Genomic DNA, 57,671 nt, shown 5'->3' with positions numbered 1-57,671 from the left:
ATATAAAAAATGGGTTGTTACGAGGAACAACCCAAAGTGAAAATTATTAATTTGATAAGCCTTAGCTGAAGCGTTTTGCTCTGTATTGAGGCTTCATTAGGTTTTCAACCGAGAAGATTTCATCTAACTCCGCATCGGTAAGAAGGCCGCGTTCAAGTACCACTTCTCTGACGTTTTTACCTGTTTCGGCACATATCTTGCCAACAATATCGCCTTCATGGTGACCGATAATTGGATTGAGGTAGGTGACAATGCCGATGGAGTTAAATACGTGGCTTTCGCAAACTTCTTTGTTGACGGTAATGCCATCTACACACTTATCGCGGAGGTTTACACAAGCGTTGGTTAGAATGTCGAGGGATTCGAACATACTTTGTGCAATGACGGGTTCCATTACGTTTAGCTGAAGCTGTCCACCTTCGGCAGCAAATGAGATCGTGTTGTCGTTACCTAGAACCTTAAAGCACACTTGGTTCACAACCTCTGGGACTACAGGGTTTACCTTAGCAGGCATAATAGATGAGCCAGCTTGCAGTTCAGGAAGGTTCAGCTCATTTAGGCCAGATCTTGGTCCTGAAGATAGAATGCGTAAATCATTACAGATCTTAGATAGTTTAATTGCTAGGCGTTTTAGAGCGCCGTGCGTCATTACATAGGCACCGCAATCAGAGGTCGCTTCAATTAGGTCTTCTGCCGCAACGCATGGTAGGCCTGTTACATCTGACAGTGCTTTAACAGCAAGCTCTTGATAACCATCTGCTGCGTTTAAGCCAGTGCCGATAGCGGTTGCACCAATATTAACTTCAAGCAGTAGTTTTGCTGTGTATTCAAGGTTGCGGATTTCTTCCGCTAAGGTAATAGACCAGCCTCTAAACTCTTGCCCTACTGTCATAGGTACGGCATCTTGTAGCTGGGTGCGGCCCATTTTTAGAATGCTTTCAAATTGTTTGCTCTTGGCTTCAAAAGCGCCTTTGAGGTACTCAATAGATGAGATTAGCTTGCTTACGCTGTTATATACGGCGATACGAAAGCCTGTTGGGTATGCGCAGTTGGTTGATTGGCTCTTATTTACATGGTCATTAGGATTGATAATGTGATAATCACCTTTCTCTTTACCCATCATTTCTAGGGCAAGATTGGCAATAACCTCATTTGCATTCATGTTTACCGAAGTGCCCGCGCCCCCTTGAAAAACATCAGATGGGAACTGGTCCATGCATTTGCCAGTTTCAAGGATGACATCGCATGCATCAATAATGTACTGAGCGACATCAGGTTCAATCACTCCGAGTTTATTGTTGGCAATCGCGGCTGCTTTTTTGGTCATTACCATGCCACGTACAAATTCAGGTACGTCGGAGATAGTTGCATTGGAAATATTGAAGTTTTCGACTGCGCGTAAGGTATGGATGCCATAGTAAGCATCAACAGGAACGTGGCGCACGCCTAATAGATCTTCTTCGATTCGAGTGGCTGACTGTAGTGTTGTCGTCATAGCATGGACCTTCAATTCAGGGTATTAAAATTAGCGAAGGGGCGACTATAAGTGAGATTTAGTGCCCTGCCATTTACTACCAATTCTGTTTAGTAGAGTCCATTCAGCAGATTATACTTGGCTTTAAAATCAAGCTAGATTTTGTTGTTAGTGATAATACGGTATCTGACTTTAAAGAATAGTAGCTTGATCACCCTTTTAAGTACTAGCCTAGGTGACTTGCTCGTTTTTTTGTTTGGGTCTCATTTTATGCATTATTTCGGATGAATTAACTGTTATTTGTTTACAATTAAAATTGAGTCCTGATGCTATCTGGGCGTAGACTAGAGCCCTAAGTATAAGGAGGGAAAGTGTTTCCTATATTATTATTACTATTTGTTTTGGTTCCGATTGTTGAGATAAGCCTGTTTATTCAAGTCGGTGGTTTTTTAGGAATGTGGCCGACAATTATGTTGGTACTTCTGACTGCAGTAGTGGGTGCTTCATTAGTTCGTAGCCAAGGCATTGCGACTTTATTGTCTGTTCAATCACGGATGCAGCAAGGTGAAATCCCTGCACAGCAGATCTTAGAAGGCGTGATGTTGGCTGTAGCAGGGGTATTGTTACTCACCCCTGGATTTATGACTGATACCCTAGGTATGTTAGTACTGCTGCCTAAGCCGAGATCAATTATTGCTCGCCAATTAATGGCTCGGGTTAAGGTGAATACTATGCATGGAAATATGCACAGTGGGTTTCATAGTAACTTTGAGCAGCATAAACCACAAGATGGTGATGTGTTTGAAGGGGAGTATGAAAGTAAAGATGATAAAGACAAAAATCGTCTAAACTAGATAGTAAAAAAGCGCCGTAGAGGCGCTTTTTTTTATTGAGGGTCATTTTTAAATTGAGCCTTATAAGGCTCCCTCAAATCCCATTTGACGCCATGCCTCGTAAGCAATAATCGCCACTGCATTTGAGAGGTTTAGAGAGCGGCTGTTTTCCACCATTGGAATACGAATTCGTTGCTCCATTGGTAGGGCTTCAATTAGAGGTGCAGGTAACCCACGGGTCTCAGGACCAAACAGTAAAACATCACCTTGGGAAAATTCGGCATCTACGTGATGACCTTGAGTTTTTGTTGTACAGGCAAAGATACGATAAGGGCCGTCACGCTGTTCTAGGTATTCAATAAACGCTTGGTAGTCTTGGTGACGTTTAACACGAGCTAGGTCATGATAATCAAGACCGGCGCGGCGCACCTTCTTCTCTTCAAGATCAAAGCCAAGTGGCTCGATTAAATGTAAATTGGCACCGCAATTGGCGCACAATCGAATAATGTTACCGGTATTTGGGGCAATCTCCGGCTCATACAACGCAATATCAAACATTCTGTAGCTTCGTTATTCCTGAATTTTTCTCAGTATATACCTATTTTAAAATCCTAGTTAGCCTTTGAGTGGTAAGGTTAGATGCATGTGCAGTCCGCCCAAATCTTGGCTTGGGGATGCCTTAATGGTGCCATTATGTTGCAACACTGCATTTTCGGTGATTGCTAGCCCTAGACCAGTACCTCCGCTATCTCTATCTCTTGCGTTCGAAACGCGATAAAAGGGACGGAATATGCTTTCAAGCTCTTCATCTGCAACACCGGGACCATCATCCTCAACATCGAGTTGCAGTAGTTGTCCAATGACAGAAAACCTTACTCTGATGTGCTTGTCACCATATCGAATCGCATTGCGAACAATGTTTTCGACGGCACTGGTGAGTAATTTAAAGTTACCTAATATCTGATGTTCAGGGATTGCTGTGAGCTCTAGCGTCATGCCTGATTGTTCTGCCTCAAATTGAGCATCGAGTAGGATCTCCTTCCATAGCTCAGGCAGGCTAAATAGGCTGCGATTGTGCTGGCTATCAATTTGCATTCGCGACAAATCGAGTAGGTCACGGATCATCTGTTCCAGTCTATCTGCTTCTGTCTCGATACGCTGTAGCTCTTTGGAGTCTCCTTGCTTGCGGGTAGCAAGTGCATTAGCCATTCGTAAACGAGTCAGTGGTGAGCGCAATTCATGAGATATATCCGACAGCATTTTCTGTTGTCCCGAAACCATATGATTTACCGACAATACCATTTGATTGAAGCTGGTTCCGGCTTGTTTAAATTCAGAGGTGCCTTTTTCAAGTAGTGGATCAACCTCGAACTCACCATGCGCGACTCGTTTGGCTGCTTGCTCTAATCGGCGGGCTGGCTGGCTGAGAGTCCATGCACACCACAATAGTAAAGGGGTGCTAACTAGCATTACCACCAGCAGAAGCGTAAACGGTGCATCAAGGATTCGATATAGTAAGGGTGGGGGTGGCTTGTGGTTAAAGCCCGCATACATAGAGAAATGGGTTTGGTGGACTAGAATAGGAAAGGGCCCGGCAACCATAAAGTGTTCAAACTGTCGTTGACTTGGTTGTGTCGCTCCGGTTAATTCTGACGCCATTGCCTGTAGAGCACGGCGCTTAAAACCTCTTTCTGGGCTAAGAAGGTTGCCATCATTGTCGGCGAGGTATAAACGAAAGTCCTTGTTCCCAAATCGCTTTTTATTTAGGTGCTTGAGACGCTTAGGGATGTCGTCATTTTGGTTTAGGTCTTTTTCTACCTTCTTGATTAACTGGGTTATTTTTACCACTGAGTCTTTTTTTACAGAGTGAGACTTGCGAGGATCAAGTTTTTGAATTCCGATCACAGCGATCAATACCATCAGCACAGTGATCCAAAATATTGCAAAGATCCTGCCGTATAAGCTAGAAATCTTGGGCAGATTCATGATCTGTCCTCAACAAATAAATAGCCTTTACCACGTACGGTTTTGATTCTAGGTTTACCATCAGGGCGTGGTGGAAGTTTTTTCCTTAGATTTGACACGTGCATATCGATGGCTCGATCAAATGGAGATAAACGCTTTCCTAGCACCTCTAAGCTCAATGCTTCTTTGGTTATAACTGTGCCTGTGGATTTTAAAAAGTATTCAAGCAAGGAGAACTCGGTACTGGTCAGGTCAATTAACTTATCCTGGCAGTAAGCCTCTTGTGCACCACTGTTGATGACTAGATCTTGATGTTGGGCGGTAGTTGTTTGTGTTGGGATATGCTGGGTACGACGCAAGATAGCTCGTATACGTGCAAGTAACTCTCTATCTGAAAAGGGCTTAGGAAGAAAATCATCCGCTCCAAGTTCAAGGCCAATAACTCTATCTATCTCATCACCTTTAGCGGTTAAGAATAGCACCGGAGTCTGCCATTGTTCTCTGAGTTTTTTTAGCATCTCCATGCCATTCATTTTTGGCATCATGATATCAAGTAGAATTAAGTCGATGTCCTCTGTAATAGCCTCTAATCCTTCGAATCCATTATGGGCTTGTGAGACGGTAAATCCCTCAAAGGTTAAGATATCTTCTAAAAGGGCGGTTAATTCAATATCGTCATCAACTAATAGGATATGTGGCATAGGTTCTATCTCTAAATACTACGGATAAGGTAATTCTACGTGTTAGTAATAGGCTATCGGATGAGATTTACCTATCTTTACGTTTCACAGACCGCGCTTTACATGGCTACTATTATTCTAAAGCTAATGGATGGCGTGAGGGAGCAAAGAGCGTGTTTCTGAGATCTATAAACACTTTTCTTGGCTTTAATCCTAAATGGTAATGCGCTGTTATGTTGAAAATAAAGATTCAGATAAGGGTAAAATTATGACTATCTCTAAAAAATGGTTGGTTACAGCATTGGTTCTTCCACTGGCTTTTGGCGCAACGAATGTCATGGCTAAGGGCGGAGAAAAAGGTAATAAGGGTGGACACGGTTGCGATGTTGAGATGTCGAAACAAGCTTTCAAGAAGCTTGATCTTACCGATGCCCAAAAAGCCGAGCTTAAGACTATTCGTCAAGATGAGAAGGCATCTAAAATGAACAATGGCTCACAAAAGCGTGAGCAGATGCAGGCATACCGTCAAAAGGAGCGCGATTTGGTGCTAGCGGCTGACTTCAATGAGCAGCAGGCACAAAGTTTAGCTCAAGAAATGGTGGCACAACGTACCGAGCGTCAGGTTGAAAAACTGCGTACTCAGCATCGAATGATGAGCGTGCTTACCGCTGAGCAAAAGCAAAAGCTAACTGAGATGCAAGATAAGCGCATGCAAAAGTGTCAGCAAAAAATGCAAAAGAAAATGGAAAAAAAACAAGCTAACAACGGCTAGCCTTAAGCTTAATAATTATACTTTGTTATAGCACTATCGACTTAGTCGGTAGTGCTGTTTTGTTTTTTAGTTTGGGGATCCGTCCGATAAGGCACGCAGCTGCGTTTTTGTTCAGGAGTAAGCCCCATAGAAACACACCATTTGTCATAGCGTTTAATTAGTTTGCGTAGCCAATTCATCATATCAGGTTTCTCATTTACTGTAGCTTCAAGCCACTTAGGTATATAATCTCATGGAAATTAAGTCTGAAAAGAGCAACAGTTCCAGTAACCATGAAGCCAGAATATAAAAAATTAGTCACCACTGCTGCATGGGCGGCGACTATAGTTGCGAGTTTACTGCTTGTAGTCAAAATCATGGCGTGGTGGAAGACCGGCTCTGTGAGCTTGCTTGCATCTTTGATCGATTCTTTATTAGATATTGCAGCATCAACTGTGAACCTGTTGGTTTTGAGATACGCTTTGCAACCAGCAGACAGTGAACATACGTTTGGGCACGGGAAGGCCGAATCACTAGCCGCTCTCGCGCAAGCTATGTTTATTTCAGGCTCCGCCTTCTTCTTAATACTAAATGGTGTAGATCGCTTCTTTCGGCCAGAAGCCTTAAAGCAACCAGAGATGGGGATCTACGTCAGTTTATTTGCGATAGCCGTGACCTTTGTCTTGGTGCAGTTTCAAAAGTATGTAGTCGCGAAAACAGGTAGTCAGGCTATTGCCGCCGACTCGCTGCACTACCAAAGTGATCTGTATATGAATATGGCTATTTTATTAGCGATAGGACTGAGTATGTATGGTTTAGGCCAAGCCGATGCCGTATTTGCGATAGGCATAGGGGTTTTTATTCTAGTTAGTGCTTTTAAGATGGTTCATACCGCGATTCAGACACTACTAGATAGGCAACTGCCTGAAGAGGAACTACAACAGATTCGGGAAGCAGTGAATGCTGTAGAGGGTGTAGAGGGTGTAGAGGGTATGCATCAATTGAGAACCAGAATGTCTGGACCAACTCGCTTTATACAGCTTCATCTTGAGTTAGATGATCATCTACCTTTAATTGAGGCGCATAGAATCGCAGACATGGTAGAAGATAAACTCGAGGAGTGCTTTCCTGGTAGTGATGTATTTGTACATCAAGACCCAGCGTCATTGCTAAATGATAAAGAGCTACATCAGAAGCAACAACCGTGGTAGCTTTGCTAGTTATAACTATTTTACAGTTGAATTAAACTCAGAATTTAGTCTGATTTTAATATCAATTTAAGAAACAAATGGTATGTATTATTCTTACCAAATTGAATTTTTAGCTGTTGTGAATAAACGATCTATAGGGGAATCGCACCACAGCTATTGAACTTTTGCCATTTTGGCGTTTTAAAATTTCTAATAAATCTATCCCAGAACAGAGGGCTAACATGATTAAAAAAATCGGTGTATTAACTAGTGGGGGAGATGCTCCCGGAATGAACGCTGCAGTACGAGGCGTTGTTCGCACTGCTCTAAGTAAAGGCTTAGAGGTATATGGTGTACATGATGGTTATTTAGGTCTGTATGAAGACCGTATTGAAAAGCTGGGACGTTCAAGTGTTTCAGATGTGATCAATAAAGGTGGTACTTTCTTAGGTTCAGCGAGATTTCCTGAATTTAAAGATGAGGCAGTACGTCAGAAAGCCATTGAGAACTTGAATAAGCACGGCATTGAAGCGCTAGTGGTTATTGGTGGTGATGGCTCATATATGGGTGCTAAGAAACTGACTGAAATGGGCTACCCATGTATCGGTTTACCGGGCACTATCGATAACGATATCGCAGGTACCGATTATACCATCGGCTATCTAACTGCATTAAACACAGTAATTGATGCTATTGACCGCTTACGCGATACATCTTCATCTCACCAGCGTATCTCTATCGTTGAAATTATGGGGCGTCACTGTGGTGATCTTGCTCTAATGTCTGCGATTGCTGGCGGTTGTGAATACATCATTACTCCTGAGCGTAGTTGGAGTAAAGAAGACCTTATTCAAGCGATTGAAGAAGGGATAGAGAAAGGCAAGAAGCATGCAATCATTGCCCTAACTGAGCTTATGTTTGACGCGAATGAACTAGCGAAAGACATCGAGACAGCCACAGGCCGCGAGACTCGCGCTACTGTACTGGGTCATATCCAGCGTGGTGGTCGTCCAACTGCTTTTGACCGAGTATTGGCATCACGCATGGGCAACTATGCGGTACATCTGCTTATGGAAGGTCATGGTGGTCGTTGTGTTGGTATTCAAAAAGAAGAACTAGTACACCACGATATTATTGATGCTATTGAAAATATGCGTCGTCCAGTACGTGATGACCTATACCTAGTTGCAGACGAGCTATTCTAGTTTTTAGCTCATAATTTGTCGCTATCAGACCGTCACTTTTGTGGCGGTTTTTTTATGGGTATAAAAAAGGTCAGCAAAGTGCTGACCTAAAAAAAATTATTGCTCACATAAATAGGCTTAGTGATTAAGCCTTTGCTTGTGCTGCTGCTTTTGCGATTGCTGCAAAGCTTTTCGCGTCAAGAGCTGCGCCACCTACAAGTGCACCATCGATATCTGGTTGTGCAAAGTAAGAAGCTGCATTTTCTGGTTTAACAGAACCACCGTATTGGATGATTAGTTGCTCAGCGATTGCTTGACTTTTCTCTGCAATAAGTGCGCGGATAGAAGCATGAATGCGCTGTGCATCATCAGCTGTTGCTGCTTTGCCAGTACCGATTGCCCAGATAGGTTCGTATGCAACGATAGCGCCTTCAAGTGCTTCAATGCCTAGCGCATCGATTACAGCATTTACTTGGCTAGCAATTACCGCTTCAGTTTCACCAGCTTCGTTTTGAGCATCAGTTTCACCGATACAGAAAACAGGTGTTAGGTCGTTCTCTTTTAGGAAACCAAATTTCTTAGCAATAAATTCGTTAGATTCGTTGTGATATTCACGACGCTCAGAGTGACCAATAATGATGTGAGTTGCACCAAAATCTTTCAGCATTGCTGGAGACATATCACCAGTGAATGCACCTTGGTTATTAATGTCAGTGTTTTGAGCACCTAGAATGATTGCACTACCTTCGTTAGTTAGTGTGCGCTCAGCAAGGTCAATATAAAGTGCTGGTGGAGCAACGGCTACGTCAACGCCTGTTACACCTTCTAGTTCAGCATTAAGACCTGTTAGCAAATCAACAACCATCTCTTTGCTACCGTTTAATTTCCAGTTACCCATAACTACAGGACGACGCATAAAATACTCCCTTCTTAAATTAGTAAAAAATATACGATTTGAATGAAAAAATATAACAGAAACAGAGTATAAACCATGACTTTAATCATGTCGCACAAGCTTAATCTAAAAGCGTAGGACTTGAGTGATCTCGTAGGCAAATTCTTTGGCTGTATATCTCAATATGTAGTGCCTAGTGTATGGTAGAAGAGTGTATACCAAAGTGCCCTTAAACAATATGTTGAGGTTACTTTTGTATACAAAAGGAGATCGTATGCCGAATTTGGTAATGGAATACACACAACCAATAGAAGATAGGCTGAATGTGCAAGGCTTGTTGCAGGACATTCATCAAGTCATGTTAGATAGTGGATTATTTGATGCAGCTTCTATTAAATCAAGAGCTTTACGCTGTCATACCTGGCTCGTTGGAGAGCAAGAAGATGATGCAAACTTTATTCATGTCACTGTTGAGTTATTGAGCGGTCGAACTGAAGAGCAAAAACGCGCCTTATCGCGAGAGCTGATTCAGGTATTGACGCGAAGCTCTGATTGGGTTGAAAGCTTGACGGTTAACGTGCGAGATATGAATCGTGACTGCTTTCAAAAGGTCAGTAATATCTAGATGGTTGAGGGACACCTTTCATATAACCAATCGGTAATATCTCACTGTGTCTAAATTTTATTTGAGGGAAAAATGAATCTTACTCAATTACTGTTTTCTTTCCATGGTCGAGTTGGCCGCAAGCAGTTTTGGATATGGAACCTGTGTTATTACTTTGGGCTAGCACTATTTGGTGGCTTACTTGCAAAGGCTTCTCCAGGAGTTGCCATGTCTGTGATGCCTATTTTACTTGTGGTTTTGCTGATTCCCGATTTAGCTATCACGGCGAAGCGTTGGCATGATCGGAATAAAAGCACTTGGATGCTGGTGCTCAACATCCCGCTCATTATAGGAAGGGCGCTAGTACCTGCCGGAGAGCAAGTAGTTATGACTGATAGTATGCTGGCGCCAATACTCTCGTTTATTGCACTTGCCTGCGGGGCTTGGATCTTCATTGAGTGCGGTTTGTTAAAAGGCAGCGATGGTGAGAATCGCTTTGGTAAGCCGTTTATGTCTTAGTGAAGCCCCTGCTTATGGTTTAACTAAAAAGAGGGTTTCTTATAGCAATATAGAAACCCTCTTTTTATATAATGTAACTTACTTAAATAAGGTGATGAAGTACGTCTTTATCTTTACGATCCAAATAGTGGATTGATTTGATGCGGCGAATAGTTCGACACTTACCACGGATTAGCAGGGTTTCAGTGGTCGCTATATTACCCTGACGCGTAATGCCTTCAAGTAAATCGCCTTTAGTTATCCCAGTCGCAGAGAATACGATATTGTCGCTTTGAGCCATATCGGACATGCTCAGAACTCGGTTTGCTTCAACACCCATCTCTTGGCAGCGAGAAAGCTCTAGCTCACCATGAGTACGGTTTTCAGGGGTATCGCCTTTTACTTCATGACGAGGCAGTAGACGACCATGCATATCGCCATCGAGAGCGCGGATAACTGCTGCTGATACCACACCTTCAGGAGCCCCGCCGATGCAGTACATGGCGTCAACTTCGCTGTCAGGCATACAGGTTAGAATAGAAGCGGCAACATCACCGTCTGGCACGGCAAATACTCGAACACCCATGGCTTGCATCTCTGCAATAACTTGGTCATGGCGAGGTTTAGCTAGGGTTGTGACAGTTAATTGATCGAGGCTTTTACCAAGCGCCTTTGCAATATTCTTTAGGTTCTCTTCAAGAGGCTTGTTGAGGTCGATATGTCCTTTGGCGCCAGGGCCTACAACCAATTTCTCCATATACATATCTGGAGCTTTTAAGAAGCTACCTTTTTCACCTGCGGCAAGAACGGCCAGAGCATTAGATTGACCCATAGCTGTCATTCGAGTGCCTTCAATAGGGTCAACAGCAATATCTACAGCATCACCACCTAAGCCAACATTTTCGCCAATATATAGCATTGGAGCATCATCTATCTCACCTTCACCAATGACGATCTCACCAGCAATATCTGTTTTATTGAGCAAGCAGCGCATAACTTCTACAGCGGCGCCATCAGCGGCATTTTTATCCCCACGGCCAAGCCATTTATAACCGGCTAGGGCTGCCCCTTCTGTTACACGAGAAAATGCCATCGCTAAATCGCGTTTCATATCTACTCCAATGTGGTTAAGGTTAAATTCTATTCGGCGCGATTTTAGCATAGAGAGAAGAAAACGTTTGCGTTGTTGGGGTGAATTTGAGTTCACTAGCAGTGTTTTTAGAATTTGTAGAGCTTTACGGTGTTGTTTGACTTCGTGGATGTCAAAATATGATTAAGATCGCTGTTTTTTTATTCACTTGAACTGAAAATAGAGTTTTAGGTGTGTTTATATACATGGCTGTGAGTAGAATGGAGCGTAAGTTAGATCTAAAACCAAGTAGATAGTATTTTACTCAAGGGTAGATTGGGCTTGGTTATTAAACGATTAAGGAACTAGGTAGGTCATGATGTCTTTAGAAGTATTGGAAAAACTAGAAGCAAAAGTACAGACAGCAGTCGACACAATTACTTTGCTTCAAATGGAAGTTGATGAGCTAAAAGAGCAAAAGCAACAACTAGCAAATGAAGCTGAGCAGCTACGCAATGAGAAAGTGCAATCAGAAGAGCGTGCTCGTCAGGTTCAATCTGAGCACGATCAATGGCAAGAGCGCATTCGCAACATGCTAGGTAAAATGGAAGAAGTGGAATAAACCACAGAATTCTAAAAAAGAGCCGACTATGAAAAGTAGTCGGCTCTTTTTTTATTTCTTCAACCAGCGTTGTGGGTTCTGAGTACGGCTGTTACGCCTTAGCTCAAAGTAAACAGACGCGCGATTTTGACCACCAGTGTCGCCGGCAAGAGCTATGGTTTCTCCTGCGGTAACTTTGTCGCCTTCTTTTTTGGTGAGAACTTGGTTATAGCCATATAAGGTCATATCGCCTTTGCCGTGGTCTATGAGCATAACTAAACCATAACCGCGCAGATAATCAGCAAATACGACTTTGCCCGGATAAACTGCTTTTACTGGTTGTTCATAGTTGGCATTAATAACAATACCTTTCCAGTCTACTTGGCCACTTTGAGTTGAACCATACCGATGCAGAACGCGACCCTTAATTGGCCATGGAAGCTTGCCTCGCTGTTTCGCTAGACCATCCATAGGTACGGAGTTTCGTTTGGCGGCTTTGGCAATTTCTGCTTTTAGACGAGCTTCATTTCGCTTTAACTCATTGAGGTGTGCAGTATCGCCTTTAATGTTGCGTCGAAACTTAGCCACAGTGCCTTTGCGGCTTGATTGTGATTTCTTCAACTTAGCTAGCTGATTTGACTGCTCATTGAGTAGTCCTTTAATTTGCTGTTGCTCAGCAAGCAGTTGTTGGTTTTTCTGTTGAAGTGCTTCGTTTGTCTGCTTAAGCCTTTCAATTGCTTCGGTGCGTTTAATAGCAAGATGTTGATAGTATTGACTCATTCTATCTTTTTCTTGGGCGCTATCTTGGCTTAAAAAGTTATCTAACTTAGCATTGGATTGCATCATGTAATACGCCTTGACCAATTTCTTAAGGTCTTGCGTTTGTTGCTTAGTTTGTCTGACTAGATCGTCGTATTCAGCTTGGAATTTACGAGCATTGCTTTGTGAATACTTTAATGTTGACTGAGTTTGTTTCAGTTTCTTAGTGGCATTTGCTATCGCAAGCTCGTCTGTTTTGAGTTGCTTTTGCAGTTTATCTAGATCTTTTTGTTGTTGAACTAGATTCTTTTGTTGGCGAGTAATTTCACCTGTGACTCCCTTTAGATCTGCGGTGTTTGCTAAGGGCGCAGTACTATAGAGTAGTGAGGTGGCTAGTAACAACAAAACGCCAGTGCTTTTGACACTGACGTTTGACTTATATTTACGCGTAGGTTTTGGAGTCATCCTAAATCTTGCACTTTGCTGATGTCGCTACGCAATGGCGTAGCGACTGATTGAGTGCGAAGATTATTTCAGATTTACTATGATCTGACCAGACATCTCGGCAGGGATTTCCATATCCGATAGAGATAACATGGTTGGAGCTAGGTCAGAAAGCTTACCATCAGCCTTAAACTCTAGCTCTTTGTTACCGACATAGATAAGTGGAACAGGAAGATTAGTGTGTGCTGTGTGGATGCCACCTGTTTCAGGGTTCACCATCATTTCTGCGTTACCGTGGTCAGCTGTGATCAGCATTTGACCGTCAACTTCGTTGATTGCATCAACAACGCGACCTAGACACTCGTCTAGTGCTTCGCTTGCTTTAACTGCTGCATCGTATACGCCAGTGTGACCAACCATGTCACAGTTAGGGTAGTTACAAACGATAGCGTCGTATTTACCAGACTTGATAGCAGCAACTAGCTTGTCAGTCAGTTCAGGTGCGCTCATTTCAGGTTGTAGGTCGTAAGTGGCTACTTTAGGAGAAGCCACTAGTTGACGCTCTTCACCAGCAAACTCGCTTTCAATACCGCCATTGAAGAAGAAAGTCACGTGTGCGTATTTCTCAGTTTCAGAGATACGTAGCTGAGTCTTACCTGCTTTAGATAGCCACTCACCGTACGTGTTCTCTAGAGACGCTGGTGGGAATGCGCAAAGTAGAGGGATGTCAGCTGCGTATTGCGTCAGCATAACAAAGTCTACAGATGGGAATACGTTACGAGCAAAGCCGTCAAAATCAGGCACGAAGCTACGAGTGATTTCGCGAGCACGGTCAGCACGGTAGTTCATGAAGATAACTGCATCGCCATCAACGATCGCTGCTGATTCTTCAGAATCAGTTTTAAGCTCGGTTGGTTTAACGAACTCATCGTTTTCGTCACGAGCGTAAGCCGCTTCTAGACCTGCTACAGCGCTGTCAAAAGTGAATTCTGACTTAGCTTCGGTTAGCAAATCGTAAGCTTGTTGAACGCGATCCCAGTTGTTATCACGGTCCATTGCGTAGTAGCGACCTACTAGAGAGGCTACGCGGCCTTTACCAAGTTTAGCGAACAGCTCTTGGAAACGTTGCAGAGAACCTTCAGCAGAGCGAGGTGGAGTATCGCGTCCGTCTAGGAAACAGTGCAGGTAGATTTTTTCTGCGCCGCGCTCAGCTGCCATTTCTATAGCTGCGTAGATATGGTCTTCGTGGCTGTGAACGCCACCTGGAGACATAAGGCCCATGATGTGAACGGCGTTACCAGACTTGATAGCCTTGTCCATTGCGTTAGCAAGCGTTTCGTTTTGTTGGAATTCTTTGTCTGCAATAGACTTAGTGATACGAGTCAGGTCTTGATATACAACGCGACCAGCACCGATGTTGGTGTGACCCACTTCAGAGTTACCCATTTGACCGTCAGGTAGACCAACATCCATGCCCGAAGCAGAGATTAGAGTATTCGGTTGATTGGCAATTAGACCATCAAGAACTGGAGTTTTTGCATTTGCAATAGCGTTATCTTGGTTATCTTCGCGGTATCCGTAACCGTCTAGAATCACTAGAGCCATAGGCTTCTTAGCTGACATATGTTGACCTCTATTAGAAAATTTAAGTAAGTAATTGATGCATCAGTTTCTCGAACAATGCGAGAGTGAGCGTAATTTGTTTGTTCAGCTTTTTATAAAGTGAAACGTTAGCGTAATTTTACTACAGAAAATCTGATATGCGATGAGGGATGGATAATATAGTTTGATCTCGATCACACTTTTGGTTTGGTTGTGCTGGATTTGCAAACCCATTAGAAACTTAGTTTCAAAAGTATTACCAACTTCAATAATGAGGGCTTACTTCCTATCCTAGACGTGATCTGGGTTCTCTTTTATTAGAGTATCCGCGGTCGTATCTTGTCACACCCTAGACAGGTAGTGGTATACTGCCCGCTAAATTTGTCACTTTATTGAATAAAAGAGTATCGATAGATGCAAGAAATTTTCGAGTTTGCACAGCAGAACCTGATTCTGACTGTTATTTGGGTAGGTCTAATCGTGACCTTAGTAATGAATGTCGTGAAATCTACTACTGCGGGTTATAAAGAAATTGATACTCAACAAGTGACCACATTTATCAACCGTGAAAATGGTGTTGTGGTTGATATCCGTGCTAAGGATGAGTTTAAGAAAGGCCATATTACTGACTCAGTTCACATTTTGCCTTCAGAGATTAAAAACGGAACATTTGGTGAGCTTGAAAACCGTAAAAGTGACCCAATAATCGTAGTATGTAAGACAGGTCAAACTTCAGTAGAAAGTGCAAACTTGCTTGCGAAGGCTGGCTTTGAACAAGTGTTTATTCTGAAAAATGGTTTAAGTTCTTGGGCTGATGCGAGTCTACCTTTAGTTCGAGTTAAAAAAGAACCACGTAAAAAGAAGCAAGCAAAAGCAACTAATTAGGAGTTGAGGTTTATATCAAGAAATTGCGAGTTAGGTCTTTATTACCGCTCGCAATAAACATATAAACGTCAACATCAGTAAGAAATATTAAGGAAATAACAATGTCAGACGCAGCAGCGACTCAACAACCACAACAAAACTTTGCAATTCAACGTATCTTTCTAAAAGATCTTTCTTTTGAAGCGCCAAACTCACCTGTAATGTTCCAAAAAGAGTGGAACCCAGATGTTAACCTAGATCTAGACACTAAAAGTGCAGAGCTAGGTGAAGGCGTATACGAAGTTGTTCTTCGTCTAACTGTGACAGTGAAAAACGCTGAAGAAACGGCTTTCCTATGTGAAATCCAACAAGGTGGTATCTTCACTGCTGAAGATATGGAAGCAGGTCAATTGGCGCATTGCCTAGGTGCATTCTGCCCGAACATCCTATTCCCATACGCTCGTGAAACTATCTCTAACCTAGTGATTAAAGGTACGTTCCCACAACTGAACCTAGCACCAGTAAACTTTGATGCATTGTTCATGAACTACCTACAAAGCCAACAGCAACAAGAGCAAGCTCAAGCTGACGCTTAATCATTAATTCATTCTGAATTAATTGCGAAAAATGCACGTCGGGTCAGTATCACTGACAAGGGGTGCATTTTTTATTTATAGCTTAGGGTATATACGTAAGTATCCTTATTTGATGAGCTTAGTGCTCATTCAATATACTGCATCTAGAGACCACTTACGTATATACTCTCGTGCAATCCAATCAAGCAAATGGAATTAACTATGGCTGAAATTACTACCGAATTTTCTGATGTATCAATGACGGTAATCGGCGCAGGCTCTTATGGTACCTCTCTGGCAATCTCTTTAGCTCGAAATGGCGCGAAAGTCGCTATGTGGGGACATGAACCTGAGCACATGCAGCAGCTTGAGCAAGATCGCGAGAATAAGGCTTTTTTACCTGATATTTCTTTTCCTGACTCCTTGATTGTTGAGTCTGACCTTGCAGCAGCAGTCGCGGCGAGTCGTGATATCTTGGTTGTAGTGCCTAGTCATGTATTTGGCCTTGTGCTTAATAGCTTGAAGCCACACCTTACTCCTGAACATAGAATCTGTTGGGCTACCAAAGGGTTAGAACCAGAAACAGGTCGACTACTTAAAGATGTCGCAACCGACGTATTAGGTGATCAGTACCCATTGGCGGTATTGTCTGGACCTACTTTTGCCAAAGAGTTAGCAATGGGATTGCCGACTGCAATTTCCGTTGCATCATCAACTCCTGAGTTTGCAAATGAACTGCAAGAGAAGATCCATTGCAGCAAATCATTCCGCGTTTATGCCAATGATGACTTTATTGGTATGCAGCTTGGGGGTGCGGTCAAAAATGTTATTGCTATTGGTGCTGGTATGTCCGATGGCATTGGCTTTGGAGCGAATGCGCGTACTGCACTAATTACGCGAGGCCTTGCTGAGATGACGCGTTTAGGGGCCGCTTTGGGAGCAAAACCAGAAACCTTTATGGGAATGGCAGGGCTGGGCGATCTGGTCTTAACTTGTACCGATAACCAATCTCGTAACCGTCGCTTTGGTTTGGCTCTGGGTAAAGGGCAGGACGTAGATACCGCTCAACAAGAAATTGGTCAAGTTGTTGAAGGGTATAGAAACACCAAAGAGGTATGGATGCTGGCCAACCGCCAAGGGGTTGAAATGCCAATAGTAGACCAAATATACCAAGTTCTTTACCAAGACAAAGATGCTCGTATGGCAGCGCAAGACCTGCTGGCGAGAGACAAAAAAGCAGAACGCTAATCCACAGGGTTGTATAGGAACCATATTGATGAATAGATGTAAACCGAAGCAAATTTGGGATTGCATAATTGCCGAAGCTCGCCAACAGGCTGAACAAGAGCCTATGCTGGCGAGCTTCTACCATGCAACTATTATCAATCATGATAGCTTCGCGGCTGCATTGAGTTATATCTTGGCAAATAAACTGCGCACAGCTTCCATGTCTGCCATGGGAGTGCGTGATGTTATCGAAGAGGCACTAGCTGCCGACCCTGAGATTACCAATTCAGCAGCGTTTGATATCTTTGCTACGGTCAATCGAGACCCAGCGGTTTCAATGTATTCAGCGCCACTACTTTACCTTAAGGGCTATCATGCTCTGCAAGGTCATCGTATTGCAAATTGGTTGTGGAAGCAGGGCCGTGTTGCATTGGCAACCTACTTACAAAATCAAATCTCAGTTACCTGTCAGGTTGATATCCATCCAGCCGCTCAGATAGGCAAGGGCATCATGCTTGACCATGCTACGGGGATTGTTATCGGTGAGACTGCCATTGTTGAAGATGATGTGTCCATCTTACAAGATGTTACCTTAGGTGGTACGGGTAAAGAATCCGGCGACCGCCATCCTAAAATTAGGGAAGGGGTAATGATTGGAGCTGGAGCTAAGATCCTTGGTAATATTGAGGTAGGTGAAGGCGCCAAGATCGGTTCTTGCTCGGTAGTGCTACAAGCCGTTCCGGCACATACTACAGTGGCGGGTGTTCCGGCAAAGGTAGTAGGTAGACCTAAGTCAGACAAGCCAGCTGAAGATATGGATCAGCAATTCAACGGTAGGTCTCAAAACTTTATCGATGGAGCTGGTATTTAGCTACGGCTTAGCTGAACTGCTTCTTTTTGAGCTGGAGGGCATACCCATAGCCGGTTACTCCAGCCAAAATATTGCCTATCCCTATTCCAATGAATAATCCCTGTTCACCGTAATAAGTAGCACCTATCCAAGCACATGGAAGGGTAAATACAAATAAGCGCATACCACTCCACAAGAAAGCCTGTGCCGGCTTATGCATGGCATTTAAAGTGCTCACCAACACCATAATTACCCCTTGAAAACCATAGCTAAATGGCACGCACATTAGGTACAACCATAGCAGCTGTTCTACTTCATTATCTTGGCTAAATAGGCTGGCAATGGCGGTACTAAGGGGCACCATCATTATAAATATAAGAAACTGAAAAAGAATCGAGAAGCGCAGACATAGGAACAGAGCATCCATGCATCGCTTGATGTTTTTTGCGCCCAGATTTTGGGCGATAAACGGGGTCAGCGCTGATGTAAGTGCCATCAGTACAATCAGTAATATTGACTCTACTCGCTGCGCTGCGCCGTAGGCGGCAACCGCAAATACGCCCTGTGCAGAAACTAACTTCATCAAGATTGCATTCGACAGAGGAACCAAAGAGTTGGCAACTGCGGCAGGAAGCGAGATATGTAAGATTTTTTTCCAATCTTGGAGCAGGGTATTCAATATCGGCCATTTGAGGAGCTTTTCACGCTGGGTCAATATCGTTAGAGACCAAATGAGTGCCGCTCCCCAGCTAATTGCACTTGCAATGGCTGCGCCTTGAATGCCGAGTCTCGGCGCTCCTAGGTAACCAAAGATTAAAATAGGGTCTAAGATGGCGTTGACTAGCGCAGCAAACATCATGATTTGAGATGGCGTTTTGGTATCGCCACTGGCTCGAATTGCGGAGTTTCCGGCCATAGGGATGGTCAGCAGTGGAATGGCAAAAAACCAAATATACATATACTGCTTTATCAGAGGTAGCAGGTCTGAGGGGGCACCAAGGGCTTGAAATATTGGCTCGATGAAATAGATGCCAAGTCCAGACATTACCACCACTAAGATCACAGCCAGCAAGATTCCATGACTGGAAAAACGTGCTGCGCTTTGGTTGTCACCTTGGCCTAAGAAGCGTCCTACAAAGGTTGAGATTCCTAAGCCAACGCCCATGGTTAAACTATTTAAACCAAAGGTTACAGGAAAGGTAAAGCTGATCGCAGCTAACGGTTCTGTACCAAGTAGTGAGATAAAAAATGCATCGACTAGGTTCATGAGCAAGATAGCGATAATGCCCAACACCATTGGCAAAGTCATTCTTCGCAATACATCGCCAATAGGGTCGGTTAATAGACCGTGTTTATCTTGCATATAAGTGGGTACTGGGTGTTAATTGTGCCTCTAGCATAACCATTTCATATCCCGTGAGCCACAATTGCGCCTTTATTTGATGATTGCTTATAAGAATCAATCTGATTAAGTGCACAAAATTTGTAAATTTGTTGGCTTTTCCCCTTGGGTTTACATGGTTTACCCCCATCATAGTTAGCACTAGCCAAAAGTTGGCAAACCTCACTTATCAAAAAAGTTAATTTAGGAGAATCAATCGATGAACATTCGTCCATTACACGACCGAGTTATCGTTGAGCGTCAAGAAGTTGAATCAAAATCTGCTGGCGGCATCGTACTTACTGGTTCTGCTGCAGAAAAATCTACTCGCGGCGTCGTAGTTGCAGTTGGTAAAGGTCGTATCCTTGAAAACGGTACGGTACAACCTCTAGACGTTAAAGTTGGCGATACTGTGATTTTTTCTGAAGGCTACGGTACTAAGACTGAAAAGATCGACGGCAAAGAAGTTCTTATCATGTCTGAAAATGACATCATGGCAATTGTTGAATAATCGATTCTGAATCAACAACTAAAAAATAGAATTTAGAAAGGAATATAAAAATGGCTGCTAAAGACGTTAAATTTGGTAACGACGCACGAATCAAAATGCTAGAAGGTGTCAACGTTCTAGCTGACGCAGTAAAAGTTACGCTAGGTCCTAAAGGCCGTAACGTAGTTCTAGACAAATCTTTTGGTGCACCAACTATCACTAAAGATGGTGTATCTGTTGCTCGTGAAATTGAACTTGAAGACAAGTTCCAAAACATGGGCGCGCAAATGGTTAAAGAAGTAGCATCTCAAGCAAACGATGCTGCGGGTGACGGTACAACTACTGCAACAGTACTGGCTCAATCTATCATCACTGAAGGCCTTAAGGCTGTCGCTGCTGGTATGAACCCAATGGATCTTAAGCGTGGTATCGACAAAGCAGTGATTGCTGCAGTTGAAGAGCTTAAGAACCTATCTCAACCTTGTGCTGATACTAAAGCTATCGCTCAGGTAGGTACTATCTCTGCAAACTCTGATGTGACTGTAGGCAACATCATTGCTGAAGCGATGGAAAAAGTAGGCCGTGATGGTGTTATCACTGTTGAAGAAGGTCAGGCTCTTCAAGACGAGCTAGACGTAGTTGAAGGTATGCAGTTCGATCGCGGTTACCTATCTCCTTACTTCGTTAACAATCAAGAAGCAGGTAGCGTAGACCTAGAAAGCCCATTTATTCTTCTTATCGATAAGAAAGTATCAAACATTCGTGAGCTACTTCCAACACTAGAAGCAGTTGCTAAGGCATCTCGTCCGCTACTTATCATTGCTGAAGATGTTGAAGGTGAAGCGCTTGCAACACTTGTTGTAAACAACATGCGTGGCATCGTTAAAGTAGCAGCAGTTAAGGCGCCTGGTTTTGGTGACCGTCGTAAAGCTATGCTTCAAGACATCGCTATCCTAACTGGCGGCACTGTGATTTCTGAAGAAATCGGCCTAGACCTAGAGAAAGTAACCCTAGAAGACCTTGGTCAAGCTAAGCGCGTTACTATCACTAAAGAAAACTCAACCATTATCGATGGTGCTGGTGATGAAGCTGCTATCAACGCTCGCGTTGGTCAAATTCGTCAACAAGTTGAAGATGCAACTTCTGACTACGATAAAGAAAAACTTCAAGAGCGCGTTGCTAAGTTAGCAGGCGGTGTTGCAGTAATCAAAGTTGGCGCTGCAACTGAAGTTGAGATGAAAGAGAAGAAAGACCGCGTTGAAGATGCACTGCATGCAACTCGCGCAGCGGTTGAAGAAGGCGTTGTAGCAGGCGGCGGTGTAGCACTTATCCGCGCAGCATCTCAGCTAACTGAGCTTACTGGTGACAACGAAGAGCAGAACGTAGGTATCCGCGTTGCTCTACGTGCGATGGAATCTCCAATTCGTCAGATCACTAAGAACGCAGGTGACGAAGATTCTGTAGTGGCGAACAACGTTAAAGCGGGCGAAGGTAGCTACGGCTACAACGCAGCTACTGGCGAATACGGCGATATGCTAGCGATGGGTATTCTTGATCCAACTAAAGTAACGCGTAGCGCACTTCAGTTTGCTGCATCTGTAGCAGGTCTTATGATCACTACAGAAGCTATGGTAACGGATAAGCCACAAGGCGACGCTCCTGCAATGCCTGATATGGGCGGTATGGGTGGCATGGGCGGTATGCCTGGCATGATGTAAGCCATACTTGGTTTATAAATTCTATAAACGAGAGCCTAGTGCTCTCGTTTTTTTTTGCTCGTAATATGCTTTATTTAAGTCACCAATTACGGGGCGATAAAACAGGTAGTAAAAGGCGGATACACGAAGGCGTATTTTGCTTTTTGAGGGCGTAGCGACTCAGCGTACAGATGTTGATAGCAGCGATGATCTGTATGCCTGCAATCTGTGATGATGTTGGTGGTATTTTATATCTGATTGTTTTTAAAGGTTATTTTTGGCTGCAATCACATTATGTAGCGGAAGCTCCTGACTAAGATATTGAACACTCAAGATACGCTGAACTTGAGATCTTGATTAAAACTTAGTAAGGGTAATTAATGAAATTTAGTGTGAGCACATTAGCTAAAGCTACCATGCCGATGTTAGTTGCTGCGATTTTAGCAGGTTGTGGTGGGGACTCGACCACAGATAATAAACCGAATGTACCTAGTGAAACTCCAGGTAATGAAGCTCTGCATCCAGTAAAGCCGGATGAGGTTGTGATCTATTACAAGCGTGATGGGGCATCAGCTGAAGATTATGCAGGCTGGGGGTTACACCTATGGAACGGAGAAGGGTGTACTAGTACTGATTTAGAGCGAATGAATATTGCCGCAACTGGAACCAGTTGGGATGCGCCTTATCCTGCTACCGGTTTTAACCAAACCTACGGTGCATACTACGTGTTAAAGATTGATACGCTAGCTTCAGACCCGCATAAGTGTATGAACTTTATTCTGCATAATGGGGATGAAAAGGGATTTGGGAGTGCGAATCATAAGGTTCAGCTGAATCAGCTTGGTGAGACTCGCAGTTTATTTGGTTTCCATGGCAGCAGTGAGATCTACTATGAGCCTGTTGCAGAACGACCGATAGCTATTGATGGGCAGAAAGCTCACTGGTTAGATAAACAAACTATCGCGTGGGAGGCTGCTTCCAGTGCCGATAAAATCGTTCTTCGTTATTCACCAAGCAATAAAATTAAGCTGGATGCAGCATCAAAATCTATTACAGGTGGAACGGCTATTGAGTTGGAGGTTGAGGGTGATTTAAGCCAAGAGCTTAAGGCTCATTTTCCGCACTTAGCGGGCTTTACTGGAATTAATATTGATGTTGATGATGAGACGTTAAGACAAATATTAAAGAGCCAGATCGTATTGGCGGCATATAACGCTGACAATGAACTTATGAGCTCAACTGAAATACAGAAATCTGGGGTTCTCGATGATGTGTTTGCAAATGAGAGTGCCGGCAATGCAATCTCTCAAGAGCTTGGGGCAATTGTTGACGGCTCGAGTACTAACTTTAAGTTGTGGGCACCAACTGCTCAAAACGTAACCCTTTACATCTACACCCCACAGAAGAAGCAGACTAAAAAGGTTCCAATGGTTGAGAATCCGCACAATGGCGTGTGGGAATCTGATGATGTTCAAGGTGCCGTGGATAAGTTTTACCGCTACGAGATCACTGTATACCATCCAACCACAAAACGACTCGAAACTGTAATGGTCACCGACCCTTACTCATTGAGTGTTTCAGCTAACTCCGCATATTCTCAGGTTGTTGACTTAGAAGATGATAAACATCTTAAACCTGAAAATTGGGACGATTATGAAAGACCTGAAACTCCAACCGGGGATGATGGTGAATATCTCGATGAGTATCATATTTTATATGAATCTCAACTAAGAGATTTTAGTTTCAGTGACGCTATGGGAGACCCTTCTAATAATGGTAAATACCTCGCACTCACCGAACAGCAGCGCGAATCTGTTAGCCACCTTAAACAGCTTCAGGAAGCAGGATTAAATACTCTTCATATTCTGCCTGCGTTTGATATTGCAACGGTAAATGAAGCGCACACGATAGATATTGATGACACTGTTGGCGAGTTGTGTGAGGTAAGACCAACGGCTAGCGTATGTGGCAATCAAGATAGCAATGCAACCATAGAAAGTGTGTTGCAAAGCTATGACCCTGCAACCAAAGATGCACAATCTTTGATGAATGACCTGCGAGACTTAGATAGCTTTAACTGGGGCTATGACCCATTCCACTATACGGTACCAGAGGGCAGTTATGCGACCAATGCAGAAGGCTCAACCCGTATCAAAGAATTTAGGGAAATGGTAAAGGCAACCCATGATATGGGCCTTAAGCTAATTATGGATGTGGTATACAACCATACCAATGCTTCTGGTACCAATGACAAGTCTGTATTAGATAAGATTGTCCCTGGATATTATCATCGATTGAATATCACTACTGGTGGGGTAGAGACCTCAACTTGTTGTGATAACACAGCCACAGAGAATCTGATGATGGGTAAGCTGATGGTGGACTCTTTGGTTACGTGGGCTAAAGAATATAACGTGGATGGATTCCGCTTTGATCTTATGGCTCATCAACCTAAAAACTTGATGGTTGAGGCGCTAGAAGAAGTACGTAAGGTGCGTCCTGACATCTTGTTCTACGGTGAGGGCTGGGACTTTGGTGAGGTAGCGAATAACGCACGTTTTGAGCAGGCAAATCAAATTAATATGGCTGGTACGGGTATTGGTACTTTTTCTGACCGATTACGTGATGCTATGCGTGGCGGCAGTCCATTTGATGGAGACCATACTGGGTTGCGTAAGAATCAAGGATTTGCCAATGCTGCGTACCCAAATGAGCGTCGAGATATGAGCCAACAAGAGCTTGATAACATGCTTCACAATCAAGACCTTGTACGCTTAGGAATGGCAGGTAATTTGGCTGACTATGTTTTAGTTGATTACACCGGAGCGACCAAAGATGGTAAAAGCATCGACTATAATGGCGCCCCTGCAGGTTACACCAAAGCACCATCAGAAAATATCTCTTACGTATCTAAACATGACAACCAAACCCTATGGGATAACAATGCCTATAAAGCCGCTACTGGAGTGGAGCCGGCCGAGCGTGCTCGCATGCAGACAGTGGCGTTATCTACTGTGATGACAGGGCAAGGTATTCCATTCATTCACATGGGTTCGGAATTGTTGCGTTCCAAATCAATGCAGCGAGACTCTTATGACTCTGGCGATTGGTTTAACCGAGTCCGTTTTGATGGCAGCGATAACAATTGGAATGTGGGTTTACCACGTGAAGATAAAGATGGTGCCAACTATGAACTGATCGGTCAGATTATTGCCGACCCTACTCTAGAGGTAGATGAGTCGAATATAGAGCTGGCTAAGCAGCAATTCATAGAGCTTCTTAAGATGCGCACTGGAAGTCCATTGTTCATGCTACAAACCGCTCAAGATGTGGAAAACCGTGTTGATTTCCGTAACGTTGGACAAGGCCAAACCTATGGCTTGGTCGTGATGTCGATAGACGATGGGGTGAGCGCTGGCGCAGACCTTGATCCAAACTACGATGCAATCGTAGTCGTGGTGAATGCGACCTCTGAAATGCAAAGCTTTACTGTTGATGGGGCGCAAAACTTTGAGCTTCATTCAGTACAGCAGAGTTCGGCTGATGACATTGTTAAGCAATCAACCTTTAGTTCTTCAACCTTTAATGTTCCGGCACTGACTACCGCAGTGTTTGTGCAGCCTCAACTAGGGACTCAAGGTGCAGGTCTACCTGTTGATTGGAGCAATAAAGACTCATCTAATCAGCCTCCTTATGGTGATACAACGGTTTTCGTAAAAGGGGATATGAATGGTTGGAGTGATGATCCAAACTTTGCAATGAGTTTTGTTGGTAATGGAAATTATCAGTTACAAGCACAACTAGAAGCGGGTGAGTATGGCTTTAAATTTGCAGATGCGAGCTGGTCACAGCCAAATATCGGCTGTGACTGGGCTGAGCAAGGCAGTGACTCTTTACCGCTAGGTAGTGATGGAAATTGTGTCATCAATATTAGCGATAGTGGTCTTTATCAATTTACGCTAAATGCGGCATATGTATTGCCTGGTGATGGACCTGCTGCACCTGTGGTATCAGTAACAAGAGTCGAATAACGCTCTCCTAGGTAACTGTATAATTATATCCGCCTTGTATAGGCGGATTTTTTTATGCCTAGAGTCGTGGCACAATGAGAAAAAATAAGGAGCACAGTATGCATATTCAGGGACTCAATATCGGTAATGCTACCACTAAGCTGGTTATTAAGGATTGGCTATTAGGTGACAAGCATTGGGGAATACTCACCACTTCAGGCGATAGCAATCGATTATTGGAACAGGTGCTGACCCAAGAGATTGAGACGGACAGTGGCGTGCTTAACCAGCTCCCACAAGCGATAGGCTGCGTCTCTTTGTATGAACAACAAAAGCTTCTTGAGCGTGAGCTTGCCAATGATGAAACCGACTTTCAGGACTCTATAGATTACGGCTCTAGCGTTGAACAACTTATATTAGAGCTGGGTTGTAGTGAGCAGAAGCTTGAAGATGTAATACAAAAAGCAGACTTAGACTCACTAAAAAATCGACCATTTAGGCAGCTTTCAACAGGGGAAACCCGCCGCTTGATGTTAGCGAGAGCATTAGTTTTAGACCCTCAACTTTTGATACTAGATGAGCCCTACTCTGGATTAGATATAGCGCATAGAGCATCGCTGACCGTACTTCTCAATCAGCTTGCGAGTAAGATGCAGCTGATTGTTATGACCTCGCGAGAGGATGAGTTTCCAAGCTGTATTTCTAATATTGCCCTGTTTGATAATCAAAGGCTAAATCAAACACTGACCATGGATCAATGGCAGCAACATCCCTTGCGGCAGCAGGTACAAGCATTATCTCAATCAAAGAGTGAAGATTGGCTTGGGTTGATGGAGTCGGAACAGTCTATTCAGCCCGCGAGTGGGGCATTGATATCCCTTACCAACGCTAAGGTCGAATACCTTGATGGAGTGATCTTTAAAGACTTCACTTGGAGCATGGCGCGCGGCCAGCACTGGCAGGTGCGTGGACCAAATGGTTGTGGTAAGAGCACCTTATTAGGATTGATTGTTGGAGACCATCCACAATGCTATGCCAATGATATTCAGATATTTGGGATCAAGCGTGGGAGTGGTGAGTCTATCTGGGATGTTAAAAAGCGTATCGGTATTGTCTCTTCATCATTACACCTGCAATACCGGGTTGGGTGTAATGCCCTTGAGGTGCTGTTATCGGGTTACTTTGACTCAATTGGTTTGTATGAGCAACCGAGTAAGAAGCAAGTTCAATTTGCCCAGCGCTGGTTAGAGGTTCTTGAAATGGGTCACTTAGCCAAGGTTGGTTTTAAAAGCCTAGATTACGGGCAGCAACGCTTGTTACTGGTAGCACGAGCGCTTATCAAGCAACCTGAGCTATTGGTGCTGGATGAGCCATATCAAGGGCTAGATTTTATTAGTCGCCAACTTGTACATGCTGCCTTGGATAAGATTGCGAGTGCTAATTTAAGCACCTTGTTGTATGTCACTCACTATCAAGAAGATGAACTTAAAGCAATTCAAAGCTTTATTGACTTTGAACCACACTCAGAAGGGCATCGTTTAGTGATAAGTCACAAATAAAATTGTGTACAACTTCAAACTTTACTGGCTATTTTTCCCGCAAACGAGTACCTTTGCGCGGTTATTTTTTTATGCATAAGGGTCCGCTTTGATTTCCACAGCTAATATCACTCAACAGTTCGGTGCTAAACCACTTTTTGAAAATATCTCAGTTAAATTTGGTGAAGGCAATCGCTATGGCCTTATCGGTGCTAATGGCTGCGGTAAGTCTACCTTCATGAAGATCTTAAGTGGTGAACTAGAGCCTTCTGGTGGGAACGTTAGCTATGACCCAAATGAGCGTGTTGCTAAGCTAAACCAGAACCAATTTGCTTATGAAGAGTTTACAGTTATTGATACTGTAATCATGGGCTTTAAAGAGCTTTGGGAAGTGAAACAGGAGCGTGAACGCATTTACTCACTGCCTGAGATGACTGAAGACGAAGGTATGCTAGTTGCGGACCTAGAAGTTCAGTTTGCGGAGATGGACGGCTATATGGCAGAAGCCAAAGCCGGAGAGCTTTTGTTGGCTGTTGGTATTGAAGAAGAGCTTCACTATGGCTTGATGAGTGAGGTTGCTCCGGGTTGGAAACTGCGTGTGCTATTGGCTCAGGTGCTATTTGCAGACCCGCACATCATGCTACTTGATGAACCAACCAACAACTTGGATATGGATACTATTCGCTGGCTGGAAGAGACCCTTAATCAGCGTGATTGCACCATGATTATCATTTCGCATGACCGTCACTTCCTTAACTCTGTATGTACTCATATGGCGGATTTGGATTACGGTGAACTGCGCCTATATCCTGGTAATTATGATGAGTACATGACGGCGGCAACTCAGGTTCGCGAACGTTTACTTTCTGATAATGCGAAGAAAAAAGCTCAGATTTCTGAGTTACAAACCTTTGTATCACGCTTCTCTGCAAACGCATCAAAGGCTAAGCAAGCAACCTCTCGTGCTAAGCAAATTGATAAGATTCAGCTTGAAGAAGTTAAGGCATCAAGCCGCCAAAACCCATTTATTCGCTTTGAGCAATCTAAAGAGTTGTTCCGTAATGCACTGGTTGTGGAAAACCTAACTCAAGGCTTTGAAAATGACCTATTCACTGACTTTAACGCTATCTTCGAAGTGGGTGAGCGCGTTGCGATTATCGGTGAGAACGGCGTAGGTAAAACAACGCTACTTAACACCTTGGCAGGTGCACTTAATGCACGCTCAGGTGAGTTCAAGTGGTCTGAAAACTCAAATATTGGCTATTATGCTCAAGACCATGCCGAAGACTTTGCCGAAGACCTGAAGGTTTTTGATTGGATGTCACAATGGCGTCAAGAAGGTGAAGATGAGCAGGTAGTGCGCAGCTTCCTTGGTCGTATGCTATTTGGTCAGGATGATATTAAGAAGTCAGTAAAGGTTCTGTCTGGTGGTGAGCAAGGTCGTATGCTGTTGGGTAAAATCATGATGCATAAGCCAAACATTCTATTGATGGATGAACCAACCAACCACATGGACATGGAATCTATTGAGTCGCTAAATACTGCACTTGAGCAATATAAAGGGACGTTATTCTTCGTATCGCACGACCGTGTGTTCGTAGATTCATTGGCTACCCGAGTGCTTGAAATCAAAGACAATAAGATCAATGACTTCCGTGGTACATATGCGGAGTTGTTGAAGTCGCGTAGTATCACTGGCTAACGCTACTCGTTAGTTAGTTTTATAGATAGCCCTTAGCATCATGCTAGGGGCTTTTTTTATGATAAATATATGAAATTTTTGTCTTTTCCGTGTGAGTTTGTGATTTTGATTTATGCTTAGGTGAGTGCTTGATATTCAAGTCTATAACGTTGTAATCAAAATAATATGGATTTTAAAATGAAGAAACGACTAATAGCAGTAGCGACCACAGTAGCAGCCCTTACATCTCCTTTGGCTATGGCAGATAGCACACCTGTCATGTTCTCTTCAGTCAATGGGTTTAATGCCCCAAATGCAAGCTCGGTTGGTGGGGTTCGATTATCGGTATTACACGGTAAAGTAAGTGAAGTTAAGGGCTTAGATATTTCGGTATTGGGTATGTCTGAGCGAGATCGAATGACAGGTGTAAATATCGGCCTGTTCTTTGGTGGGTCTAAGGTAAATCAACAGATGACGGGGGCTGCATTCGGTCTATTTAACTGGAACCCAGGAAACACCACTGGGGCGAATATCAGTGCAGTTAATATTACCAATAATGTGAAAGGTCTAAACTTTGGATTGGCCAATTACTCTGAAGGTAAAACCAGTGCTGATGTAGCGTTTGCTAGTATCTCTAAAAGTTCAACCTTCCAACTGGGTATCTTTAATATGACCGATAAGATTGAAGGTGTTCAGATCGGCCTTATTAACTGTGCTGATAATGGTTTTTTGAAGTGCTTCCCTATCGTAAACTTTGCCAAATAGAGCCTAATATTTAACCTAGTTGCAAGTCGAGTGGAGTTTTACTCGGCTTGCCGCCAATTTCTCTAGTGAGTTTTGGAACTAAGTACCCGGAGGTATTTGCCATTACCTCTGCCATTATCTGTTTCGCTTTCGCGTCTGGAATATAAAAGTGAGTCGCTCCTGCTACCTTATCTAAGACATATAGATAATAAGGTAGGATGCCGGCATCAAATAGCTCCTCACCCAATTTAACTAGCACCTTCGCGTCATCATTCACCCCTTTTAATAATACCCCTTGATTGAGTAAGGTAACGTCTGCTTGCTTGAGCCTACGGCAAGCCAATACCAAGTCTTGAGATATTTCTTGAGGGTGGTTGATATGCATGACAAGTACGGTTTTTAGGCGCGTCTGTTGTAATATGTTACACAGTGCATCGGTGATTCTGTCAGGAATTACAACGGGCAAGCGGGAATGGATACGTAAACGTTTTAGATGCGGGATCTCCGCAAGCTTAGTAACTAAAAACTGAAGCTCTTCATCCTTTGCCATTAGCGGGTCACCACCAGATAGAATGACTTCATCAATCTCAGGGTGAGCGGCGATATAATCGATGTTAGATTGCCAAATGGCCTTTCCGCCTCGGTTTTCTGCGTAGGGAAAGTGCCGGCGAAAACAATAACGACAGTTTATAGCGCAGCTGTTTTTCAGTATCAGTAATACTCGATTGCGATATTTGTGTAATAGGCTAGGTTGCTTATTGCCTTGCTCTTGTAGAGGGTCTAATACAAAATCAGGGTGTTCAATGAGCTCTTCTTTGACTGGCAATACTTGCCTTAAAAGAGGGTCATTTGGATTGCCTTTTTCCATTCTCTCAACAAAGCTTAGGGGGACCCGTTGCGCGAAGGCTTTGCGTGCAATGAACCCTTGATTATATTGCGTAGGGTCGATCTGCAAATAGTCTAGTAGTTCTGCAGGGTCGGAGATCCCATCAGCAAGTTGTTTTAGCCAGTTTTTTTCAACAAAAACAGCTTTTTGAGTTATGATATGCGGCATTAAAACTTACTCTAGATATTAAAAGAGGACAACATGGCTACTGTAAGTACCAACGAATTTAAAGGCGGCCTTAAGCTAATGCTTGATAGTGAGCCTTGTGTAATCCTAGAAAACGAATACGTTAAACCAGGTAAAGGTCAGGCGTTTAACCGCGTTAAGATCCGTAAACTGCTTTCAGGTAAGGTTTTAGAGAAAACCTTCAAGTCAGGTGAGACTGTTGAAGTAGCTGATGTCTTGGACGTTGACCTAGATTATCTATATAACGACGGCGAATTCTACCACTTTATGAATAATGAAACATTTGAGCAGATTGCTGCGGATGTTAAAGCGGTAGGTGAAAACGCTAAATGGTTGGTTGAGAACAACACTTGTATGCTGACTCTGTGGAATGGCAACCCAATCGTGGTTACGCCACCAAACTTTGTTGAGCTTGAAGTTACGGAAACAGATCCTGGCCTTAAAGGCGATACTCAGGGGACTGGCGGTAAACCGGCAACACTGACTACGGGCGCTGTAGTTCGTGTACCACTATTTATCCAAATTGGTGAAGTAGTGAAATGTGATACTCGTACTGGTGAGTATGTAGGTCGCGTGAAGTAATTTCTGCTGTTAATAAAAAAAATGCCGCATCATATGATGCGGCATTTTTGTTTATAGCAAGGCGAGCAGTTAGATCATGAACACAAACACAACGGCTAGGCAGCTTAAGAATGCAGCTACAAAGTAGCAAGCAATCTTACCTACAACACCGGTGTGTAATTTAAGGTCATGCATACCATGGTGCAATCTGTGCATTGCATGCCACATAGGTAGCGCAATCGATGCAATAACAAATAACGCGCCAATTAGGCTAGTAGCGAAGCCAGAAACACGCTCATAGCTCATAGCATCAGCGTCAATCACTCCAAATGGGACTAGGATACCTAGTACAAATACTGTGATAGGGGTAATCATTGCAAACCAGCTACCACCAGCACCAAAAAGTCCCCACCATACTGGTTCGTCTGAACGCTTAGGATTCTTATTAATCACGTCATATTCCTTAAACTATGATTAGAACAACAAGTGAAATAAAGGCTACTGCCGCCCATTGAGCAAGAATAATTGCTTTTTTATCAACGGCTTTACCTTTAACGCGAATAGGCATTACCTGAGGCATCATGCTAAAGAATGTGTGTGCATGAAACAGGCTTCCTGCTAAAGCAAGCAGGTTGATAATGACTACGATAGGGTTTTTCATAAACTCAAGCCAGCTAGCCCAAGCTTCAGGGCCTTTAACTAAAGACCCCAGACCTATGGTTAAGAATACAGTGAACAGGATTAATGGCAGTACTGTTGCTTCTCGAACCATATAAGTACGATAGAAAGAGTGATCCTTCCACCAAGTACGCTTCATCTCACGAACATAAGGCTTACGATTACTCATTTACGCATCCTCCGGTTTTAGCATCGCAATCACAAAGTCTTTAGAAGACTCAATTTTGCCTTGGTTAACAGCCGCTGCTGGGTCAACATTTTTAGGGCAGACTACAGAGCAATAACCGACAAAAGTACAGCCCCAAGCGCCGTTGTCACCATTGATTAGTTCCATGCGCTCTTGCTTACCGTTGTCACGAGAATCTAGGTTGTAGCGGTGTGCCAGTGTAAGGGCAGCAGGTCCTATAAACTCGGGGTTTAAGCCAAATTGAGGGCAAGCTGCATAACAGAGTCCGCAGTTAATGCAGGCTGCAAATTGCTTGTAGCGAGCCATCTGCTCTGGGGTCTGGATGTTAGTACCATCTTCAACTTTGCGATCATTACCTATGATATATGGCTTGATTGCTTCTAGACGCTCAATAAATGGCGTCATATCAACAATAAGGTCTTTTTCGATAGGGAAGTTTGCTAATGGCTCTATCTTAAGTCCATTTGGGTAATCACGTAAGAAGGTCTTACATGCTAGCTTAGGAACATTATCGACCATGATGCCACATGAGCCACAGATAGCCATACGACAAGACCAGCGGTAAGCAAGGTCCTTATCTAAGTGGTCTTTGATATAACCAATAGCATCCAACACCGACATGGTGTCATCAAATGGAACCTCAAAGCTTTGCAGATACGGTTGCTCGTCTTTCTCAGGGTCATAACGGAGAATATCGACTTTTTGAATACGTGTTGGCATTACTTGTTTTCCTCTGCTTTAGCCGCTTCTTCTGCTGCTGCGCCGTATAGGCGAGCTTTAGGTTGAGACTTAGTGATGGTCACATTGCTGTAATCGATCGATGGTGCAGAATCTTGTTTGAAGAAAGCCAGAGTATGCTTAAGATAGCTACCATCATCACGCTCTGTACAACCCTCATCTAGGCGTTGATGTGCACCGCGAGATTCTTTGCGCAGGATTGCGGAGTGAACCATTGCTTCAGCCACTTCTAGGCCGTAACCCACTTCAATCGCATAAAGTAAATCAGTGTTGAATACCTTGCCTTTATCTTTGATGCTGATCTTCTTATAGCGCTCTTTGAGCTCAGTGATCTTATCAATCGTCTCTTGCATTAGGTCTTCACGGCGGTAGATACCACAGCCTGATTCCATGGTTTTACCCATTTCAGTACGAATATCAGACCAGCTTTCATCACCTTGTTGAGTAAGTAGGCCTTCGATACGTTTCTCAATCTCAGCAATCTGTGTTTCGATAGCGGAATCGTTCCAGCCTTTAAATTCTTGAGCGTGCTTGGTGGCTTCTTCGCCTGCTACACGACCAAATACTACAAATTCAGCCAGAGAGTTAGAGCCTAAGCGGTTTGCACCGTGTAGACCAACCGAGGCACATTCACCCACTGCAAATAACCCTTTGATTCGAGTCTCACAGTTAGGTTTGGTTTCGATACCACCCATGGTGTAGTGAACCGTTGGACGGATTGGGATTGGCTCTTTGGCTGGGTCTACATTGACATAAGCTTTAGCAAGCTCACAGATAAATGGTAGACGCTCTTGAAGGTACTCTTCACCTAGGTGGCGAAGATCCAAGTGAACAACATCGCCTAATGGGTGCTCGATGGTGTTGCCTTTTTGTTGCTCGTGCCAGAACGCTTGTGAAACCTTATCACGAGGGCCCAGTTCCATGTATTTGTTCTTAGGTTGACCAACCGGTGTTTCAGGACCCATACCGTAGTCTTGTAGATAGCGATAGCCATCCTTGTTGACGATAATGCCCCCTTCACCGCGACAACCTTCGGTCATCAGTATCCCTGTACCAGGAAGGCCTGTTGGGTGGTACTGAACAAATTCCATATCACGTAGCGGAATGCCATGGCGGTAAGCCATCGCCATACCATCACCGGTTACGATACCGCCATTGGTGTTGGTGTTATAAACACGGCCAGCCCCACCAGTTGCCAGAACAACGGATTTTGCTTTAATCGTTACCAGTTCACCCTCTGCCATATGAATGGCAATAAGTCCCTGAATTTCGCCTTGATCTACGAGAAGATCAACCACAAAGTATTCGTCAAAACGCTTGATTTGAGGGTATTTGATCGAGGTTTGGAATAGGGTATGAAGCATATGGAAGCCGGTTTTATCGGCTGCAAACCAAGTGCGCTCAACTTTCATTCCACCGAAGCGGCGAACGTTGATTTCACCATTTTCTTTACGGCTCCATGGGCAGCCCCATTGCTCCATTTGAATCATTTCGCGAGTTGAATTCTCAACGAAATACTCAACTACGTCCTGCTCGCAGAGCCAATCACCACCGCCAACGGTATCGTTGAAGTGATTATCTAGGCTATCTTCTTCCTTGACTACAGCTGCGGAGCCACCTTCTGCGGCCACCGTGTGAGAGCGCATAGGGTAAACTTTTGAAATTAGTGCGATTTCCATTTCTGGGTTCGCTTCAGCTGCTGCAATAGCAGTTCGAAGACCAGCGCCTCCGGCGCCGATGACAGCGATATCTGTGGTAATTGTTTTCACAGTTATCCTCCAGTGAGTTAAGCAGTATTAACCGCAATTTATATGTAGATGTCTGCTGACCATTCTAAGAGAATAAAGTTAGGAATAAATTGATTTATCCGCTTTTTTTCTTGGTGTTTATGGTAAAAGGTTTAAAAATGAATAGGTCTGTGACGCTCGTCATATGGAGGGGTGTGCATAGGGTCAAGGTTATTAACAATTTGCATTACAGGAATACGCATGCCAATAACATTCTGGAAACCAAGTGCTGACATTGCCGATTTACGCCTTCGTGCTGGGATATTAAGTCACATAAGACGGTTTTTCTTGCAGCGTAATGTGCTGGAAGTTGATACGCCTGCATTGAGTCATGCTGCGGTAACCGATATCCACTTACACACCTTTCAAACCCAGTTTGTAGGGCCAGGATATGCTGATGGTCGACCATTGAACCTGATGACCAGCCCTGAATTTCACATGAAAAGATTACTGGCCGCTGGTAGCGGGTCTATCTATCAGATATGTAAGTCTTTCCGTAATGAAGAAAGTGGTCGTTATCACAACCCTGAATTCACGATGCTAGAGTGGTATCGCATTGGATTTGATCATCATGATCTAATGGATGAAATGGATGAACTCTTACAGCAGATTCTAGGGTGTCAAGCGGCGCAGCGTATGACCTACCAACAGGCTTTTTTGACTGTGTTAGGGGTATGTCCTTTAGAGGCCAGTATGCAACAGTTGAAGGCGGTTGCTGATAGTTTAGGTTTGAGCGATATAGCGCAGCCAGAGCAAGACAGAGACACTCTTTTGCAGCTGCTGTTTAGCATGGGAGTAGAAACCAAGATAGGGCAACAGGTTCCAGCCTTTGTGTATAATTTCCCCGCCTCTCAAGCGGCTTTGGCTAAGATTAATGCCCAAGACCCTAGAGTCGCAGACCGCTTTGAGGTTTACTTCAAAGGCATTGAATTAGCGAACGGTTTTCATGAGTTAGATGATGCCAAAGAGCAACTTGCTCGCTTTGAAAGTGACAATCAAAAACGGGTAGACATGGGGCTGCAGCCGCAACCTATCGACCAATACCTGATTGAAGCAATTAAGCATGGTTTGCCACAATGTGCTGGGGTTGCTCTAGGGATAGACCGTTTGATTATGCTGGCGTTACACAAAACCCACATCGAGCAGGTTAGCGCCTTTTCATTCCCCAGGGCATAGTCAGTTAAGATACAATAAGCCCAGTACCTATTACGGCAAGTATCGCTCCAAACCATGCGTATTTGTTGGGCCGCTGCTTGGTGATCAACCACAGCAATGGAAGTACCATTATTGGTGTGGTCGAGGACAATAGCGCGACCATACCGACATTACCTTGCTGCAAAGCATATAATATTAGCGTCATGCCGACTGCCATGGCGATAAAGCCATTGAGGGCAGTGATAGAAAATATCTTAGCTGTGATTGGCTGTTGGGATTTGGCGAGCTTAGCGCCACTTAACCAGAATAGGCTATGCGCGGCAAAGGCGGTGATCATCCTTATTGCTGAGGCCGCAATCGGGCTGACATCGGTTTGCATTACTGGCTTTGCAATAATTCCACCAAGGGCTTGGCATAATGCGGCGAGAAGCCCTAATGACAAACCAATAGCTAACTTACCGTGTAGTGCTTCCCAATCGTTGTTACTGGCTCCCTTACGACCAAAAAATATGGCGGTTACTACACCTGAGAATACCAGTAGTGCCCCAATGAGTTCTGCGAGTTGCCATGTTTCACTAAAGATCCAATAGCCCAGTATGGCTGAAAATAGGGCATGGCAAGAAAACAGTAATCCAGCCTGTCTCGGCCCCATACGGTTCATACAAGCAAATAGGGCCGTATCGCCGATAAAGATACCGATGAAGCCGGACAGCACCATGGGGAGGATATGAGAGGCGTTGACTGTACCCCAGCCGCCTATCATGGCTGCCATAGCAGTAAGCATTACCGCTGTGCATCCCATGCGCCACCGACTATAGGAAAAGGGCCCTAAATGACGTGCAGGATGCACTGAAATAAGACTGGATATTGCCCATAAAAAGGCCGCGGCCAGCGCTAACCATTCGTATCCCATTGTATTTACTTAAGCCATTGATGATTTTAGCTAATATGCCTGAGAAACCATCAAGAGAAAACCCTTTACTCAGGCCAAAGTGGTGTTTGTGGGCTCATATCTTTGAAGTAATGTGTGGCCTCTGCTGGGTTGTCACAAAAGATACCATCAACCCCTAAGGCATAGAGGCGTTGCCAATCATCAGCACGATTTACGGTATAGACAAACACTTTTAAACCACGCAATTTAGCGTCATCGATCAGTTGCTTATCGACGGTATCTAGCGCCATATTGACGCTATAGGCTCCGAGTTCTTGAGCGAAACGACATAGACCAAGGGGCTTGCTAGCACTTAATGCCGCGATTTTATACTGTGGTGCTCGTTGATGCAGTCCCGCTAGCCAATGATGGTTGAATGAGGAGATAAGCAGTTGTTGTGGCTTGAAGTTGAATTCTTGTTGAGCCAATTCCAAGTGTTCGATTAAGGCTCCAATATCACTGATACCCTTGATTTCGATATTGATGGCGCAGCGTCCAGCGATAAATTTAAGGGTCTCTTTGAGAGTCGGAATCTGCTCGCCTTTACCAGCGTCTAGAGACTTAATCCCATCAATTGAATGCCAAGCCAATGGACCATGACCATTGGTGGTACGGTCGACCCATTTATCATGGATAACCCAGAACTCACCTTGATGCTGGTGGATATCAAATTCAATGGCGCAAGCTCCCCCTTCAATGGCCGATTCAAAGGCTAATAGAGTATTTTCGGGTAGCTCACATCGAGCGCCTCTATGCGCGATGACTAACATGGTATTTCCTTTAGTTAATTTAGGTTAAGACAAACATGGCTGTATAGACAATTCCAAGACCGAACAAGCCTAAAATGATGCCTGTTTTTGCCATATCTTTGCTATTAATAAGGCCGGTGGAATATGCCAATGAATTGGGTGGGGTTGAAACGGGTAAAATCATGCCGAGTGAGGCTGAAAAGGCCACCACTACCAGAAGACCTTGTAGACCACCGATCGATGCTAAACCTTGCATAGAGGTACCAATTGCGGCTGCTATTGGCATCAAAAGGTTAGCGGTAGCGGTATTCGACATGAAGTTTGCCATCAACCAACAGATGATAGAGAGGGTTAACACCACTGAAACCGGAGAGAGACTTTGATAATCAATGGAGTGCGCTAATCCCTTGGCTAAGCCAGTTTTGTCGAGTGCCAGTCCAATTGCAATCCCCCCAGCAACTAGCCACAGCACATCCCAGTTTATTTGTTTGATTTCAGCCTTACCCATGATGCCGGTTAAGGTAAATACCGCCAGCGGAATGACGGCAACAACATAGGTGTTCATGCCATGTAGTTTGGTTGTTATCCATAGAATGATGGTTGCGGCAAAAGTGATATAAACCACAATCGCCTGCCAAGATTTTAAGAACTTTCCTTCTAGAGCGAGTTGTAAGTGCGTCTGTTCGGAAGGAAATAGCTTTTGAAGTAGCAGCCACGCAATTGCGAGTTGCACGATAACAAAGGGTAAGCCAAACATCATCCAAGTCAAAAAGTCGATGCTGTGCTCTCCGGTTAGGTATTGTAATGCTATTGCGTTCGGAGGGGTGCCTATTGGTGTTGCAATACCTCCTGTATTTGCGGCAATAGGGATGCACAATACCAATGCCTTTATACCTAGGTCTCCAGGCTTAGCTGATGCCACAATTGGACCAAGTAGCGCGAGCATCATAACCGTGGTTGCTGTGTTAGACATAAACATGGAGAACACGGCGGTAATTAGCATAAGCCCAAGCATGATAAACTTAGGTTTACTGCCAAAGGGCTTTAACAGAACGCGAGCTAGATTATTATCTAATTGGTATTTAGAGGCGGCAATAGCCAGAGCAAATCCCCCCATAAACAAGATGATGATAGGGGAGGAGAAAGAGCCCAAGATATCGGTGTAAGGAATAAGGTGGCCAAATGCCTCATTTGTATGATCGATGCGTAGTACGTTTAGGCCTTTATCCGATAAGAAAATAAGCTGTAGAGTAATGATCAAAATAGAGGTCGCAAATACAGGAACAGGCTCTAGTACCCACAATAGAGCCGCCATAATAAAGATAGCGAGAAGTCGATGCTGAACAACGGTGAGCTGTGCAATAGGAATCCAACTGCTTGGCATCATCAATACAATTAGTGGTACTAAAATACTAATGAGAAGCCGAATAGTCTGTTTGGTTGTGGATTTATGCATTGCGTCGCACCTGTGTCATTTTCTATTCAAATTACTTGGGTATATTCCTTACCACCTTGTTTCTAATCAAAAAAAAAGCAGACCTCAATTAGAGATCTGCCAACAAATGTTAATTATGTTACCTTCCTCAAATAGCGGAAAGATTATTCTTCTTCTATTTCGAAATTGGTTTCTAACGCCTCTTGCGACAGGATGATCCCGGTATTATCTGCATAAATATAATCTTCAGGTAAGAAGCTTACTCCCGCAAAGTTAACCGGAACATCTAATTCGCCATTCTCACTGTGGGTTGCACCAACTGGATTTGAGGCCAATGCCTGAATACCTAAACTCATATCTTCAAGCTCGTCGACTTCTCGTACTGAGCCATAAACTACAATGCCTTCCCATTCGTTTTCTTCGGCAAGTGTTGCTAACTCAGCATCAATTAGAGCGCGTCTGAGTGAGCCACCACCATCAATAAGAAGTACGCGACCTTGCCCATCTTGCTCTAAAACAGAGCGAATCAGACCATTGTCTTCAAAACACTTTATAGTCGTAATTTGTCCTGCAAACGATGCACTTCCGCCAAAGTTACTGAACATCGGTTCGACAACATCGACTTGGTCTAAATAGACATCACAAAGAGCTGAGGTATTGTATTCCATGGTTCGTGTCACCTTCTGATTAGAGCTGTAGGTTGAGTATATCTTGCTTGTTAATAGGAAAACTGATTGTAGTTAACATTCCATAGCAAACGATGTTAAACAAGAATTGCGATAGAAAATAAAAGGTTAGCAATCAATGCTAGCTTTACAATGTCACCCATTAGAGGAGCAATAGCAAGGCTATTCGATGCTTGCTTGATGGCGATTAAATGCTTCATTGAGAATACAAAGATGATAGCTACCAGTACTAGGCTAAACAAATCTGCATGATAGGTGAGGAGGTAAAGTAAATAGCAAACCCAAGCAACAGTAACCAACGCCATATGGTAGCGCTTGGCTTTATCAAGCCCTAATCGAACTGCAACGGTTGTTTTTCCACATGCACTGTCATTGTCGATATCACGCATATTGTTGACATTCAGCACCGCGACAGCAAGCAAGCCTGAGGCTGTAGCAGGTAGGAAAAGGAAAAAGTCCAGTGTTTGCGCATGTAGGTAAAAGGTGCCGCCAACACCGAGTAATCCAAAAAATACATACACAGACAGGTCACCAAGCCCCATATATCCGTAGGGTTTCTTTCCCACTGTATAGGCAACGGCGCAAAATATAGCGGCAATACCTAATCCAATGAATACCCATATATCAGCGCTGTGGGTTAAAGAGGTCAGTATCAAAGTGAGCCCAGACATCACGCTTAATATAGAGCATATCACCATAGCTGATTTCATCTGTGTTAATGAAATAGCGCCGGATTGAATGGCTCGAGTTGGACCTATTCGGTCTTGGTTGTCTGTACCATGCTGTGCATCACCGTAGTCGTTCGCCAGATTTGATAAAATCTGAAGTAAAGTTGCAGTGATCAAGGCAAGGATACTCACAGACCACATGTAGTTGTCTTGAGAGTAAGCTAGGCAACTTCCCGTTACTATTGATGTGAGAGCTAAAGGTAAGGTTCTCGGTCGTGCGGCGGAAAGCCAAGATGAAATAGACAAAATAAAAGAATCACTATTGTTGGTATTGATTTAGAGTATATACCCAATGTAACGACCATTCACTCTGAAAAGCATAAATGAAATCATAGGCTTAAATTCTAAGGTATAGAGTTTTAATATTTTTATGAAAACAAAGAAAAAAATCACCAGAGGCGCTCTGGAACTGTTCAATCAGGAAGGTGAGCGTAATACCACGACCAATCACATTGCAGCCCATTTGGGAATGAGTCCAGGTAATCTCTACTATCACTATGCCAACAAGCAAGAAATAATCCGTGGCATATTTGACGAATATACCAAAGATTTGTTAGATAGATTCCGTCCTGTAGAAAGCCAGAATGAGAGCTTAGTGCTGCTTAAACACTATGTTAATTCGACCTTTTCTTTGATGTGGAAGTATCGTTTTTTATATGTAAATCTTGCTGATATCCTCGGTAGAGACGAGGCGCTACACCATCGATATCTGGCTGTACAACACAAGTTAAGAATTAACTTGGTTAGTATTGTTGAGTCTTTTTTAAGACTAAAACTGATTGAGATAGAGCATGCTGATATTCAACACTTAGTGACTAACTTACACGTGATTGCTACGGGGTGGTTGGCGTATCAAACGGCAATGAATGCCAATACCGAGATTACAGAGTCTATGGTTATGCAGGGGATGCTGCAAATGTTAGCGATAGTCAAACCATTGGCGACGCCATTAGGAATTGAACAATTAATGCTTTTAGAAGAGGGGTTGAAGATGTCACCTCCTTCTGAGGTCACAATCTAGTAGGCGCAAGTAAAAAAAAGGAGCATTAAGCTCCTTTTTTATTATAGGTATAGGCTCTACTACTCTTGGATGTGAGCGTAAGCGGTCCCTAAACGAGTTGTTTGTTCAAGCTGCATACTTGATGCAAATTCAATCGCGCCTTTCGGGAATAGATTGATGACGGTTGATCCGAGCTTGAATCTCCCCATCTCTTCCCCTTTTTTAAAGTGGATGGCTTTGTCACCTTCACTTGGGTAATCCCAGCGATATACAGAATTTCCAGTTGGAGGCGTAACTGTTCCTGCCCAAACTAATTCAATACTACCCACAATAGTTGCCCCAACTAATACTTGAGCCATTGGCCCAAACTCAGTATCAAAGATGCATACTACACGTTCATTGCGAGCAAATAGATTCTCTACGTTGGCAGCAGTCAAAGGGTTAACTGAGAACAAGTCTCCAGGCACATAGATCATTTGACGCAAAGTACCATCACATGGCATATGCACGCGATGATAGTCACTAGGAGAAAGGTACAGTGTGGCAAATTGCCCATCAGTAAACTCTTCAGCCAGATTTAGGTCACCACCTAGTAGGTCTCGAGCAGAATAATCATGATTCTTGGCCTGAATTAAACGGTCATTTTGAATTAAACCAAATTGACTCACGCAGGCATCTGCTGGATGGACAATAACCGACTCTTCTTCAACCACAGGGCGCATACCTGGCTTTAATTCACGTACAAAGAACTCGTTAAAGGTCTTGAAGTGCTGAGGGTCAGAGTGTAGTGCCTCATCCATGTTAATTTTATACTGCTTTATGAACCAGCGAATGATAGAAGTCGTCACGGCTCCAAGCTTTGCTGATGCCAACCTTCCTACTAAGCGGGTCAAGCTATGTTGAGGGAGCCAGTACTGAGCGCCCACTTTGATTTTATCAATCACAATATGATCCGTATTTATAAAAATTGTTGTGAATGTTACTTAAAAAGGTGCAGTTTGTCTAAATGCTACTGCTCTAACTTTTTATTGCGTGAATATTGTCGGTTCGCTTTGTTTTCTACCATGCTTTCAATGATTTTATGGTAGTTGTCGAATCGTGAACGGTGAATCTTGTTGTTGTTTACCGCCTCGACAATAGCACAACCTGGGTCGTTGATATGTTTGCAATCCCTAAAGCGGCATAAACCTAGGTACTCTCTAAACTCAACAAAAGCGGTAGTGACCTCATCGGCTTCTAAGTGCCAAAGCCCAAACTCACGAACCCCAGGGGAATCAATTAGATCTCCGCCAAGAGGGAAGTGATAGAGGCGTGCTGCCGTGGTGGTGTGCTGTCCTAATCCTGAGTTCTCTGAGATCTCACCTTCTTCAACATCCAGTTCAGGCATAAGAGCGTTAACCAAGCTCGATTTACCGACCCCTGACTGCCCTACAAAGACGTTGATCTTGCCTTGTAATTCTTGCTGTAAGGCTTCAATGCCTGCACCGGTTTGTTTACTAACCAATAACACTTTATAGCCAATATCGGTATAAATCTTAAGGCGTTCTTTATGCTGCTCTAATGAAGCTTCATCGGTGAGATCTATTTTATTTAACACCAGCAGAGGGGCAATGTTGAGGGTTTCCGAAGCGATCAGGTAACGGTCGATAATCGGAAGTGATAATTCAGGCAGTACTGAAGAAACAATCACCATTTGTTCAACATTGGCTGCGACTGGTTTTAGGCCGTCATAGTAATCTGGGCGAGTAAGCATAGAGGTGCGAGGCTCTACCGCCTCTACTACACCAGAAATACCTGCCATGGTCTCAAGGCCTTTACGCCATATGACTTTATCTCCAGAAACAAGGCTTTCAATGCCTCGACGAAGGTTGCAGCGTTGAATTTCACCTGAGGTAAGGTCTTCAATGTCCGCATGTTGACCAAATCGGGTAATTACTAGCCCTTTTTGAGTCTCGCCAAGCATTTTCTCATCCCAGTCGATACTGTTAGTATCCTGCTTGAGCCTTTTACTTTGGTTATGCCTGACTCGACGCACTTGCCCTTTGGTAAGCTTTTTCTTTTTGGCCATTAATTAATTTCCGACTTAATTGGCTTTTTAATATTGCAGAGTATCATATACCCTAATATATACAGACCCTAATATAAGTTATTCAATCAAACGAGATTGAATGGACCTCACTACATCAATCATAGGCAATTTCTTCCATGGCACTAAATGAAACCAACCTAATTTGGGTTGACCTTGAAATGACAGGGCTAGATCCTGAGACTCACCAGATCATTGAGATTGCATCCATTGTTACCGATAGCGAATTGAATATTCTGGCGGAAGGCCCAGTCATTGCGATTAATCAACCTCAGGTTGAATTGGATAAGATGGATGAGTGGTGTACCACAACCCATACCAATAGCGGGCTGGTTAAAAGGGTACAAGAGAGTAAAATCAATGAGCAACAAGCTGTTAAGATGACGATTGATTTCTTGAAGCAATATGTGCCTGCAGGTGTATCACCTATCTGTGGGAATAGTATTGGACAAGATCGTCGATTCCTATACAAGCATATGCCTGAGCTTGAGCAGTATTTCCATTATCGTTATGTTGACGTAAGTACCTTGAAAGAGTTAACCCGTCGCTGGAAGCCTGAGGTGTTGGATGGCTTTTCTAAAAAGGGCGTACATTTAGCTCTTGATGATATTCGTGAGTCTATTGCTGAGCTTAAGTATTATCGTCAAACAATAATGAAGATTTGATTGTTTTTTGAACGCTTAGTATAAATTTGAATTTTTTTTAGATTTAGGGGTTGCATCACAGGTCAATCAGCATATAATGCGCAACCTCGAACAGCGAAAGACGTTGTTGATGCGACACTAGCTCAGTTGGTAGAGCGCAACCTTGCCAAGGTTGAGGTCACGAGTTCGAACCTCGTGTGTCGCTCCAAATTATCTTCGTTTGAGAGCAGGTTTATCATTGTACCTAACGATGAGACAATACGGACGCGGGGTGGAGCAGTTTGGTAGCTCGTCGGGCTCATAACCCGAAGGTCGTCGGTTCAAATCCGGCCCCCGCAACCAATTTTAAGATGATTGGATGGTTTTACTACTATCGAGTTATCTGCGGAATGCGACACTAGCTCAGTTGGTAGAGCGCAACCTTGCCAAGGTTGAGGTCACGAGTTCGAACCTCGTGTGTCGCTCCAAATTCTCTTTAATTAGAGAGCAGGTTTATCATTGTACCTAACGATGAGACAATACGGACGCGGGGTGGAGCAGTTTGGTAGCTCGTCGGGCTCATAACCCGAAGGTCGTCGGTTCAAATCCGGCCCCCGCAACCAATTTTAAGATGATTGGATGGTTTTACTACTATCGAGTTATCTGCGGAATGCGACACTAGCTCAGTTGGTAGAGCGCAACCTTGCCAAGGTTGAGGTCACGAGTTCGAACCTCGTGTGTCGCTCCAAATTCTCTTTAATTAGAGAGCAGGTTTATCATTGTGCCTAACGATGAGACAATACGGACGCGGGGTGGAGCAGTTTGGTAGCTCGTCGGGCTCATAACCCGAAGGTCGTCGGTTCAAATCCGGCCCCCGCAACCAATTTTAAGATGATTGGATAGTTTTACTATTATCGAGTTATCTGCGGAATGCGACACTAGCTCAGTTGGTAGAGCGCAACCTTGCCAAGGTTGAGGTCACGAGTTCGAACCTCGTGTGTCGCTCCAAATATCCTATCTCAAGCTCAAACCTTTACTCTTATATTCCCTATTAAATTATTCTAGTTATTACCTAATTTACTGTTAATAATAAATTATGCACAGTGTTATCCACAATTGGCCATCTGTGGATAACTTGGTTGATAAAATATTTTTAATCATAAATGCAACGATCTGTTGTCAAGATCCTATTTGAAAGTAATAGTATTTATTTATGTAGTGAATTGTTTAAGGCTTTGAAATACCTAGGCTTAGACGGAAAATTCATGATCTTACCCTGTGCTGAGTGGGATCATAATCTACACATTTTTTGATCTTTATCATAACTAGAGGTTGTGTTTAACTTTATTACCTTTAGATATAAGCAGCGGTATGAAATTTTTTTCCACATAATTCGCCCCTCACGCATAATTATCTCCTGCATAACCACCAATAACCTCTATACCGTGGCTTCAAGGCCGTAAAATCTAGCTAATATCACTAGCTCTAGGCGTCTCTAGGCAGACCTTTCTGGATTATTCGAATTAGGCGTTCTTTTTTAGTTGACCGGGAAGGTCTCTGAATATGTAGTTTTTGTAATGCTTGCTGAATATGTACATCTAACACTTCGCCCAGCCCTAAGCGGCTTTCTAAAGCCTCGATAGCTTCAAACGAGTATGGGCCGTTACCAATGCCAATAGTTAGATTCCTAAGCCATTGCAAATACCCAATCCTTCGAATAGCTGATCCCTCAAAGTTTTTTAAGAACTGTTGCTCACTCCATGACAATAGAGTTAGGAAATTACTATCTGATAACGTGTCTCTTCGATGAAAGTCTCCCATTTTGGTAAGACTTGCCATTCGATTATGAGGGCAGACTAATTGGCAATCATCACAACCATAAATTCGATTACCCATAGCGCTACTGAGTTGTTCATCGATGACACCATCATATTCAATCGTGAGGTAAGAAATACAGCGCCTTGCGTCCACAACCCCTTCTTCTACAATCGCTCCGGTAGGGCAACTGGTGAGACATGCTGTGCATTTTCCGCAGTTGTCATCGGAGGGTGAGTCTATTGGTAGAGGTAACGCAATTAATAGTTCCCCAAGAAAAAACCAAGATCCTGCATCTTTGTTGAGAAGCAGCGAATGCTTTCCGCGCCATCCTAGGCCTGCTTTTTCTGCCAGTGGTCTTTCTAATACTGGAGCGGAATCGACGAAAGGTCGGTAATTGAGGGCTTGGTACTCTGGATTGGAATTGAGCTCGGCCTCGATATGCTGTCCAAGCTGTTTGAGTTTATTACGCATTAACTTATGGTAGTCGCGCCCTAATGCGTAGCGACTGATGTAGGCGGAAGCAGTATCTTGTAAATTACTAGCAAAGCCAGCTTGTGGTGGTAAGTAATCTAAACGAACACTGATAACTCGTATCGCACCGGGATGAAGTTCCTCAGGATGAATCCGTTTATCGTGATTTCTTTCCATCCAACTCATATCACCGTGATAGCCTTTTTCTAACCAGTTTTTAAGGCCTTGATCGTGATCTGATAGGTCTGTATCGGTAATACCTACCTGCTGAAAGCCAATTTCTTGGCCCCAGAGCTTAATTTTTTCGGCTAATTGACACAAATCCATAGTAACACTCAATAATAACAACTAACTTGTATTCATTCTTAGTAAAGCTTACCAAGGCTTGGCTAAGAAATTAGAAGGCGAAGTCTACCCAAAAATCGTAGGTTACTCGACAAAAGTCTTCTAATTGAGATAATGGTTAAATTATATTAATAGCTAAGCATAGGCTTTCTTAAATCATGAGCCATAAAATCTTCGAACTTAAAGACGAACAAGACACTATAAAGCTAGGCACTAAATTGTCGGGGCTGTGCACTGAACAGACCACAATTTATCTACATGGTGATCTCGGTGCGGGTAAAACAACATTTAGTCGTGGTTTTATACAGTCACTTGGCCATAACGGAAATGTGAAAAGTCCGACTTATACCTTAGTTGAACCGTATAACCTAGAACCATGGCAGGTATATCATTTTGATTTGTATCGCCTTGCTGATCCTGAAGAGCTAGAGTTTATGGGAATTCGTGATTATTTTACTAGCGATGCAATCTGCCTTGTCGAGTGGCCGGAAAGAGGGCAGGGTATTTTGCCAAGTCCAGATATCGATATCGATATTCGCTATCAAGGTGACGGACGAGTAGCATCACTAAAAGCAAACAGTGGCGTAGGCCAAAGATTATTAGAGAACTTGGAGTTAAGTTGAAGAATCAATTTTGCTGGGGACTGGTGGTATTTTTATTTTCCACGCTCTTCTCATCGGTACATGCAAACGAAATCAAGAATATTCGTGTCTCTACTTCCAACACTGAGACCCGTACTGTCATTGATCTATCTGCTTCAGCTGATTTTAGCTACTTTACCCTGCAAGATCCTCCTCGCTTAGTCGTTGATCTTAAGAATACTCGTAATAAAGCAAAGTTACCGAAGCTTGTGACTAAGAGCCCGACACTGACCAAAATACGAAAGAGCAGCGCGCCAAATAAATCATCATTTAGGTTAGTGTTCGAATTGAAAAATGCGGTGACACCTAAGCTGTTTAAGTTAGACCCTGGGAATGGTTCACAGCATAGGCTGGTTATTGATCTACCTGCGGCAACCTCTACAAAGTCGTCTAAGAGTACAGCGGCTGTTAAACCGGCAGTAACATCAAAGACAAACTCTAAAGCCAAGAGAGATGTATTGATTGTTATCGACCCAGGTCACGGCGGAAAAGACCCAGGTTCAATTGGCCCCTCTACCAAATATGAGAAGAACGTTACCTTAAGCATCGCTACCAAATTAGCCGCGCGTCTTGGGGCTGTACCGGGTATTCAAACCAAGTTGACTCGAACAGGGAACTATTATGTACCGTTAGACCAACGTATCGCGATTGCCGATAAGCATAAAGCACACCTCTTTATCTCGATACACGCGGATGCCTTTACTTCGCCACAACCTCGTGGTGCGTCAGTGTTCTTCTTAAATGAGCGTAGAACCAATACTGAGATTGCACGTTGGGTTGAAAACCACGAGCGTCAATCACAACGTTTAGGTGGCACAACCACAGTCACTCGTAGTGATAGGGTAGTCAATAAAACCCTGCTCGACCTTCAGTTTACTAACTCGAAGCGTGAAGGTGAAAAGTTAGCGATTGATATTCTGTCAGAGCTTAAAAAAGTGGCACGCTTACATAAAAGCAAGCCGGCAGAGGCAAGTCTGGCGGTGTTGCGTCAACCACAGATACCATCAGTATTGGTAGAAACTGGGTTTATCTCTAATCCAGTAGAGGAAAGGCTACTCACTCAGCGCTCGTATCAAGATAAGTTGGCCAGTGCCCTAACTAAGGCGGTAACTAAATACTTAAAAGCCAATCCACCAGAAAGTACCCGCTTTGACACATCAGCTCAAGGTTCGGGTAGTTATATCGTTAAACGGGGGGATTCACTGTCTAGAATTGCGGTAAATCATGGTACTTCGTTGAGTTCATTGAAAAAAGCCAATAACTTAAAATCTGACCATGTTCGAGTTGGGCAGCAATTAGATATCCCATCTCGCTCGACCTCAACCCTGAACACGGTAGAGACGCAGTTGCTTACGCATGTGGTTCGCTCTGGTGAGTTTCTTGGGAAGATCGCCAGTCACTATAAGGTATCAGTCTCATCGATTAGACGAGAGAACAACCTAAAATCAGACACGCTAAAAGTCGGTCAGAAACTCAAAATTACGGTAGCGGTAAAAGATGCCCCACTGCGCCGGCACAAGGTGGCTCGTGGTGAATTTTTAGGAAAGATTGCATCTAAGTACAATGTGAGTGTTAGCAGTATCCGCAAAGCAAATAACCTGCGTTCGGATGCATTGGCGATTGGACAAACCTTGATAATCCCAAATAAATGACAGAAATAAGCATATTACCTGCTCGCCTAGCCAACCAAATAGCAGCAGGTGAGGTTGTTGAACGACCAGCTTCGGTAGTTAAGGAGTTGGTTGAAAACAGTATTGATGCTGGTGCTACCCGAATTGATATTGATATCGAAAAAGGGGGCAGCAAGCTTATTCGCGTGCGTGACAATGGTAAAGGCATTGCCAAGCAGGAGCTGGAATTAGCATTAAGTCGTCATGCAACCTCAAAAATAAAGAGTCTGGATGATCTTGAAGCGATACTGAGTCTTGGGTTTCGAGGTGAAGCCTTGGCGAGTATTAGCTCGGTTTCTAGGTTAACACTTACCTCAAGAACACCAACCCAAGAGCAAGCATGGTCTGCCTACTCTGAGGGCCGGGAGATGCAAGTTAAGCTGCAGCCTACCGCTCATCCTGTGGGGTCGACAGTAGAGGTGCTTGACCTATTTTTTAATACCCCAGCTCGGCGTAAGTTCTTACGCACAGAGAAAACCGAGTTTGCTCATATTGAAGAGTTACTTAAGCGTATTGCTCTGAGCCGATTTGATATTACTATCAATCTTCGCCATAACGGTAAGATGATAAAGCAGTACCGAGCAGCAAAATCGGAAGCGCAATGGGAAAAGCGTGTGCAATCTGTTTGCGGCACAGCTTTTGCTCGCCATATGTTGCGAGTCGAACTGGAACATCAAGGATTAAAACTCAGTGGTTGGATTACCAGTCCGCAGGGAGCTCGCATGCAGAGTGACCTGCAATACTGTTATGTAAACGGCCGTATGATGAAAGATAAGCTGATCAATCATGCTATTAGGCAGTGTTATCAGCTGTCGTTGCGTCCTGAGCAATATGCTGCGTATGTATTGTTTATTGAGATAGATCCCCACCAAGTTGATGTGAATGTGCATCCTGCAAAGCATGAGGTTAGATTCCATCAGGCTAGGCTGGTACATGACTTTATTCATCAAACCCTGATAGATGCATTGCGACAAATAGATCAGACGATAGCGACTGATTCTCGTCGTGATAGTGCATTTGCGGTAACGCCACCTTCTGCAGTAGACCGCCGCACGGCAACTGACGATGCACTAGTAAAATCAGTACCAGCAGAACCCAACATAGGTTACTCACCGCCCGATAGACAACAACGAGAGGCGAGTGCGATTCGCCATGCTTCGGCATATCCCAATGCGGCAGGCTATTCCTCTAAGGGGGTCTCTGATGAGCCTGCCTCCTCGTATTCAAAGCCTGTACGTTCTCAGCCTAAGAGTGAGCCAAATAAAGCGATTACGGCACAAGATACAAGGTTGTATCAAGAGCTACTAACGGTAGATAATCCGCAAACTGCCCTTAAAGCGCACAAGCTTGGGAAGGCCCTATCTATTGTAAGTGACCGATATTTACTGTTACAAACGGATGTAGGGCCTGCATTGCTCAACTTGGCTCGTGCTCAAGTTCTAAAACTGCAACGACAGCTTAGTGTTGCAGATCGAGAGCTTATTTCTCAGCCCTTGTTGATTCCATTGGCATTAAAGGTTGATGAATCTGAGATTTGCTATTTAAAGCAAAATGCGGCTGTACTACAGCGCTTTGCCATTCAGTTGATGTTCAAGTCTAATTCCCGAGTTATGGTGATGGCGGTGCCTCAACCTCTTCGCAATCAAAACCTGCAAGCGCTGTTCTCGGCATTGCTGTTACGACTGGCAAACGAGTCTTCTCTAAACTCGAATCAGCTATCAGGTTGGATTGCCGAACAGATTGCTGATAGCGAAAAATCTTATACCCTCTCTGAGGCGGTACAATTGATGTCTGAACTTGAAGGTGCTTCTGCACAAAGCCTCGATTTGAGCGATAATACACTTATTCAAACCGTGGATTTTTCCACCCAAATAAAAGCATTTACACATGAATGATAAATGGCCACTGGCTATCTTCTTAATGGGGCCAACCGCTTCAGGAAAAACAGAGCTCGCGATTCGTCTTCGCCAACGCTTTCCTATTGAATTAATCAGTGTAGATTCAGCCCTTATATATAAAGGGATGGATATAGGTACCGCCAAGCCTTCGGCGGCAGAGCAGATTGCAGCCCCACACCGATTGATCGATATATTGGACCCAAGCGAATCGTACTCAGCAGCTGATTTTCGTAGAGATGCATTAGCTCAAATGGAAGAGATAACCGCTCAAGGTAAGATACCGATGCTGGTTGGTGGAACCATGCTTTATTATAAGGCGCTATTGGAAGGCTTATCTCCTCTTCCAGCAGCAGACCCAATGATTAGACAGCAGATAGAAAAAGAAGCTGTAGATAAAGGCTGGCAGGCTTTGCATGATGAGCTAAAGCAGGTAGACCCAGTATCAGCACAAAGAATTCATCCAAATGATCCTCAGCGACTATCGCGTGCACTTGAGGTGTATCGAATCTCGGGTAAATCGTTGACCGAGCTTACCAAGCAAAAAGGTGAGCCAATTCCTTACCGCGTAAAGCAATTCGCTATTGCACCTAAAGAGCGTTCCGAGCTGCACCGCCGGATAGAACTTCGATATGAAAATATGGTAGAAGCTGGATTTGAACAGGAAGTGAAGAAGCTTTATAAGCGTCCAGACCTACATGCCGATCTTCCCGCTATTCGATGTGTCGGATATCGCCAGATGTGGGAGTATCTTGATGGAGAGTACAGCTTTGATGAAGCAATATTTAAAGGGGTTTGTGCTACTAGACAGTTAGCCAAGCGTCAGATAACTTGGTTGAGAAGTTGGAAGGATTTGACTTGGTTAGATAGTGAGAATATTGGACAAGGAGTTGAGATAATCTCCGATATCATCGACTCAGATTAAGTTTTTAGAGTATTTATGTAAACTTCAATATGACATTTTTGTATAATCATCAAGTGTCATAAAAAGTGCAGCGTTAATCACTTTACTGAACCAAACCTAGCCCTAACCGAAATCGTTGAGTTTATTGGCTAAGCATAAGAAATAAATAGGTATTTATTGAGTGGTTTTCCGTAGCTCAAGTATTGGGGAGTTACTCTCAATCTAGTATCTTGATGTTAGTTAGGTATATAATAAGAATGTGTTGCATTAACAATACCTGGACACGGATCGTAATACACTACAGGTGTTGTTTTATTTAGCTTGGATGCATAAATATTTCACTTATTGCTGTCGATTGCTAAAAATCACAATAACAAACAAAAAAAGGAAAATAACAATGGCAAAGGGGCAATCTTTACAAGACCCGTTTTTGAACGCACTGCGTCGTGAGCGAGTGCCGGTTTCAATTTATTTAGTCAATGGCATCAAGTTACAAGGTCAAATTGAGTCTTTTGACCAATTCGTCATTTTGTTGAAGAACACTGTAAACCAAATGGTTTATAAGCATGCTATTTCGACAGTCGTTCCTGCTCGTGCAGTAACGCATCACACAGCCAACGAGCGAGCTGATCGCCCTCAAGATAAACCAGAAGAATAATTGAAAAATTTACTTAAAAACCTAAGGTATTATGTAAGGAGTCTATCGCTTGTTTGACCGGTATGAATCAGGTGAACAGGCGATACTTGTTCATATAAACTTTACGCAAGAAGGGGAATGGGAAGATTTAGCAGAGTTTGAGATGCTAGTCTCTTCTGCTGGTGTAACCAACCTGCAAACCGTGACTGGAAGTCGACAATCACCTCACCATAAATACTACGTTGGTGAGGGGAAGGCTCAGGAAATTGCAGATGTTGTGCAACAGACTGATGCTCAAATCGTAATCTTCAATCACTCCCTTTCTCCTGCCCAAGAACGTAACCTAGAACAGCTTTGTAAATGTAGAGTATTAGACCGAACTGGTCTTATTCTCGATATTTTTGCTCAGCGTGCCAGAACTCATGAAGGTAAACTTCAGGTCGAGTTAGCGCAGCTTCGTCATCTTTCTACTCGATTAATTCGAGGTTGGACTCACCTTGAGCGCCAAAAAGGGGGCATCGGCCTTCGTGGTCCTGGTGAGACACAGCTAGAAACCGATAGGCGTTTATTGCGTGACCGTATTAAAGCGATACTACGTCGATTAGACCGTGTAGCTAAGCAGCGCGAACAAGGGCGTCGTGCTCGTAAGCGTGCTGAAATACCTACACTGTCTTTAGTTGGCTATACCAATGCTGGCAAATCAACACTGTTCAATCTCATTACTGAGTCTAGTGTTTACGCGGCGGATCAGTTATTTGCTACCCTTGACCCTACTTTACGTAAGATAGAGTTAGATGATGTTGGTTTAGCAATATTGGCTGATACGGTTGGTTTTATTCGACACCTTCCCCATGATCTTGTTGCTGCATTTAAGGCAACCTTGCAAGAAACTCAGGAAGCAGACATCTTGTTACATGTTATAGATGCGAGTGATGAGCGTTTCAGGGAGAATGTGCAGGCGGTAGATATCGTACTTGAAGAGATCGATGCTCATGAAGTACCTACTCTACTGGTCATGAACAAGATTGATAACCTAGAAGGCGCTTCACCTCGTATCGACTACGATGAAGAAGGTGTGCCTCTTAGGGTATGGGTGTCAGCAATGGAAGGCGAGGGTATCGAGCTATTATTCCAAGCATTGACTGAGCGTTTAGCAGGTCAAATGGTAGAATATAAGCTGTGTATCCCACCTCTTGTGCAAGGAAGGTTGCGAAGTGTGTTGTTCAGCATGAAATCGATTCGCCAAGAAGAGTATGATACTGAAGGCAATTTATTGATTGATATTCGGATGCAACAAGCCGATTGGGCTAGGTTGCAAAAGAGAGAAGAAGTGCAGTTGGACGACTTTATCGTCGTTTGAAAGACTGCTACTTTATAACGTCATATCTAGTGATGGAGTTTTCTAATGGCGTGGAACGAGCCTGGAAATAACAACGGAAACAATGGCCGTGATAATGATCCTTGGGGAAACAATGATCGCGGCAATCAAAATTCAGGAGGTCGCAATCAAGGGCCACCTGATTTGGATGAAGTATTTAGTAAACTGAGTCAAAAGCTCAGTGGTAAGTTTGGTGGTGGAAAACGCAGTGGCGGTTCATCAATGAACGGTGGTGGTGCTATCGGGTTTGGCCTGATTGCGCTGATTGCTGTCGTTGTATGGGGCGCGTCAGGTTTCTATACCGTAGGTGAAGCAGAGCGTGGTGTTGTCTTGCGATTAGGTAAGTATGACCGCGTTGTTGATCCTGGTCTGAACTGGCGTCCACGCTTTGTTGATGAAGTGACAACAGTTAACGTTGAAGCAATTCGTGCACTTCAAGCTTCTGGCTTGATGTTAACGAAAGATGAAAACGTAGTAACGGTTGGTATGGGTGTGCAGTATCGAATCTCTGATCCGTACAAATATCTTTATCGTGTAACCAATGCTGATGATAGCTTGCGTCAAGCAACCGACTCAGCACTGCGAGCAGTTATTGGCGACTCTTTGATGGACAGCATTCTAACCAGTGGCCGTCAGCAAATTCGTCAAAGTACTCAGGTGACTCTAAATCGTATCATTGATAATTATGATATGGGGATTCAGATTGTGGATGTTAACTTCCAATCTGCTCGTCCACCGGAGCAAGTTAAAGACTCATTTGATGATGCAATCGCAGCGCGAGAAGATGAAGAGCGTTTCATCCGTGAAGCGGAAGCGTATAAAAATGAAATCTTACCAAAAGCGACTGGTCGTTCAGAACGTCTGAAGAAAGAAGCTTTGGGTTACAGTGAGCGCGTAGTTAATGAAGCTCAAGGTCAAGTAGCGCAGTTTGAAAAACTCCTTCCTGAGTATGAAGCAGCGCCTAAAGTAACTCGCAATCGCTTGTACCTAGATACAATGGAAGAGGTGTATTCAAATACATCTAAAGTGCTAATTGACTCTGATTCAAGCGGCAACCTACTTTATCTTCCAATGGATAAACTAGCAGGGCAGAAGAGTGATTCAACTAAGCGAGCGAATCGATCTTCATCAGCCTACGACAAGATTGTGCTAGATGCTGATAAGCCGAAAACTGAGCCTCAGCCTCAAACTCAAGATCGTTCAACTACTACCCGTCAAGGGAGATACTAAGAATGCGTAAGTTAATGATCCCAGTATTAGTAGTTACTCTTGCTCTAATGTTGATGTCACTATTCGTAATTCCAGAAGGGGAACGCGGCATCGTGGTTCGCTTTGGTCGAATCATGAAAGATACGAACGATATGTCTCGTATCTACGAACCTGGTTTGCACTTTAAAATGCCTTTGTTTGATAGTGTGAAGCGTCTTGATGCACGCATTCAAACTATGGATGGTAGAGCTGACCGCTTCGTAACATCAGAGAAAAAAGATGTAATCATCGATTCGTATGTTAAGTGGCGTATCGAAGATTTCGGTCAATACTATCTTGCGACAGGTGGCGGTAACGCATTGACAGCTCAAGCGCTCTTAGAGCGTAAAGTAACGGATGTATTACGTTCAGAGATTGGTGCTAGAGAAATCAAGCAGATCGTTTCTGGTCCTCGTAATGAAGCTGTACTACCTGATGAATCAGAGCTTGATGACACTGTATCTGAAGCAGCACGTCAAGCCGTTGAGATTGACGGTGAGCGTGACAAGATTATGGAAGAGGTACTAAATGACACTCGTAAGAGCGCATTTAAAGACCTTGGTGTTCGTGTAGTTGATTTCCGAATGAAGAAAATCAACTTACCAGACGAAATCAGTGAATCTATCTACCGTCGTATGCGCGCTGAACGTGAAAGTGTTGCTCGTAAACACCGTTCACAAGGTCGTGAAAAAGCTGAAATCATTCGTGCACAAGCGGATCTTGAAGTTGCGACTCTATTAGCGGAGGCGGATAGAACGGCTCGAATTACACGTGGTGAAGCAGATGCTCGCGCAGCGAAAATCTATTCAGAATCGTATAGTAAAGACCCTGAGTTCTATAGCTTCATTCGTTCGCTAAAAGCGTATGAAAGATCATTCTCTGAGAAAGGGGACATTATGGTTCTCGATCCTAAGAGTGATTTCTTCCGCTTTATGAATGACTCTGAAGGTAAACTTCCAAAAGCGAAGTAACTTTGGATTGATACAACGAAAAAGGACTCTAATCTAGAGTCCTTTTTTTTGTCTAATATTGGCTTAGCTAGCCCATCATGGTGATGATAACTATGCCAGCGACGACTAAGCAGCCACCGATTCTACGTAATTGTGTATCGGGTTGCGCACTTAATTGGGCAACCATTTTTCGCCAACCATCGGGTGCAATGAATGGACCAATACCTTCAAAGAGCAATACTAGTCCAATGGCTAGCCATATAGATTCCGACATGGGTGTTCCAGGAGGGTGAGTCGTGAAGCAAGTGTATCAGCGAATTTTTAGTAAAGGAATGGATAGCAAACAAAGGGTTAGCTTTATCGGACTAGTAATAGATTGCATTTTTATTGATTTAACCCTAGAAAAGGTGCATTGAAATACAAAACTCTGATTAAAAAATGACTGCATCAGACTTGATTCAGTGCTAGAATCCTTTTTTAACTACCAGTCAGAACGGAAAGATGGGAAATAACGTAGTTGTTTTAGGCACTCAATGGGGTGATGAAGGTAAAGGTAAGATCGTTGACCTTTTAACTGAAGATGCAAAATATGTGGTTCGCTACCAAGGCGGTCACAATGCAGGCCACACTCTAGTTATTGACGGTGAAAAAACCGTTCTCCACTTAATTCCATCAGGTATTCTACGCGATAATGTTAAATGCATTATTGGTAATGGCGTAGTTCTTTCTCCTGATGCTCTACTGAACGAAATGAGGCCTCTTGAAGAGCGTGGCATTCCTGTAAGTGAGCGTTTATTCATTTCAGAAGCTTGTCCTTTAATTCTTCCTTATCATATTGCCCTAGACCAAGCGCGCGAAAAAGCACGTGGTAATAAAGCAATTGGTACTACAGGTCGTGGTATCGGTCCTGCTTACGAGGACAAAGTTTCTCGTCGTGGTCTTCGTGTTGGCGATCTTTTTGATAAGCAAGCGTTCGCAGAGAAGCTAAAAGAAGTGGTGGAATATCACAACTTTACTCTAGTTAACTACTTTAAAGTTGAAGCTGTTAGCTACGAAGAAGTACTTGAACAAGCAATGAGCTACGCTGATCTATTAACGTCAATGGTTATTGATGTTACTGATGAGCTAGACGCAGCGCGTAAGCGTGGCGATAAGATCATGTTTGAAGGTGCTCAAGGTACACTTCTAGATATTGACCATGGTACTTACCCATATGTAACCTCTTCGAATACTACCGCTGGTGGTGTTGCTGCAGGTTCTGGTTTTGGTCCACGTCATATCGGTTATATTCTAGGTATCGCGAAAGCATACTGTACTCGTGTTGGTTCTGGTCCATTCCCTACTGAATTGTATGATGGTATCGAGAAGCAAGATCCAATCGGTAAACACCTAGGTGAAGTTGGCCATGAATTTGGTGCAACTACCGGTCGTCTACGTCGTACAGGTTGGTTTGATGCAGTTGCTATGCGTCGTGCAGTACAACTTAACTCAGTGTCAGGCTTTTGCTTAACTAAACTGGACGTTTTAGACGGTCTAGAAGAGCTGAAAATCTGTACTGGTTATAAAATGAATGATGGTTCTGTTCTTGAAGTTTCGCCAATGGCGGCAGAAGCTTTCGAAGAAGCAACGCCTATCTACGAAACCATGCCAGGTTGGTCTGAAAATACCTTTGGTGCTAAATCAATTGATGCG

The 57,671-nt window shown here is 43.6% G+C and carries 54 protein-coding genes and 7 tRNA genes (1 of these 61 only partly in view); 37 read left to right on the top strand and 24 right to left on the bottom strand.

Features of this window, described 5'->3' with window-relative positions:
- Positions 1 to 61: 61 nt before the first annotated feature.
- Entirely contained in the window at positions 62 to 1,495 is a 1,434-nt protein-coding gene (gene aspA, locus OCU28_RS10785) for an aspartate ammonia-lyase (RefSeq protein ID WP_261816173.1), read from the bottom strand.
- Between the two features lie 350 nt (positions 1,496 to 1,845).
- Between aspA and OCU28_RS10780 the strand changes: the two genes are divergently transcribed.
- Positions 1,846 to 2,328, top strand: coding sequence for an FxsA family protein (locus OCU28_RS10780; protein ID WP_261816172.1), 483 nt, complete (start codon positions 1,846 to 1,848; stop codon positions 2,326 to 2,328).
- A 60-nt stretch (positions 2,329 to 2,388) separates the two neighbouring features.
- On the opposite strand, the gene trmL is transcribed toward OCU28_RS10780, so the two are convergent.
- From trmL to OCU28_RS10765, 3 genes are read right to left on the bottom strand one after another with little or no spacing between them, the layout of a single operon-like run.
- Positions 2,389 to 2,865 (bottom strand): tRNA (uridine(34)/cytosine(34)/5-carboxymethylaminomethyluridine(34)-2'-O)-methyltransferase TrmL, encoded by a 477-nt coding sequence (trmL, locus tag OCU28_RS10775; protein ID WP_261816171.1) that lies wholly within the window; start codon positions 2,863 to 2,865, stop codon positions 2,389 to 2,391.
- 57 nt (positions 2,866 to 2,922) lie between these two features.
- The gene (gene cpxA, locus OCU28_RS10770; RefSeq protein WP_261816170.1) at positions 2,923 to 4,293 is read right to left on the bottom strand and encodes an envelope stress sensor histidine kinase CpxA; all 1,371 of its coding nucleotides are present in this window, start codon (positions 4,291 to 4,293) and stop codon (positions 2,923 to 2,925) included.
- Positions 4,290 to 4,973, bottom strand: coding sequence for a response regulator (locus OCU28_RS10765; RefSeq protein ID WP_261816169.1), 684 nt, complete (start codon positions 4,971 to 4,973; stop codon positions 4,290 to 4,292). The genes cpxA and OCU28_RS10765 overlap by 4 nt, the downstream gene beginning before the upstream one ends.
- Positions 4,974 to 5,220: 247 nt before the next feature.
- On the opposite strand from OCU28_RS10765, the gene OCU28_RS10760 reads away from it, so the two are divergent.
- Positions 5,221 to 5,724 carry a CpxP family protein gene (locus tag OCU28_RS10760; RefSeq protein ID WP_261816168.1) on the top strand — a complete coding sequence of 168 codons (504 nt, stop codon included), beginning with the start codon at positions 5,221 to 5,223 and terminating at the stop codon, positions 5,722 to 5,724.
- Positions 5,725 to 5,765: 41 nt separating this feature from the next.
- Here the strand turns inward: OCU28_RS10760 and OCU28_RS10755 are convergent, their stop codons facing one another.
- Positions 5,766 to 5,906, bottom strand: coding sequence for a DUF5363 domain-containing protein (locus OCU28_RS10755; protein WP_261816167.1), 141 nt, complete (start codon positions 5,904 to 5,906; stop codon positions 5,766 to 5,768).
- Between the two features lie 90 nt (positions 5,907 to 5,996).
- Here OCU28_RS10755 and fieF point away from each other — a divergent pair, with 90 nt between their 5' ends.
- Entirely contained in the window at positions 5,997 to 6,914 is a 918-nt protein-coding gene (gene fieF / locus OCU28_RS10750) for a CDF family cation-efflux transporter FieF (protein ID WP_261816166.1), read from the top strand.
- 221 nt (positions 6,915 to 7,135) lie between these two features.
- Positions 7,136 to 8,098 (top strand): 6-phosphofructokinase, encoded by a 963-nt coding sequence (gene pfkA, locus OCU28_RS10745; RefSeq protein WP_261816165.1) that lies wholly within the window; start codon positions 7,136 to 7,138, stop codon positions 8,096 to 8,098.
- A 124-nt stretch (positions 8,099 to 8,222) separates the two neighbouring features.
- On the opposite strand, the gene tpiA is transcribed toward pfkA, so the two are convergent.
- On the bottom strand, positions 8,223 to 8,993 hold the full coding sequence (tpiA, locus tag OCU28_RS10740) for a triose-phosphate isomerase (protein WP_261816164.1): 771 nt from the start codon (positions 8,991 to 8,993) through the stop codon (positions 8,223 to 8,225).
- A 253-nt stretch (positions 8,994 to 9,246) separates the two neighbouring features.
- Here tpiA and OCU28_RS10735 point away from each other — a divergent pair, with 253 nt between their 5' ends.
- The gene (locus tag OCU28_RS10735) at positions 9,247 to 9,597 is read left to right on the top strand and encodes a 5-carboxymethyl-2-hydroxymuconate Delta-isomerase (protein WP_261816163.1); all 351 of its coding nucleotides are present in this window, start codon (positions 9,247 to 9,249) and stop codon (positions 9,595 to 9,597) included.
- Between the two features lie 72 nt (positions 9,598 to 9,669).
- Complete coding sequence (locus tag OCU28_RS10730; protein ID WP_261816162.1) at positions 9,670 to 10,095, top strand: DUF805 domain-containing protein; 426 nt, start codon at positions 9,670 to 9,672, stop codon at positions 10,093 to 10,095.
- Between the two features lie 82 nt (positions 10,096 to 10,177).
- Here the strand turns inward: OCU28_RS10730 and glpX are convergent, their stop codons facing one another.
- A complete protein-coding gene (gene glpX, locus OCU28_RS10725) occupies positions 10,178 to 11,185 on the bottom strand; it encodes a class II fructose-bisphosphatase (protein ID WP_261816161.1) in 1,008 nt (335 codons plus the stop codon).
- A 337-nt stretch (positions 11,186 to 11,522) separates the two neighbouring features.
- Between glpX and zapB the strand changes: the two genes are divergently transcribed.
- On the top strand, positions 11,523 to 11,765 hold the full coding sequence (zapB, locus tag OCU28_RS10720; RefSeq protein ID WP_261817483.1) for a cell division protein ZapB: 243 nt from the start codon (positions 11,523 to 11,525) through the stop codon (positions 11,763 to 11,765).
- A gap of 51 nt (positions 11,766 to 11,816) precedes the next feature.
- Here zapB and OCU28_RS10715 read toward each other — a convergent pair whose 3' ends face one another.
- Positions 11,817 to 12,968, bottom strand: a complete 1,152-nt coding sequence (locus tag OCU28_RS10715) for a murein hydrolase activator EnvC family protein (protein ID WP_261816160.1) — start codon at positions 12,966 to 12,968, stop codon at positions 11,817 to 11,819.
- A 63-nt stretch (positions 12,969 to 13,031) separates the two neighbouring features.
- Entirely contained in the window at positions 13,032 to 14,570 is a 1,539-nt protein-coding gene (gene gpmM / locus OCU28_RS10710) for a 2,3-bisphosphoglycerate-independent phosphoglycerate mutase (RefSeq protein WP_261816159.1), read from the bottom strand.
- 393 nt (positions 14,571 to 14,963) lie between these two features.
- Here gpmM and OCU28_RS10705 point away from each other — a divergent pair, with 393 nt between their 5' ends.
- From OCU28_RS10705 to cysE, 4 genes are all read left to right on the top strand, one after another.
- Positions 14,964 to 15,434, top strand: a complete 471-nt coding sequence (locus tag OCU28_RS10705; RefSeq protein WP_261816158.1) for a rhodanese-like domain-containing protein — start codon at positions 14,964 to 14,966, stop codon at positions 15,432 to 15,434.
- Positions 15,435 to 15,535: 101 nt separating this feature from the next.
- Entirely contained in the window at positions 15,536 to 16,009 is a 474-nt protein-coding gene (gene secB / locus OCU28_RS10700) for a protein-export chaperone SecB (protein WP_261816157.1), read from the top strand.
- 201 nt (positions 16,010 to 16,210) lie between these two features.
- On the top strand, positions 16,211 to 17,236 hold the full coding sequence (gpsA, locus tag OCU28_RS10695; RefSeq protein ID WP_261816156.1) for an NAD(P)H-dependent glycerol-3-phosphate dehydrogenase: 1,026 nt from the start codon (positions 16,211 to 16,213) through the stop codon (positions 17,234 to 17,236).
- A 28-nt stretch (positions 17,237 to 17,264) separates the two neighbouring features.
- A complete protein-coding gene (cysE, locus tag OCU28_RS10690) occupies positions 17,265 to 18,086 on the top strand; it encodes a serine O-acetyltransferase (protein WP_261816155.1) in 822 nt (273 codons plus the stop codon).
- Positions 18,087 to 18,093: 7 nt separating this feature from the next.
- Here the strand turns inward: cysE and OCU28_RS10685 are convergent, their stop codons facing one another.
- Positions 18,094 to 19,428, bottom strand: a complete 1,335-nt coding sequence (locus tag OCU28_RS10685; protein ID WP_261816154.1) for an MATE family efflux transporter — start codon at positions 19,426 to 19,428, stop codon at positions 18,094 to 18,096.
- A 238-nt stretch (positions 19,429 to 19,666) separates the two neighbouring features.
- Here OCU28_RS10685 and OCU28_RS10680 point away from each other — a divergent pair, with 238 nt between their 5' ends.
- From OCU28_RS10680 to OCU28_RS10655, 6 genes are all read left to right on the top strand, one after another.
- Complete coding sequence (locus tag OCU28_RS10680) at positions 19,667 to 19,957, top strand: co-chaperone GroES (protein WP_261816153.1); 291 nt, start codon at positions 19,667 to 19,669, stop codon at positions 19,955 to 19,957.
- Between the two features lie 50 nt (positions 19,958 to 20,007).
- Positions 20,008 to 21,654 (top strand): chaperonin GroEL, encoded by a 1,647-nt coding sequence (groL, locus tag OCU28_RS10675; RefSeq protein ID WP_261816152.1) that lies wholly within the window; start codon positions 20,008 to 20,010, stop codon positions 21,652 to 21,654.
- A gap of 359 nt (positions 21,655 to 22,013) precedes the next feature.
- Positions 22,014 to 25,664 carry a pullulanase-type alpha-1,6-glucosidase gene (gene pulA, locus OCU28_RS10670; protein ID WP_261816151.1) on the top strand — a complete coding sequence of 1,217 codons (3,651 nt, stop codon included), beginning with the start codon at positions 22,014 to 22,016 and terminating at the stop codon, positions 25,662 to 25,664.
- A 98-nt stretch (positions 25,665 to 25,762) separates the two neighbouring features.
- On the top strand, positions 25,763 to 27,202 hold the full coding sequence (locus OCU28_RS10665) for an ATP-binding cassette domain-containing protein (protein WP_261816150.1): 1,440 nt from the start codon (positions 25,763 to 25,765) through the stop codon (positions 27,200 to 27,202).
- An 88-nt stretch (positions 27,203 to 27,290) separates the two neighbouring features.
- Positions 27,291 to 28,883 (top strand): ABC-F family ATPase, encoded by a 1,593-nt coding sequence (locus tag OCU28_RS10660; protein ID WP_261816149.1) that lies wholly within the window; start codon positions 27,291 to 27,293, stop codon positions 28,881 to 28,883.
- A 177-nt stretch (positions 28,884 to 29,060) separates the two neighbouring features.
- Entirely contained in the window at positions 29,061 to 29,627 is a 567-nt protein-coding gene (locus OCU28_RS10655; protein WP_261816148.1) for a VC2662 family protein, read from the top strand.
- A gap of 10 nt (positions 29,628 to 29,637) precedes the next feature.
- Here OCU28_RS10655 and epmB read toward each other — a convergent pair whose 3' ends face one another.
- Positions 29,638 to 30,660, bottom strand: coding sequence for an EF-P beta-lysylation protein EpmB (gene epmB / locus OCU28_RS10650; RefSeq protein WP_261816147.1), 1,023 nt, complete (start codon positions 30,658 to 30,660; stop codon positions 29,638 to 29,640).
- Positions 30,661 to 30,693: 33 nt separating this feature from the next.
- Between epmB and efp the strand changes: the two genes are divergently transcribed.
- On the top strand, positions 30,694 to 31,260 hold the full coding sequence (efp, locus tag OCU28_RS10645; RefSeq protein WP_261816146.1) for an elongation factor P: 567 nt from the start codon (positions 30,694 to 30,696) through the stop codon (positions 31,258 to 31,260).
- Positions 31,261 to 31,329: 69 nt separating this feature from the next.
- On the opposite strand, the gene frdD is transcribed toward efp, so the two are convergent.
- From frdD to frdA, 4 genes are read right to left on the bottom strand one after another with little or no spacing between them, the layout of a single operon-like run.
- Entirely contained in the window at positions 31,330 to 31,692 is a 363-nt protein-coding gene (gene frdD, locus OCU28_RS10640; RefSeq protein WP_261816145.1) for a fumarate reductase subunit FrdD, read from the bottom strand.
- Between the two features lie 10 nt (positions 31,693 to 31,702).
- Positions 31,703 to 32,086 carry a fumarate reductase subunit FrdC gene (gene frdC / locus OCU28_RS10635; RefSeq protein WP_261816144.1) on the bottom strand — a complete coding sequence of 128 codons (384 nt, stop codon included), beginning with the start codon at positions 32,084 to 32,086 and terminating at the stop codon, positions 31,703 to 31,705.
- Positions 32,087 to 32,824 (bottom strand): succinate dehydrogenase/fumarate reductase iron-sulfur subunit, encoded by a 738-nt coding sequence (locus OCU28_RS10630; protein ID WP_261816143.1) that lies wholly within the window; start codon positions 32,822 to 32,824, stop codon positions 32,087 to 32,089.
- Positions 32,824 to 34,611, bottom strand: a complete 1,788-nt coding sequence (gene frdA / locus OCU28_RS10625; protein ID WP_261816142.1) for a fumarate reductase (quinol) flavoprotein subunit — start codon at positions 34,609 to 34,611, stop codon at positions 32,824 to 32,826. The genes OCU28_RS10630 and frdA overlap by 1 nt, the downstream gene beginning before the upstream one ends.
- A 219-nt stretch (positions 34,612 to 34,830) precedes the next feature.
- On the opposite strand from frdA, the gene epmA reads away from it, so the two are divergent.
- A complete protein-coding gene (gene epmA / locus OCU28_RS10620) occupies positions 34,831 to 35,805 on the top strand; it encodes an elongation factor P--(R)-beta-lysine ligase (protein WP_261816141.1) in 975 nt (324 codons plus the stop codon).
- A 4-nt stretch (positions 35,806 to 35,809) separates the two neighbouring features.
- On the opposite strand, the gene OCU28_RS10615 is transcribed toward epmA, so the two are convergent.
- The 5 genes from OCU28_RS10615 to OCU28_RS10595 all read right to left on the bottom strand — a co-directional run bounded on the left by OCU28_RS10615 (position 35,810) and on the right by OCU28_RS10595 (position 40,553).
- Complete coding sequence (locus OCU28_RS10615; RefSeq protein WP_261816140.1) at positions 35,810 to 36,697, bottom strand: DMT family transporter; 888 nt, start codon at positions 36,695 to 36,697, stop codon at positions 35,810 to 35,812.
- Positions 36,698 to 36,762: 65 nt separating this feature from the next.
- Positions 36,763 to 37,485 carry a glycerophosphodiester phosphodiesterase gene (locus OCU28_RS10610; protein WP_261816139.1) on the bottom strand — a complete coding sequence of 241 codons (723 nt, stop codon included), beginning with the start codon at positions 37,483 to 37,485 and terminating at the stop codon, positions 36,763 to 36,765.
- Positions 37,486 to 37,504: 19 nt separating this feature from the next.
- A complete protein-coding gene (locus OCU28_RS10605) occupies positions 37,505 to 38,920 on the bottom strand; it encodes an SLC13 family permease (RefSeq protein WP_261816138.1) in 1,416 nt (471 codons plus the stop codon).
- A gap of 143 nt (positions 38,921 to 39,063) precedes the next feature.
- The gene (gene rraA, locus OCU28_RS10600) at positions 39,064 to 39,567 is read right to left on the bottom strand and encodes a ribonuclease E activity regulator RraA (RefSeq protein ID WP_261816137.1); all 504 of its coding nucleotides are present in this window, start codon (positions 39,565 to 39,567) and stop codon (positions 39,064 to 39,066) included.
- A 95-nt stretch (positions 39,568 to 39,662) separates the two neighbouring features.
- Positions 39,663 to 40,553, bottom strand: a complete 891-nt coding sequence (locus OCU28_RS10595) for a 1,4-dihydroxy-2-naphthoate polyprenyltransferase (protein WP_261817482.1) — start codon at positions 40,551 to 40,553, stop codon at positions 39,663 to 39,665.
- A 130-nt stretch (positions 40,554 to 40,683) separates the two neighbouring features.
- Between OCU28_RS10595 and OCU28_RS10590 the strand changes: the two genes are divergently transcribed.
- Entirely contained in the window at positions 40,684 to 41,334 is a 651-nt protein-coding gene (locus OCU28_RS10590) for a TetR/AcrR family transcriptional regulator (RefSeq protein WP_261816136.1), read from the top strand.
- Positions 41,335 to 41,393: 59 nt separating this feature from the next.
- Here OCU28_RS10590 and asd read toward each other — a convergent pair whose 3' ends face one another.
- Together asd and rsgA are read right to left on the bottom strand one after the other, a co-directional pair.
- On the bottom strand, positions 41,394 to 42,254 hold the full coding sequence (gene asd, locus OCU28_RS10585; protein WP_261817481.1) for an archaetidylserine decarboxylase: 861 nt from the start codon (positions 42,252 to 42,254) through the stop codon (positions 41,394 to 41,396).
- A gap of 68 nt (positions 42,255 to 42,322) precedes the next feature.
- Complete coding sequence (gene rsgA / locus OCU28_RS10580; RefSeq protein ID WP_261816135.1) at positions 42,323 to 43,381, bottom strand: small ribosomal subunit biogenesis GTPase RsgA; 1,059 nt, start codon at positions 43,379 to 43,381, stop codon at positions 42,323 to 42,325.
- Between the two features lie 137 nt (positions 43,382 to 43,518).
- Between rsgA and orn the strand changes: the two genes are divergently transcribed.
- The 8 genes from orn (at position 43,519) to OCU28_RS10540 (ending at position 45,030) form a co-directional block, all read left to right on the top strand.
- Complete coding sequence (gene orn, locus OCU28_RS10575; protein ID WP_261816134.1) at positions 43,519 to 44,064, top strand: oligoribonuclease; 546 nt, start codon at positions 43,519 to 43,521, stop codon at positions 44,062 to 44,064.
- 111 nt (positions 44,065 to 44,175) lie between these two features.
- Positions 44,176 to 44,251, top strand: a tRNA-Gly gene (locus tag OCU28_RS10570).
- Positions 44,252 to 44,308: 57 nt separating this feature from the next.
- A tRNA-Met gene (locus OCU28_RS10565) sits at positions 44,309 to 44,385 on the top strand.
- Between the two features lie 49 nt (positions 44,386 to 44,434).
- Positions 44,435 to 44,510: transfer RNA gene (locus OCU28_RS10560), tRNA-Gly, on the top strand.
- 58 nt (positions 44,511 to 44,568) lie between these two features.
- Positions 44,569 to 44,645, top strand: a tRNA-Met gene (locus OCU28_RS10555).
- Between the two features lie 49 nt (positions 44,646 to 44,694).
- Positions 44,695 to 44,770, top strand: a tRNA-Gly gene (locus OCU28_RS10550).
- 58 nt (positions 44,771 to 44,828) lie between these two features.
- A tRNA-Met gene (locus OCU28_RS10545) sits at positions 44,829 to 44,905 on the top strand.
- Positions 44,906 to 44,954: 49 nt separating this feature from the next.
- Positions 44,955 to 45,030 (top strand) — tRNA-Gly (locus OCU28_RS10540).
- Between the two features lie 477 nt (positions 45,031 to 45,507).
- Here OCU28_RS10540 and queG read toward each other — a convergent pair.
- Positions 45,508 to 46,638 carry a tRNA epoxyqueuosine(34) reductase QueG gene (gene queG / locus OCU28_RS10535; RefSeq protein WP_261816133.1) on the bottom strand — a complete coding sequence of 377 codons (1,131 nt, stop codon included), beginning with the start codon at positions 46,636 to 46,638 and terminating at the stop codon, positions 45,508 to 45,510.
- 176 nt (positions 46,639 to 46,814) lie between these two features.
- On the opposite strand from queG, the gene tsaE reads away from it, so the two are divergent.
- The 8 genes from tsaE (at position 46,815) to hflC (ending at position 56,000) form a co-directional block, all read left to right on the top strand.
- Positions 46,815 to 47,279 carry a tRNA (adenosine(37)-N6)-threonylcarbamoyltransferase complex ATPase subunit type 1 TsaE gene (tsaE, locus tag OCU28_RS10530; RefSeq protein ID WP_261816132.1) on the top strand — a complete coding sequence of 155 codons (465 nt, stop codon included), beginning with the start codon at positions 46,815 to 46,817 and terminating at the stop codon, positions 47,277 to 47,279.
- 20 nt (positions 47,280 to 47,299) lie between these two features.
- The gene (locus tag OCU28_RS10525; RefSeq protein ID WP_261817480.1) at positions 47,300 to 48,949 is read left to right on the top strand and encodes an N-acetylmuramoyl-L-alanine amidase; all 1,650 of its coding nucleotides are present in this window, start codon (positions 47,300 to 47,302) and stop codon (positions 48,947 to 48,949) included.
- Positions 48,946 to 50,862 (top strand): DNA mismatch repair endonuclease MutL, encoded by a 1,917-nt coding sequence (mutL, locus tag OCU28_RS10520; RefSeq protein WP_261816131.1) that lies wholly within the window; start codon positions 48,946 to 48,948, stop codon positions 50,860 to 50,862. The genes OCU28_RS10525 and mutL overlap by 4 nt, the downstream gene beginning before the upstream one ends.
- Positions 50,855 to 51,787, top strand: coding sequence for a tRNA (adenosine(37)-N6)-dimethylallyltransferase MiaA (gene miaA, locus OCU28_RS10515; protein ID WP_261816130.1), 933 nt, complete (start codon positions 50,855 to 50,857; stop codon positions 51,785 to 51,787). The genes mutL and miaA overlap by 8 nt, the downstream gene beginning before the upstream one ends.
- A 376-nt stretch (positions 51,788 to 52,163) precedes the next feature.
- Positions 52,164 to 52,424, top strand: a complete 261-nt coding sequence (gene hfq, locus OCU28_RS10510; protein ID WP_261816129.1) for an RNA chaperone Hfq — start codon at positions 52,164 to 52,166, stop codon at positions 52,422 to 52,424.
- 49 nt (positions 52,425 to 52,473) lie between these two features.
- A complete protein-coding gene (hflX, locus tag OCU28_RS10505) occupies positions 52,474 to 53,763 on the top strand; it encodes a ribosome rescue GTPase HflX (RefSeq protein WP_261816128.1) in 1,290 nt (429 codons plus the stop codon).
- Positions 53,764 to 53,808: 45 nt separating this feature from the next.
- Positions 53,809 to 55,011, top strand: coding sequence for an FtsH protease activity modulator HflK (gene hflK / locus OCU28_RS10500; protein ID WP_261816127.1), 1,203 nt, complete (start codon positions 53,809 to 53,811; stop codon positions 55,009 to 55,011).
- 2 nt (positions 55,012 to 55,013) lie between these two features.
- Positions 55,014 to 56,000, top strand: coding sequence for a protease modulator HflC (hflC, locus tag OCU28_RS10495; protein WP_261816126.1), 987 nt, complete (start codon positions 55,014 to 55,016; stop codon positions 55,998 to 56,000).
- Positions 56,001 to 56,067: 67 nt separating this feature from the next.
- Here hflC and OCU28_RS10490 read toward each other — a convergent pair whose 3' ends face one another.
- On the bottom strand, positions 56,068 to 56,253 hold the full coding sequence (locus OCU28_RS10490; RefSeq protein WP_261816125.1) for a DUF2065 domain-containing protein: 186 nt from the start codon (positions 56,251 to 56,253) through the stop codon (positions 56,068 to 56,070).
- A 227-nt stretch (positions 56,254 to 56,480) separates the two neighbouring features.
- On the opposite strand from OCU28_RS10490, the gene OCU28_RS10485 reads away from it, so the two are divergent.
- A protein-coding gene (locus OCU28_RS10485) for an adenylosuccinate synthase (RefSeq protein WP_261816124.1) crosses the window boundary here: on the top strand, positions 56,481 to 57,671 show its 5' portion. It continues 126 nt past the right edge of the window; only the first 1,191 of its 1,317 coding nucleotides appear in the window; its start codon is at positions 56,481 to 56,483; its stop codon lies off the right edge, out of view.

The sequence above is a fragment of the Vibrio gallicus genome (assembly GCF_024346875.1).
Lineage (GTDB): Bacteria > Pseudomonadota > Gammaproteobacteria > Enterobacterales > Vibrionaceae > Vibrio > Vibrio gallicus.
Note: the sequence above shows the minus strand (reverse complement) of the source record. Positions and strands in the feature narration are given on the sequence as shown.

Coding starts and splice junctions, on each gene's coding strand:
- aspA (WP_261816173.1), bottom strand. CDS start 1,495: ATGACGACAACACTACAGTCAGCCACTCGAATCGAAGAAGATCTATTA.
- trmL (WP_261816171.1), bottom strand. CDS start 2,865: ATGTTTGATATTGCGTTGTATGAGCCGGAGATTGCCCCAAATACCGGT.
- cpxA (WP_261816170.1), bottom strand. CDS start 4,293: ATGAATCTGCCCAAGATTTCTAGCTTATACGGCAGGATCTTTGCAATA.
- OCU28_RS10765 (WP_261816169.1), bottom strand. CDS start 4,973: ATGCCACATATCCTATTAGTTGATGACGATATTGAATTAACCGCCCTT.
- OCU28_RS10760 (WP_261816168.1), top strand. CDS start 5,221: ATGACTATCTCTAAAAAATGGTTGGTTACAGCATTGGTTCTTCCACTG.
- OCU28_RS10755 (WP_261816167.1), bottom strand. CDS start 5,906: ATGATGAATTGGCTACGCAAACTAATTAAACGCTATGACAAATGGTGT.
- fieF (WP_261816166.1), top strand. CDS start 5,997: ATGAAGCCAGAATATAAAAAATTAGTCACCACTGCTGCATGGGCGGCG.
- pfkA (WP_261816165.1), top strand. CDS start 7,136: ATGATTAAAAAAATCGGTGTATTAACTAGTGGGGGAGATGCTCCCGGA.
- tpiA (WP_261816164.1), bottom strand. CDS start 8,993: ATGCGTCGTCCTGTAGTTATGGGTAACTGGAAATTAAACGGTAGCAAA.
- OCU28_RS10735 (WP_261816163.1), top strand. CDS start 9,247: ATGCCGAATTTGGTAATGGAATACACACAACCAATAGAAGATAGGCTG.
- OCU28_RS10730 (WP_261816162.1), top strand. CDS start 9,670: ATGAATCTTACTCAATTACTGTTTTCTTTCCATGGTCGAGTTGGCCGC.
- glpX (WP_261816161.1), bottom strand. CDS start 11,185: ATGAAACGCGATTTAGCGATGGCATTTTCTCGTGTAACAGAAGGGGCA.
- zapB (WP_261817483.1), top strand. CDS start 11,523: ATGTCTTTAGAAGTATTGGAAAAACTAGAAGCAAAAGTACAGACAGCA.
- OCU28_RS10715 (WP_261816160.1), bottom strand. CDS start 12,968: ATGACTCCAAAACCTACGCGTAAATATAAGTCAAACGTCAGTGTCAAA.
- gpmM (WP_261816159.1), bottom strand. CDS start 14,570: ATGTCAGCTAAGAAGCCTATGGCTCTAGTGATTCTAGACGGTTACGGA.
- OCU28_RS10705 (WP_261816158.1), top strand. CDS start 14,964: ATGCAAGAAATTTTCGAGTTTGCACAGCAGAACCTGATTCTGACTGTT.
- secB (WP_261816157.1), top strand. CDS start 15,536: ATGTCAGACGCAGCAGCGACTCAACAACCACAACAAAACTTTGCAATT.
- gpsA (WP_261816156.1), top strand. CDS start 16,211: ATGGCTGAAATTACTACCGAATTTTCTGATGTATCAATGACGGTAATC.
- cysE (WP_261816155.1), top strand. CDS start 17,265: ATGAATAGATGTAAACCGAAGCAAATTTGGGATTGCATAATTGCCGAA.
- OCU28_RS10685 (WP_261816154.1), bottom strand. CDS start 19,428: ATGCAAGATAAACACGGTCTATTAACCGACCCTATTGGCGATGTATTG.
- OCU28_RS10680 (WP_261816153.1), top strand. CDS start 19,667: ATGAACATTCGTCCATTACACGACCGAGTTATCGTTGAGCGTCAAGAA.
- groL (WP_261816152.1), top strand. CDS start 20,008: ATGGCTGCTAAAGACGTTAAATTTGGTAACGACGCACGAATCAAAATG.
- pulA (WP_261816151.1), top strand. CDS start 22,014: ATGAAATTTAGTGTGAGCACATTAGCTAAAGCTACCATGCCGATGTTA.
- OCU28_RS10665 (WP_261816150.1), top strand. CDS start 25,763: ATGCATATTCAGGGACTCAATATCGGTAATGCTACCACTAAGCTGGTT.
- OCU28_RS10655 (WP_261816148.1), top strand. CDS start 29,061: ATGAAGAAACGACTAATAGCAGTAGCGACCACAGTAGCAGCCCTTACA.
- epmB (WP_261816147.1), bottom strand. CDS start 30,660: ATGCCGCATATCATAACTCAAAAAGCTGTTTTTGTTGAAAAAAACTGG.
- efp (WP_261816146.1), top strand. CDS start 30,694: ATGGCTACTGTAAGTACCAACGAATTTAAAGGCGGCCTTAAGCTAATG.
- frdC (WP_261816144.1), bottom strand. CDS start 32,086: ATGAGTAATCGTAAGCCTTATGTTCGTGAGATGAAGCGTACTTGGTGG.
- OCU28_RS10630 (WP_261816143.1), bottom strand. CDS start 32,824: ATGCCAACACGTATTCAAAAAGTCGATATTCTCCGTTATGACCCTGAG.
- epmA (WP_261816141.1), top strand. CDS start 34,831: ATGCCAATAACATTCTGGAAACCAAGTGCTGACATTGCCGATTTACGC.
- OCU28_RS10615 (WP_261816140.1), bottom strand. CDS start 36,697: ATGGGATACGAATGGTTAGCGCTGGCCGCGGCCTTTTTATGGGCAATA.
- OCU28_RS10610 (WP_261816139.1), bottom strand. CDS start 37,485: ATGTTAGTCATCGCGCATAGAGGCGCTCGATGTGAGCTACCCGAAAAT.
- OCU28_RS10605 (WP_261816138.1), bottom strand. CDS start 38,920: ATGCATAAATCCACAACCAAACAGACTATTCGGCTTCTCATTAGTATT.
- rraA (WP_261816137.1), bottom strand. CDS start 39,567: ATGGAATACAATACCTCAGCTCTTTGTGATGTCTATTTAGACCAAGTC.
- OCU28_RS10590 (WP_261816136.1), top strand. CDS start 40,684: ATGAAAACAAAGAAAAAAATCACCAGAGGCGCTCTGGAACTGTTCAAT.
- rsgA (WP_261816135.1), bottom strand. CDS start 43,381: ATGGCCAAAAAGAAAAAGCTTACCAAAGGGCAAGTGCGTCGAGTCAGG.
- orn (WP_261816134.1), top strand. CDS start 43,519: ATGGCACTAAATGAAACCAACCTAATTTGGGTTGACCTTGAAATGACA.
- queG (WP_261816133.1), bottom strand. CDS start 46,638: ATGGATTTGTGTCAATTAGCCGAAAAAATTAAGCTCTGGGGCCAAGAA.
- tsaE (WP_261816132.1), top strand. CDS start 46,815: ATGAGCCATAAAATCTTCGAACTTAAAGACGAACAAGACACTATAAAG.
- mutL (WP_261816131.1), top strand. CDS start 48,946: ATGACAGAAATAAGCATATTACCTGCTCGCCTAGCCAACCAAATAGCA.
- miaA (WP_261816130.1), top strand. CDS start 50,855: ATGAATGATAAATGGCCACTGGCTATCTTCTTAATGGGGCCAACCGCT.
- hfq (WP_261816129.1), top strand. CDS start 52,164: ATGGCAAAGGGGCAATCTTTACAAGACCCGTTTTTGAACGCACTGCGT.
- hflK (WP_261816127.1), top strand. CDS start 53,809: ATGGCGTGGAACGAGCCTGGAAATAACAACGGAAACAATGGCCGTGAT.
- hflC (WP_261816126.1), top strand. CDS start 55,014: ATGCGTAAGTTAATGATCCCAGTATTAGTAGTTACTCTTGCTCTAATG.
- OCU28_RS10490 (WP_261816125.1), bottom strand. CDS start 56,253: ATGTCGGAATCTATATGGCTAGCCATTGGACTAGTATTGCTCTTTGAA.